This is a genomic window from Microvirga antarctica (genome assembly GCF_017921815.1).
GTDB lineage: Bacteria > Pseudomonadota > Alphaproteobacteria > Rhizobiales > Beijerinckiaceae > Microvirga > Microvirga antarctica.
The window spans coordinates 1-57,671 of sequence record NZ_JAGEMM010000003.1 but is presented as its reverse complement, the minus strand read 5'-3'; the positions used below and the strand labels follow the sequence as shown (position 1 = coordinate 57,671).

At 62.4% G+C, this 57,671-nt stretch carries 49 protein-coding genes and 2 pseudogenes (1 of these 51 running past the window's edge); 28 read left to right on the top strand and 23 right to left on the bottom strand.

The window, feature by feature from the left end:
• The 3 genes from J4G32_RS11475 to J4G32_RS11465 all read right to left on the bottom strand — a co-directional run.
• Positions 1–327 carry the start of a L,D-transpeptidase gene (locus J4G32_RS11475; protein ID WP_210492498.1) on the bottom strand. Its footprint begins 384 nt before the window's first position, so only the first 327 of its 711 coding nucleotides appear in the window; the start codon lies at positions 325–327; its stop codon lies beyond the left edge, outside the window.
• 22 nt (positions 328–349) lie between these two features.
• Positions 350–673: a hypothetical protein gene (locus tag J4G32_RS11470; protein ID WP_210492492.1), complete on the bottom strand. Its 324-nt coding sequence runs from the start codon at positions 671–673 to the stop codon at positions 350–352.
• 186 nt (positions 674–859) lie between these two features.
• On the bottom strand, positions 860–2,110 hold the full coding sequence (locus J4G32_RS11465) for a lipase family protein (RefSeq protein WP_210492488.1): 1,251 nt from the start codon (positions 2,108–2,110) through the stop codon (positions 860–862).
• 312 nt (positions 2,111–2,422) lie between these two features.
• Here J4G32_RS11465 and J4G32_RS11460 point away from each other — a divergent pair, with 312 nt between their 5' ends.
• The 4 genes from J4G32_RS11460 to J4G32_RS11445 all read left to right on the top strand — a co-directional run bounded on the left by J4G32_RS11460 (position 2,423) and on the right by J4G32_RS11445 (position 7,047).
• On the top strand, positions 2,423–3,127 hold the full coding sequence (locus tag J4G32_RS11460) for a ribonuclease activity regulator RraA (RefSeq protein ID WP_210492486.1): 705 nt from the start codon (positions 2,423–2,425) through the stop codon (positions 3,125–3,127).
• A 121-nt stretch (positions 3,128–3,248) separates the two neighbouring features.
• On the top strand, positions 3,249–4,328 hold the full coding sequence (locus J4G32_RS11455; protein ID WP_210492478.1) for a ketopantoate reductase family protein: 1,080 nt from the start codon (positions 3,249–3,251) through the stop codon (positions 4,326–4,328).
• Positions 4,325–5,449, top strand: a complete 1,125-nt coding sequence (locus J4G32_RS11450) for a Gfo/Idh/MocA family protein (protein WP_210492474.1) — start codon at positions 4,325–4,327, stop codon at positions 5,447–5,449. The genes J4G32_RS11455 and J4G32_RS11450 overlap by 4 nt, the downstream gene beginning before the upstream one ends.
• A 2-nt stretch (positions 5,450–5,451) precedes the next feature.
• Entirely contained in the window at positions 5,452–7,047 is a 1,596-nt protein-coding gene (locus tag J4G32_RS11445) for a DUF885 family protein (protein ID WP_210492467.1), read from the top strand.
• 12 nt (positions 7,048–7,059) lie between these two features.
• Here J4G32_RS11445 and J4G32_RS11440 read toward each other — a convergent pair whose 3' ends face one another.
• From J4G32_RS11440 to J4G32_RS11430, 3 genes are read right to left on the bottom strand one after another with little or no spacing between them, the layout of a single operon-like run.
• On the bottom strand, positions 7,060–7,947 hold the full coding sequence (locus J4G32_RS11440; RefSeq protein WP_210492464.1) for an ABC transporter permease: 888 nt from the start codon (positions 7,945–7,947) through the stop codon (positions 7,060–7,062).
• Positions 7,944–8,897, bottom strand: a complete 954-nt coding sequence (locus J4G32_RS11435) for an ABC transporter permease (RefSeq protein WP_210492453.1) — start codon at positions 8,895–8,897, stop codon at positions 7,944–7,946. Before J4G32_RS11435 ends, J4G32_RS11440 begins: the two co-directional genes overlap by 4 nt.
• A gap of 9 nt (positions 8,898–8,906) precedes the next feature.
• On the bottom strand, positions 8,907–10,535 hold the full coding sequence (locus tag J4G32_RS11430) for a peptide ABC transporter substrate-binding protein (protein ID WP_210492446.1): 1,629 nt from the start codon (positions 10,533–10,535) through the stop codon (positions 8,907–8,909).
• Positions 10,536–10,815: 280 nt separating this feature from the next.
• Between J4G32_RS11430 and J4G32_RS11425 the strand changes: the two genes are divergently transcribed.
• From J4G32_RS11425 to J4G32_RS11415, 3 genes are all read left to right on the top strand, one after another.
• Positions 10,816–11,703: a LysR family transcriptional regulator gene (locus tag J4G32_RS11425; RefSeq protein WP_210492439.1), complete on the top strand. Its 888-nt coding sequence runs from the start codon at positions 10,816–10,818 to the stop codon at positions 11,701–11,703.
• Between the two features lie 173 nt (positions 11,704–11,876).
• The gene (locus tag J4G32_RS11420) at positions 11,877–12,701 is read left to right on the top strand and encodes an aldo/keto reductase (RefSeq protein ID WP_210492434.1); all 825 of its coding nucleotides are present in this window, start codon (positions 11,877–11,879) and stop codon (positions 12,699–12,701) included.
• The gene (locus J4G32_RS11415; protein ID WP_210492429.1) at positions 12,701–14,308 is read left to right on the top strand and encodes a GMC family oxidoreductase; all 1,608 of its coding nucleotides are present in this window, start codon (positions 12,701–12,703) and stop codon (positions 14,306–14,308) included. Before J4G32_RS11420 ends, J4G32_RS11415 begins: the two co-directional genes overlap by 1 nt.
• A 3-nt stretch (positions 14,309–14,311) precedes the next feature.
• Here the strand turns inward: J4G32_RS11415 and J4G32_RS11410 are convergent, their stop codons facing one another.
• The 5 genes from J4G32_RS11410 to J4G32_RS11390 form a co-directional block, all read right to left on the bottom strand.
• Positions 14,312–15,715: a leucyl aminopeptidase family protein gene (locus tag J4G32_RS11410; RefSeq protein ID WP_210492423.1), complete on the bottom strand. Its 1,404-nt coding sequence runs from the start codon at positions 15,713–15,715 to the stop codon at positions 14,312–14,314.
• Positions 15,716–15,742: 27 nt separating this feature from the next.
• Positions 15,743–16,543, bottom strand: coding sequence for a creatininase family protein (locus J4G32_RS11405; RefSeq protein WP_210492418.1), 801 nt, complete (start codon positions 16,541–16,543; stop codon positions 15,743–15,745).
• A 548-nt stretch (positions 16,544–17,091) separates the two neighbouring features.
• Positions 17,092–17,535, bottom strand: a complete 444-nt coding sequence (locus J4G32_RS11400) for a cupin domain-containing protein (RefSeq protein WP_210492409.1) — start codon at positions 17,533–17,535, stop codon at positions 17,092–17,094.
• Between the two features lie 452 nt (positions 17,536–17,987).
• Positions 17,988–19,247 carry a methylaspartate ammonia-lyase gene (locus tag J4G32_RS11395; protein ID WP_210492404.1) on the bottom strand — a complete coding sequence of 420 codons (1,260 nt, stop codon included), beginning with the start codon at positions 19,245–19,247 and terminating at the stop codon, positions 17,988–17,990.
• Positions 19,248–19,251: 4 nt separating this feature from the next.
• The gene (locus J4G32_RS11390; protein WP_210492401.1) at positions 19,252–19,905 is read right to left on the bottom strand and encodes a cysteine hydrolase family protein; all 654 of its coding nucleotides are present in this window, start codon (positions 19,903–19,905) and stop codon (positions 19,252–19,254) included.
• 293 nt (positions 19,906–20,198) lie between these two features.
• Here J4G32_RS11390 and J4G32_RS11385 point away from each other — a divergent pair, with 293 nt between their 5' ends.
• Positions 20,199–21,677, top strand: coding sequence for a 6-hydroxynicotinate reductase (locus tag J4G32_RS11385; protein ID WP_210492398.1), 1,479 nt, complete (start codon positions 20,199–20,201; stop codon positions 21,675–21,677).
• Positions 21,678–21,756: 79 nt separating this feature from the next.
• On the opposite strand, the gene J4G32_RS11380 is transcribed toward J4G32_RS11385, so the two are convergent.
• Positions 21,757–22,206 (bottom strand): MarR family winged helix-turn-helix transcriptional regulator, encoded by a 450-nt coding sequence (locus tag J4G32_RS11380; protein ID WP_210492395.1) that lies wholly within the window; start codon positions 22,204–22,206, stop codon positions 21,757–21,759.
• A gap of 266 nt (positions 22,207–22,472) precedes the next feature.
• On the opposite strand from J4G32_RS11380, the gene J4G32_RS11375 reads away from it, so the two are divergent.
• From J4G32_RS11375 to J4G32_RS11355, 5 genes are all read left to right on the top strand, one after another.
• Complete coding sequence (locus J4G32_RS11375; protein WP_343232638.1) at positions 22,473–23,789, top strand: LLM class flavin-dependent oxidoreductase; 1,317 nt, start codon at positions 22,473–22,475, stop codon at positions 23,787–23,789.
• A 92-nt stretch (positions 23,790–23,881) separates the two neighbouring features.
• Complete coding sequence (locus J4G32_RS11370; protein WP_210492388.1) at positions 23,882–24,736, top strand: ABC transporter substrate-binding protein; 855 nt, start codon at positions 23,882–23,884, stop codon at positions 24,734–24,736.
• Between the two features lie 113 nt (positions 24,737–24,849).
• Entirely contained in the window at positions 24,850–25,755 is a 906-nt protein-coding gene (locus tag J4G32_RS11365) for an amino acid ABC transporter permease (RefSeq protein ID WP_210492380.1), read from the top strand.
• Positions 25,752–26,585 carry an amino acid ABC transporter ATP-binding protein gene (locus J4G32_RS11360; RefSeq protein ID WP_210492379.1) on the top strand — a complete coding sequence of 278 codons (834 nt, stop codon included), beginning with the start codon at positions 25,752–25,754 and terminating at the stop codon, positions 26,583–26,585. Before J4G32_RS11365 ends, J4G32_RS11360 begins: the two co-directional genes overlap by 4 nt.
• Before the next feature lie 61 nt (positions 26,586–26,646).
• Entirely contained in the window at positions 26,647–27,963 is a 1,317-nt protein-coding gene (locus J4G32_RS11355; RefSeq protein ID WP_210492374.1) for an LLM class flavin-dependent oxidoreductase, read from the top strand.
• Between the two features lie 24 nt (positions 27,964–27,987).
• Here the strand turns inward: J4G32_RS11355 and J4G32_RS11350 are convergent, their stop codons facing one another.
• Positions 27,988–28,350, bottom strand: coding sequence for a hypothetical protein (locus J4G32_RS11350; protein ID WP_210492368.1), 363 nt, complete (start codon positions 28,348–28,350; stop codon positions 27,988–27,990).
• Here J4G32_RS11350 and J4G32_RS11345 point away from each other — a divergent pair.
• From J4G32_RS11345 to J4G32_RS11325, 5 genes are all read left to right on the top strand, one after another.
• The gene (locus J4G32_RS11345) at positions 28,319–29,155 is read left to right on the top strand and encodes a flavin reductase family protein (RefSeq protein ID WP_210492364.1); all 837 of its coding nucleotides are present in this window, start codon (positions 28,319–28,321) and stop codon (positions 29,153–29,155) included. The genes J4G32_RS11350 and J4G32_RS11345 overlap by 32 nt on opposite strands.
• A 113-nt stretch (positions 29,156–29,268) precedes the next feature.
• Positions 29,269–29,769, top strand: a complete 501-nt coding sequence (locus J4G32_RS11340; RefSeq protein ID WP_343232637.1) for a MarR family winged helix-turn-helix transcriptional regulator — start codon at positions 29,269–29,271, stop codon at positions 29,767–29,769.
• Between the two features lie 107 nt (positions 29,770–29,876).
• Positions 29,877–30,761 (top strand): UPF0280 family protein, encoded by an 885-nt coding sequence (locus J4G32_RS11335; protein ID WP_210492358.1) that lies wholly within the window; start codon positions 29,877–29,879, stop codon positions 30,759–30,761.
• Positions 30,754–31,338 carry an amino acid synthesis family protein gene (locus tag J4G32_RS11330; RefSeq protein ID WP_210492350.1) on the top strand — a complete coding sequence of 195 codons (585 nt, stop codon included), beginning with the start codon at positions 30,754–30,756 and terminating at the stop codon, positions 31,336–31,338. The genes J4G32_RS11335 and J4G32_RS11330 overlap by 8 nt, the downstream gene beginning before the upstream one ends.
• Complete coding sequence (locus J4G32_RS11325) at positions 31,335–31,919, top strand: amino acid synthesis family protein (protein ID WP_210492345.1); 585 nt, start codon at positions 31,335–31,337, stop codon at positions 31,917–31,919. Before J4G32_RS11330 ends, J4G32_RS11325 begins: the two co-directional genes overlap by 4 nt.
• 35 nt (positions 31,920–31,954) lie before the next feature.
• On the opposite strand, the gene J4G32_RS11320 is transcribed toward J4G32_RS11325, so the two are convergent.
• The 3 genes from J4G32_RS11320 to J4G32_RS11310 form a co-directional block, all read right to left on the bottom strand.
• The gene (locus J4G32_RS11320) at positions 31,955–35,494 is read right to left on the bottom strand and encodes a molybdopterin cofactor-binding domain-containing protein (protein ID WP_425515511.1); all 3,540 of its coding nucleotides are present in this window, start codon (positions 35,492–35,494) and stop codon (positions 31,955–31,957) included.
• A 3-nt stretch (positions 35,495–35,497) separates the two neighbouring features.
• A complete protein-coding gene (locus J4G32_RS11315; protein WP_210492339.1) occupies positions 35,498–35,989 on the bottom strand; it encodes a (2Fe-2S)-binding protein in 492 nt (163 codons plus the stop codon).
• A gap of 123 nt (positions 35,990–36,112) precedes the next feature.
• Positions 36,113–37,312, bottom strand: coding sequence for an amidohydrolase family protein (locus J4G32_RS11310; RefSeq protein ID WP_210492334.1), 1,200 nt, complete (start codon positions 37,310–37,312; stop codon positions 36,113–36,115).
• Between the two features lie 129 nt (positions 37,313–37,441).
• Between J4G32_RS11310 and fdxA the strand changes: the two genes are divergently transcribed.
• Both fdxA and J4G32_RS11300 read left to right on the top strand, forming a co-directional pair.
• Complete coding sequence (gene fdxA, locus J4G32_RS11305) at positions 37,442–37,768, top strand: ferredoxin FdxA (protein ID WP_210492316.1); 327 nt, start codon at positions 37,442–37,444, stop codon at positions 37,766–37,768.
• 40 nt (positions 37,769–37,808) lie between these two features.
• Positions 37,809–38,582 carry a ferredoxin--NADP reductase gene (locus tag J4G32_RS11300; RefSeq protein ID WP_210492309.1) on the top strand — a complete coding sequence of 258 codons (774 nt, stop codon included), beginning with the start codon at positions 37,809–37,811 and terminating at the stop codon, positions 38,580–38,582.
• Positions 38,583–38,845: 263 nt separating this feature from the next.
• Here the strand turns inward: J4G32_RS11300 and J4G32_RS22085 are convergent, their stop codons facing one another.
• Positions 38,846–40,240 (bottom strand): ATP-binding protein, encoded by a 1,395-nt coding sequence (locus J4G32_RS22085; RefSeq protein WP_210492300.1) that lies wholly within the window; start codon positions 40,238–40,240, stop codon positions 38,846–38,848.
• A gap of 23 nt (positions 40,241–40,263) precedes the next feature.
• The gene (locus tag J4G32_RS11290) at positions 40,264–40,926 is read right to left on the bottom strand and encodes a response regulator transcription factor (protein WP_210492292.1); all 663 of its coding nucleotides are present in this window, start codon (positions 40,924–40,926) and stop codon (positions 40,264–40,266) included.
• A gap of 895 nt (positions 40,927–41,821) precedes the next feature.
• On the opposite strand from J4G32_RS11290, the gene J4G32_RS11285 reads away from it, so the two are divergent.
• The 5 genes and pseudogenes from J4G32_RS11285 to J4G32_RS22260 form a co-directional block, all read left to right on the top strand.
• A complete protein-coding gene (locus tag J4G32_RS11285; protein ID WP_210492282.1) occupies positions 41,822–42,340 on the top strand; it encodes a hypothetical protein in 519 nt (172 codons plus the stop codon).
• 754 nt (positions 42,341–43,094) lie between these two features.
• Positions 43,095–44,390 carry a tyrosine-type recombinase/integrase gene (locus J4G32_RS11280; protein ID WP_210492272.1) on the top strand — a complete coding sequence of 432 codons (1,296 nt, stop codon included), beginning with the start codon at positions 43,095–43,097 and terminating at the stop codon, positions 44,388–44,390.
• A 63-nt stretch (positions 44,391–44,453) separates the two neighbouring features.
• A pseudogene (locus tag J4G32_RS11275) lies at positions 44,454–45,344 on the top strand (IS3 family transposase); the annotation flags it as partial.
• A 565-nt stretch (positions 45,345–45,909) separates the two neighbouring features.
• A complete protein-coding gene (locus J4G32_RS11270) occupies positions 45,910–46,992 on the top strand; it encodes an IS630 family transposase (RefSeq protein WP_210492263.1) in 1,083 nt (360 codons plus the stop codon).
• Between the two features lie 258 nt (positions 46,993–47,250).
• Positions 47,251–47,634 (top strand): annotated as a pseudogene (locus J4G32_RS22260) (hypothetical protein); the annotation flags it as partial.
• 18 nt (positions 47,635–47,652) lie between these two features.
• Here J4G32_RS22260 and J4G32_RS11265 read toward each other — a convergent pair.
• On the bottom strand, positions 47,653–48,450 hold the full coding sequence (locus tag J4G32_RS11265; protein WP_210492257.1) for a hypothetical protein: 798 nt from the start codon (positions 48,448–48,450) through the stop codon (positions 47,653–47,655).
• A 775-nt stretch (positions 48,451–49,225) separates the two neighbouring features.
• Here J4G32_RS11265 and J4G32_RS11260 point away from each other — a divergent pair.
• Positions 49,226–50,158, top strand: coding sequence for a hypothetical protein (locus tag J4G32_RS11260; protein WP_210492255.1), 933 nt, complete (start codon positions 49,226–49,228; stop codon positions 50,156–50,158).
• Positions 50,159–50,441: 283 nt separating this feature from the next.
• Here the strand turns inward: J4G32_RS11260 and J4G32_RS11255 are convergent, their stop codons facing one another.
• From J4G32_RS11255 to J4G32_RS11245, 3 genes are all read right to left on the bottom strand, one after another.
• Positions 50,442–51,401, bottom strand: coding sequence for an IS481 family transposase (locus J4G32_RS11255; protein ID WP_210492252.1), 960 nt, complete (start codon positions 51,399–51,401; stop codon positions 50,442–50,444).
• Between the two features lie 196 nt (positions 51,402–51,597).
• Positions 51,598–51,894: a hypothetical protein gene (locus J4G32_RS11250; protein ID WP_210492246.1), complete on the bottom strand. Its 297-nt coding sequence runs from the start codon at positions 51,892–51,894 to the stop codon at positions 51,598–51,600.
• A gap of 709 nt (positions 51,895–52,603) precedes the next feature.
• On the bottom strand, positions 52,604–54,988 hold the full coding sequence (locus J4G32_RS11245; RefSeq protein WP_210492241.1) for a heavy metal translocating P-type ATPase: 2,385 nt from the start codon (positions 54,986–54,988) through the stop codon (positions 52,604–52,606).
• A gap of 136 nt (positions 54,989–55,124) precedes the next feature.
• On the opposite strand from J4G32_RS11245, the gene J4G32_RS11240 reads away from it, so the two are divergent.
• Positions 55,125–55,331 carry a MerR family transcriptional regulator gene (locus tag J4G32_RS11240; RefSeq protein WP_210492232.1) on the top strand — a complete coding sequence of 69 codons (207 nt, stop codon included), beginning with the start codon at positions 55,125–55,127 and terminating at the stop codon, positions 55,329–55,331.
• 141 nt (positions 55,332–55,472) lie between these two features.
• Here J4G32_RS11240 and J4G32_RS11235 read toward each other — a convergent pair whose 3' ends face one another.
• On the bottom strand, positions 55,473–56,657 hold the full coding sequence (locus J4G32_RS11235) for a sensor histidine kinase (RefSeq protein WP_210492224.1): 1,185 nt from the start codon (positions 56,655–56,657) through the stop codon (positions 55,473–55,475).
• 291 nt (positions 56,658–56,948) lie between these two features.
• Between J4G32_RS11235 and J4G32_RS11230 the strand changes: the two genes are divergently transcribed.
• Complete coding sequence (locus tag J4G32_RS11230; RefSeq protein ID WP_210492209.1) at positions 56,949–57,497, top strand: recombinase family protein; 549 nt, start codon at positions 56,949–56,951, stop codon at positions 57,495–57,497.
• Positions 57,498–57,671: the final 174 nt, after the last annotated feature.

Sequence of the window (57,671 nt, the reverse complement as noted above, 5' to 3'; positions counted from 1 at the left end):
CTCGATGAAATAGAGCTGGCGGGCACCGGGATCGACGACGATCGAGCCCGGGTCCTCCGATCCGAGATACTCGACCTCCTGGCGCAGGAAAGCCTGGTCCACCTGAGCGTAATCGAAGGCGCGGACTGGAAAAGGCTCCGTCGTATCGCGCGCATAGACGACCGCGTAGTTCGGTTTCGAGAGCGTCTTGCCGCTCAGCCCCCGACCGGGCCCGCTGGTACCGAAAAGGCCCCCGAAGGCGGGCATCGTGGCGCTCGTGCTCGAACAGCCAGCAAGGCTGGTGGCAAGGCCCGCGGAGAGAAACAGACGTCGTGACATCGTGGACATGGGATCGATCCGTTCTTGACAGCTATTGTTCGGTGAAGAACGTGAGGACGACCTTGCTGTCATCGCTGAGCAGGCACAGGAACCGGTTGGGCTTGTCGGTCTTGTCGCGCTGCAGATACGCGTCGCCCATGATGACCATCTTGATGGGCGTCTCTCCCACCTTCGTGTCGGCCTTCGAGATGCCGAGCGAATCCATGTCGAACGTGATCTGATCCAGCGACGGCGAGCGTTTCTGCAGCGCGGCAAGACCCGAAAGACGACAGGCTTCGACTTCCGGCGGCACCTGGGCGAGGGCCGACGACGACACGACGAGAGACGCCGCAAAAGCTGCGAATGCGAACCGCATGGGAGAACCTCGGTTGGGAAAACGTGCCGGCGATCGGCGCTGCTTGATGAGACAAGTCCAACCGCCACGCCCGGTTCCTCGATTTGCGGCGCATCGGTGTCATCGGTGGTTGGTTTTCGTCAACGTGGTGAGCAGTTGGTTAATAGCGTTAATTCCTCAGGGAGCGGCATCGGCAGGTCGCCGACCTCACGGCCGGGCTGCTTCCGGCAGAGCCTGACAATTGGTCGTGGCGGACTCGCCCTCGAGGCGGGCACGGATCCAAGCCGCCGCCTCGCCGCCGCCCTGCTGCACGACGGATTCGTGGTCGGCGGAGGGAAACACGCGGTAAGTCAGGGCATTGCCACGCTTGCACAGGTCCCGCGCCACCGCGTCGGTGGTGCGAGGAAGCACGGTGACATCCTGCGCGCCCTGCATGATCAAGGTGGGGGCGGCAATCTTGAGATGTCCGGGATCGTTGTCCGCCGCCAGCTTCAGCACCATCGACAAATCCGCGCCGGGCAGGAACTGATCCTTCGGGATCGCGGTCGACCAATATCCCCGCGTCAGCGTGGCCGACACGCATTCGGACTGCATCTGCGGCAGATGCGCGAGCGCCGTCGGTGTGAGGATCGTGCGCAGATCAATCTCAGGGTGGTTCGAGGCCGCCGATTGCAGGAAATACATGGCATAGACAAGCGCCACGGACGGCTCACCGGCTTGTGTCATCTCCTTGATCCGCTCGCCCAGATGGGAGCCTGGCGCGAAGGCGACGCTTCCGAGCAGCGTGAACTCGGGCGCGTAGGAAGGGCCGAAATGCGCCGTGAACAGATCGGCCTGCCCCCCTTGGGAATGCCCCATCGCCACGTATCGCGTGCCGATGCTGGGCGCGATCTCGCGGGCGGCCCGCATGATATCGAGCGCCCCGCGCGCCTCGACTTCGCCCTGCAAAAACGGATGCAGGCCGGGCGAGCCGCCCAGGCCCTGGAAATCGCTGAACACAACCGCGTAGCCCTGTCGGACATAGGCGTCGAGCCGGGCCCGCGCAGGACCCAGCGAGTAATGCTCCGATCCATCAGGCCGGTCCCTGGAGGGCGCACAGGCTGCCACCAATCCTGTCGTCCCGTGCGTCCAGGTGATCAGCGGCCACCCCCCTTCAGGCGGCGGGCCTGGCGGCACGGACACCGTACCGGTCACGGCGATGTCGCGGCCATCCAGGGCGGTGGAGTGGTACATGACGAGGAGATCCGTGCCGGCGCTCGGGAGCGCGACGGTGGCGGTCGGGCGGCCGGTCCAGATCACCGCTCCCGGTCGACCGGTCGGCAGGGGAGACGGCGCGGCATAGAATGCGTCGCCCACGGGGCCTTCGGGCACGGCCTGAGCGGTGGCGGGCAAGGCGCCTGCAAGGCCGGATGCCAGGATCGCCAGGACGAGGGGGAATGGATCGAAGGTCACGGGCATCACTCTTCCAATGGGCAGTTGAGACAGGCAGGAGCGTGATGATCATGCTGTCGGCCGCGGGATCGGGTAGCACCACCATCGCGGCCAACCGTTAAGATGATCCTTGCGGCGGCGATGAAGCGACGGCAGCCTCGGAAGGCGATCGCACGATCACGAACGTCAAAGCGCCCAGACCGTAGATTTTGCTCGCTTTGAACACGTGACAAACGGGATTTCAAAAGCCGTCCCCGGTGGCGAAACTTGCCAACCGGCATGCGCCTCAGCGCTTCCCGCTCGCCGCTGTCTCCGACCCCTTTCAGGAATCCTGACCGAATGCCCCTAGAACCTATTCATCGCGACGCGCTCAAGCTGATCTCGACCGCCACCCTGACGACCGTTCTGTTGAAGAAGGGACTCCGGAATGTGTGGATGCGCGGCGCGAGGCCGTTGCGCGACGGCGAGACGCGGATCGTCGGACCGGCCTTTACGATGCGCTTTGTGCCCGCCCGTGAGGATCTGGCGACGCCGGCATCCTGGGGGTCGCCCATTTCGACACGCGCGGCCATCGAGGCCATGCCCGAGGGCTGCATTGCGGTGGTCGATGCCATGGGCGTGACGGATGCGGGCGTCTTCGGCGACATCCTGTGCGCCCGCATGGTCAAGCGCGGCGTGGCCGCGATGGTCACGGACGGCGTCGTGCGCGACAAGGTCGGCGTGTTGGGGACCAGCCTTCCAGTCTGGTGCGACGGCGCCGCCGCGCCGCCTTCCGTTGCTGGCCTCACCTTCGTCGGCTGGCAGGAGCCCATCGGCTGCGGCGGCGTCGCGGTCTTTCCGGACGACGTGGTGGTGGTCGACGGCGACGGTGCGGTGGTCATTCCGGCGGCCTTCGTCGAGGGCATCGTGGCCGAAGTGCTCGAGCAGGAGCAGATGGAAGCCTGGATCATGGATGAGGTCGCCCGCGGCGTGCCGCTGCCCGGTCTCTACCCGATGAACGAGGACACCAAACTCCGTTATGCCGCCTATAAGGGCAAGCCATAACGGCTCGATTGTCATACACTTTTGAGCGGGCGATTTCTGTCGCCCGCTCATTCCCACCACCACCCCGCAACGCGCCGGTGCGGGCTGCAAATTCAGGCGCTTCTGGAGTGCGAGCGACATCATGAAAGTGACGATCATTGGCGCAGGCGCCATCGGTGGACTGGCCGGTTCCTTTATGGCCCGCGACGGCTACGACGTGACCCTCGTCGACAAGTGGAAGGAGCATGTGGACGCCATCAACCAGAATGGCATGACCATCGACGGCGTGCGTGGCGACATGCGCATTCCGGTCAAGGCCATCACGCCTGATCAGCTGGAAGGGCCGCTGGAGGCGATCCTGATCGCCACCAAGGCGCATCACACAGCTGATGCGGTGCGCGACGTCATTCCGCATATGGGTCCGGACAGCTTCATCGTTCACTACCAGAACGGGCTCAACATTCCGGTCATTGTGGACCTGCTCAAGGAAGCGGGCCTGGGCGGTGAGGAGCGGGTGATCGGCGGCATCCCGAATTACGGCGGCGCCCTTGTCGATCCGGGCCATCTGGAATTCGTCCACGAGGGCAAGATCGAGCTCGGCGAACTGGACGGATCGGAGAGCGAGCGCCTGCTGACGCTCACGAAAATGCTCGAGAGCCTGACCAAGGTCACGGTCTCGAAGGATATCTGGGCACAGATCTGGTCGAAGGAAGTCTATTCGAACCAGGTCGTGTTCTCTGCACTGGTGGATGCCCGTATCCACGAGACGCTCGGCGTGGAGCGCTACGCGCGGATTGCCGGCGCCATCGTGCGCGAGGGCGTCGAGATCGCGGATGCGTCGGGGATCGTCCTCGAAAAATTCGACTTCTTCGATCCGGCCAATTACCGCCCGCAGACCCCTGCGGACACGAAGCGTCTGATCGACAACATCAACACGGCGATCCACCTGCTCAAAAAGGACCAGGATCCCAACAAGCACCAGTTCAAGAAGAAGGGCTCGGGAATTTGGTGGGACATCGTCTACCGGAAGCGCAAGTCGGAGGTCGAAACCCACAAGAGCAAGCTCATTGCCTATGGAAAGCAGGCCGGCGCCGATACGCGCCTGACCGAGAAGCTGCAAACCATGATCATGGAGGTCGAGGAGGGCAAGCGGGCACTCGGGTTCCAGAACTATGACGAGTTCGAGGCCTATATCGAAGAGATCGGGAGGGCGCTGCCGTGAGCCCCGACCGCAAGCTGGGGGTCGGCGTGATCGGCGCGCTCGCCTGGGCCGACAAGGCGCATCTTCCTGGTTACGCCCACTACGACCGCTGCCGGCGCGTGGCCATCTGCGACATCCTCCCGGAGCGCGCCCGCCATCTGGCCGACAAGTTCGGCTTCGAGCGGATCTACGACAATGTCGAAGCCATGCTGGCCGATCCCGACATCGACATGGTGGATATCTGCACGCCAACGGACACGCATCTCGCCCTCAGCCGGCAGGTGCTGGCTGCCGGCAAACATGTGCTGTGCGAAAAGCCGATTGCGCTAAACGCCGCCGACGCCTTCGGGCTTGCCCGCGAGGCGAACGAGAAGGCGCTGCGGACGAAGGTCGGATTCACCTTTCGCTACAGCCCTGCGCTGAAGCAGATGAAGCAGTGGATCGTCGACGGGACGATGGGCGAGATCTACCACGTGCAGGGGTTTCAGCAGAACTCGCAATGGCTCGACCCGATGTTTCCCTTGCGCCAGTATTCGGAGATCCCACCCGGCGAGAAGCTGCTGCCTGCCTCCATCGTCGGGTACGGATCGCACCTGGTCGATCTCCTGCGGTGGCTCGCCGGGGATTTCAAAGCCGTCTCCAGCCTGATGCGCAATTTCGTGCCAGAGCGGATCGTGCGCGGGCAGGAGGGCTTGAAGCGCCTGCCCATCGATGACGGCACGGTGGCGATCATCGATTATGAATCGGGCGCGCAGGGGACCCTGCAGACCTCGTTCGTCGCCATCGGCAATTATCCCGGCATCGAGATCCGCATCTATGGATCGAAGGGTGCTGCCATCGGCCGACTGGTGGTCGAGAACGGCATCGCCGAGACGCTGCACTTCGCAACCCCCGATCAGGTCGAGTTCCGCGAAGTCGAACTGCCGCCCGAAAGTTTCCCACCCGGCGCCACCATCAACACGCCGTGGCCCGAATTGTACTACCGGCAGTTGGTGCGGGACTGGACGGACGAAATCCTCGACGATTTGCCGGCCGACAACACCTTCATCGACGGAGCAAAAAGCCAGGATATCGTCGACGCCATCGTGCTGTCGCAGAAGGAACGCCGCTGGGTCTCCCTGCCGCTCCACAAGGAACCGTAACGATGGCGAAGAGCCCGGATCAACAGGTCGACGCGCTCGTCGACGACTTTCTGGCGCATCATTTCCGGTTCCGTCCGGTCGATGCCACGTTCATGGGCTTGAAGGGCCATGACGACCGACTGCCACCCTCGGACCCCGAGGCGCCGGCGCGCGAGGCGCAGGAACTGGCAGGACTGGTTGCCCGTCTGACCGACCTCCCGCCGCCTCAGGGTGTCGGCGCGATCCTCGATCATTCCATCCTGTCGTCCCAGCTCAAGCACCGCACGCGCGAACTGGCGGAACGTTCGCAGTACAGGGATCCCAGCTGGTATGCGGGCGAGGCGGCCTTCGGGCTGATCAGCCTGCTGTTGCCTTCGGCACATGCCGCAACCTCTGACGAATTGCACGCCCGCCTCGCGGCAATCGCGCCCTACCTGGAAGGCGGCCTCGTCCACCTCAAGGGCGCGGCGGTTCACCCGGACTGGGTGGAGCGCGCGCGCAAGGAAGCCCGGGCCGTCATCCGCCTGCTTGGACGCGGTATCAGGCTACATCCGCTCTGGCGGAACGGCATGGACGCGGATGCGCGGCGCGCCGCCGCCAGCCTCGCGGCCTTCGATGTCGCGCTGGCTGCCATTACCCCCGCCGATCCGGCCTGCGGGGCGGACTACATGGCGTTCATGTTCAAGGACGTCCACCAGCTCGATATCTCCATGGAGGAGGCCGAGGCCCGCGCGCTTGAGCGCTTCGCCAAACTCGGCGAAGAGATCGTCGCATCGGCGCGGGCGATCGACCCGGAGCGGTCCTGGCGCGATCTTCTGGTCTCGCTCGATCGCGAGCGTCCCAGCGCGTCGCTGATGGGGGAAACTTATGAACACTGGCATCACAAGGTCATGGACGGGGCGGGCCACCTGCTGACACCGGCTACCGACTACGATCTCGCCTTCAAGCGCATGCCCGACTGGGCCCAGGAGGTGTTTGCCGACACGTATTTCCTGGCCTACCGCTCGCCGCCCGCCGCCCATGCGGGGACGGGCAGCATCTATTGGGTGAACGGCGACGGGCAGAACCTGTCGACCGTCAAGCAGACCCATGCGATCCACCATGCCAGCATCGGGCACCACACCCACAACGCCCGCGCCCGGACCTCGCCATCGCGGCTCGCGCGGCTCGCGGAGACAGGCGTCGCGCGGGGCGTCGCATTTCTGTCGGCGGGGACAACCGGGGAAGGCTGGGCCTGCCACGTGCAGCACCTCGCGGCGGAAATTCCCGGCATCCTCAATCGCGTCGAGACCGACATCATGTTGAAGGACATGGAACGGCGCAACGCCGGCGCAGTCGTTGCGGACATCCGTCTGCACACCGGCCGCTGGACCCTGGCCGAGATGCGCCGCTTCTATGCGGAGGAAGGCGGGTTCGGCGCCGGGCGGGTCTGGGGCGAGACCGTGCGCAACTCGATTTTCCCGGGAACGCGCATCATGTACTGGCTCGGACAGGAGATGATCCGGGAGGCGCGCGCCTCGTGGAAGGGACATACCCGCGATTTCCACGACCGGCTGATCGCGCTCGGGCACCCGACGCTCAGCGCGTCGCTCGCCATCATGGGGAAGGATGCCGCCTGAAAGCGGCGTCCGTCAGTTCCTGAAGTCGAGCGCGTCGCGAAGGCCGTCGCCAATGAAATTGACGGCCAGCATGGTGGCAAAGATCATCGCGCCGGGCGGAATGGCAAGCCACGGCGCGCTGTCGAGCCACTGACGGGCCTCGTTCAGCAGGTTGCCCCAGCTGGGCGTGGGCGGATGCACCCCGAAGCCCAGAAACGACAATGCCGATTCGACGAGGATCGAATGGCCGACCGCCAGCGTCGTGGCGACAATCAGCGGCGCGATGGCGTTCGGCAGGATATGCAGCCAGATCAGACGGCCGTTGGTGCTGCCGATGGCCCGGGCCGATTGCACGAATTCGCGCTCGCGCAGTGACAGAAACTCGCTGCGGATGATGCGGGCGGTCGACATCCAGCCAAGCGCGCCGATGATGAGAATCAGCGTCGGAACCGACGGCCGCACCAAGCCCGACAGCAGGAGGATCAGCGGCAGCGGCGGAATCGACAGGAGAATGTCGGTGACGCGCATCAACACCACGTCCACCCACCCCCGGTAGAAACCGGCAATTGCCCCCACGGTCGCGCCAATGGCCGACGCCACGAGCGCCGCCGCGAGGCCAACCGAAAAGGAAATCTGGCCGCCGTAGAGAAGCCGCGTGAAATTATCGCGTCCGAGCTGATCGGTGCCGAGCCAATGCGTGGCGTTGGGGGCCGTGGGCGTGCCCAACAACTCGATATCCTGCGCATCGAACGCGAAGGGCGAAATCAACGGCGCAAAGAGCGACAGCAGTGCCAGGACGATGAGCACGACGAGGCCCACCACCGACGCGCGGTGGCGCTTGAAGCGCCGCCACACCTCGGCGCTCCAGCCGCGCGGTTCCTCGGATTTTCGTAAGGCGGGACTGACCACGAGCTGGTTCATGCGAGACGCACCCTCGGATCGATGACCGCATACAGCATATCGGCCGCAAAATTGGCCGCCACCATGGTGAAAGAGCTGATCATCATCAGGCCCATGAGAACCGGATAGTCGCGCCCGTCCATGGATTCCACGAACAGCCGACCGATCCCCGGCCAGGAGAAAATCGTTTCGGTGATCACCGCGCCCGAGACGATCTGCACGATATCCAGCGCCACCACCGTCACGATGGGCAACAACGCGTTGCGAACCGCGTGCCGCCAGATCACCTTGCGGGGCGTCTGGCCCTTGGCGCGCGCGGTGCGGATATAATCCTGCCCGATCACATCGATGAGGCTCGCGCGAACGTAGCGGCTCCACCCGGCAATTGTCGCGAAGGACAAAATGCAGACGGGCATGACCATGTGGGTCAACACATCCATGAACGAGCCATTGCCGACGGTCTGGAAGCCGCCCGCCGGCAGCCAGCCGAGCCAGATGGCAAACACGAGCTGCGCCATGAGCCCGACCCAGAAGACCGGAATCGAGATGCCCGAGAAGCTTACGAACGTGAAGAAGGTGTCGAGTTTCGAGTAGCGCCTTGTGGCGGCCAGCACGCCGATGGGAATGGCGATGGCGAGCGACAGCAGGAAGGCTGATCCGCTCAGGATCAGGGTCGCGGGCAGCCGCTCGAGGATAACCTCGAGCACCGGCTGTCCGGTGCGGAAGGAGATGCCCCAATTGCCGTTCAGAAAAGCCCAGAGCCAACGCACGTATTGCTCCGGCACCGGCTTGTCGAGGCCGAACGCAACCCGCATCTGCTCAAGGGCTTCGCGGGTCACGTTCGGGTTATCGGCGTAGAAATCCAGCGGCGAGCCAGGCGCCAGGTGAATGATGGAAAACAGGACCACCGAGATGCCCAGGATGAGCGGTATCGTCCCGAGCAATCGGCGAATAAAGCTTCCGAATGACATTCAGCCGACTCAGCCTTCCAGATACCAGGCGGCTGTGTTGTTGAAGATCGTGCGGTTGGTCGGATTGGGCACGAAGTTCTTCAGCTTGGCGGATTTGGCGATCAGCGACACGTTGCTGGTCGTCGGAATGGTCACCACTTCGTCGGCGAGGAAAGCCTGGATCTCCTTGAAGATCTCTTTCAGCTTGGCCCGATCGATCGTGTGCTCCGCCGTATCGAGCAACGCATCGAGCTTGGGGCTCGAGAAGCCCGTGCCATTGTTGGACCCTTCGGTGCCGTAGAACTTGCTGTATTGCGGATCGGCCGACGTGATCCAGCGGCTGTAGAGAAGATCGTAGAGGCCCTTGTAGCGTGCTTCGCGGAACGCCACGCCGGTCTTGTTGTCGGGCGACAACGCGATGCCGACGGCCTTGAGATTGGCCATCACCACCTGCTGGGCAGTCTCGTCCGCGCTGTTGCCGGCTTGCACCGTGATCCGATAGGCCATCTTGTCGGCGCCCTTGGCCCGCACGCCGTCGCTGCCGACCACGTAGCCAGCCTCGTCCAGAAGCGCCTTTGCCTTGGCCGGATCGAACGCATAGGTGCGCACGTTCGGATCGTGGTAATCGAACTGCTTCGAGACCGGCGAATTGACGACGAACGGAAAGCCGCTCAGGGCCTTGGCGATCGCGTCCTTGTTGATGGCGTGCGCAAAGGCCTGGCGCACCTTCAGGTCGCGGAAGGCCGCCGGCCCCTTGAAGTTGAAGTCGAGCCGCTGCCACGACAGGATCGGGTTCTTGATGATCTCCATCGAGGACGACAGCGCCTGCGCCTGTCCGTAAGGGATGTTGTAGGCAAGCAGGATTTCGCCAGCGCGAATCCGCGTCACCATGGCCGATGCATCAGGCACCAGGTTGAACACCATGCGGTCGAGATAGGGCAGCTGGGTGCCGTCCTTATCCTTGCGCCAGTAGCGCGGATTGCGGTCGGCCACCACGTATTGTCCACGCTTGAACTCGGTAATGACGAACGGGCCGGTCCCCAGCGGCTTGGTGTTGTAGCCGTCGGTGTTGAGATCCTTGCCTTCGAGCGCGTGCTTGGGAAGGATACCGCGGGAGAAGAAGCCCGAGGGCCAGATCGGCGTTACCGTATTGAAGCGGATCACTGCCGTCAGCGGATCGGGCGTCTCGATCGCATCGATTTCCGTGACGCCTTCCTTGGATTCCGCGATGAACTTGGGATCCTTCAGGGCCATCCAGGTGAACTTCACGTCCTCGGACGTGAAAGGCGCGCCGTCCGACCACGTCACGTTGGGACGCAGCTTGAAGGTGATGTCCATGCGCTTGCCGTCGGCAGACAGCTTCACGCCGCCATTCTCGACCGTCGGCACTTCGGTGGCCAGAACAGGAAAATACTTGGCGTCCTCGTCCGGCGCGATCAGACCCTCGACGACCACCGACTGGATGTCGGCGAGGAAGCCCGTCGAGAACGTGTTGAGCGTGTCGACCTCGTAGGGCACGGCGATGGTGAGCGTGCCGCCCCGTTTGCCGATCGCCTGCGCGAAAACGGCCTGCGGACCGATGAAGCCGGCGGCAAAGGCGGCCGCTCCAATGCCCTGGAGGAATTGGCGGCGAAGGAGAAGAGTGCGATCTCGTAGCATTTGAGTTCCCAAAGGTTCCATGGCCGGTTTATCGGGCGTGTTCTGCGGCGGCATGCTTATCGTTGCGGCATATTGGTTCGGCAGTAAATAATGAGCAAGGTGACTTTTTGTGCTGTCTTTGCTTCCAGAGTGAGCTGAAACGTGAAGATCAGGGCAGGTCGCGTGACATCGTGCTTCTCGATCCAAAAATCTCAAAGCTGACGTAACTGATTGAATCGTAATCGGTTTGATTTTGTGCGTAAACGTGACTTATCCTCGGCTCGGAAAGGAGAAAATGTTATTGGACACACGTTTTCTTGATACCCTGACGGTCGTTGTCGCCTGCGGGTCGATCGCGGGCGCCGCGCGCCGGCAGAACCTCACGCCGGCCGCCGTTGCCCAGCGGATCCACGCGCTCGAACAGGAATTCGGGACGAAACTTCTCGTCCGGTCCGGCAAGACGGTGAAGCCGACGGAGAACGGTCTTGCGATCGCGCAGGAGGGCCTGATCCTGCTCAAGCATGCCAGCTCGCTCCGGGCGCTGGCCAACAAGGACAAGCTGCATGGGGAGCTGCGGATCGGATCGATCTCGACGGCGCTCCTCGGACTTCTTCCGGATGCGGTGGCCGAGATCGCGCGCAAATATGCGGGCGTCAGTTTCTATTTCGTGCCGGGCCTGTCGACCGAGCTCTACCGGCAGGTCGAGGAGGAACTCGTCGACGTCGCGATCATCGTGGAGCCACGTTTCGTTCTGGGCAAGAGCTTGAAGTGGCGCACGGTCCGCGAGGAGCCTCTCGTTCTCATCGTCCATGAGGAGCTGCCGGAGATGGATGCGCACGACATCCTGCGCAGCCAGCGCTTCATCCGCTATGATCGCATGCAATGGGGTGGCCGCCAGGTCGACAACTATCTCAAGGAGGCTGGCATCCGGCCGGAAGAATGGATGGAGATGGACGCGCTCGACGCCATCGCGGCGCTGGTCAGCCGCGGCCTTGGCGTCGCACTCGTGCCCGATTGGTCGCCACCCTGGCAGGCCGGGCTGAAGATCCGCAAGATCCCGCTGCCGCCCAACCCGTTCGTCCGCAAGATCGGCATCGTCTGGAAAAGCACCTCGACCCGCGCCGAACTGATCCGCGTCTTTGCCGAGGAGGTGGTAAAGCAATCGGCGGCGAGCAGCGCTCCATCATAAAATCCGCCGATTGTCGCAGCAAAATGAGATGTCTCGCGCCGCCTTTCCCTCGGCCTGGGGCGAAGGCGCGCCTGCCAGGTGGCCGCAACACCGCCTTTTGCGGTTTCTTTCATCTTGGCACCCGGTGGACGGCCCCCTACCCTTTCGTTGCGTCAATGCGAAAGTGAGTTGCCATGCTGTACCGGACGATCAAGGGCCTATCGATCCCCGCCCTCGGGCTGGGCACCTTCGGGCTCAAAGGCGACGATGGTGTGAGGGCTGTGCGTGACGCGCTTGAGATCGGCTACCGTCACATCGACACGGCACAGTTCTACGCCAACGAGGACGCGGTCGGCGAGGCGCTTTCGGGATCGGGCCTTGCGCGCGAAACCCTCTTCGTCACCACGAAGGTCTGGCCCACGAACCTTGCCGACGACAAGGCCCCGGCCCTGGTGGAAGAGAGCCTGCGCAAGCTAAAGACCGAGTATGTGGACCTGCTGCTCATCCACTGGCCCAACCCCGACATCCCGGTCGGACAGACGCTCGCCTTGTTCAAGGGGATGAAAGAGCGGGGGCTCGCCCGCAATATCGGCGTCAGCAATTTTCCCATCGCGCTCCTGCGCGAGGCACTCGAGACGCACGGGGCGGATCTCCTGGTCAATCAGGTCGAGTATCATCCCTTCCTGAACCAGCAGCCGATGATCGACACCCTGGCGCAGCATGACATGCTGCTCACCGCCTACATGCCGCTGGCGAAAGGGCGCGCGGCGGCCGACCCGACCATCCAGGCCATCGCGCACACGCACGGGAAGTCCCCCCAGCAGGTGACCTTGCGATGGCTCGTCCAGCAGGATCAGGTCGTCCCCATCCCGCGCTCGAGCCGGGTGGAAAACCTCAAGGCCAATTTCGACATTTTCGACTTCGCCCTGTCGAGCGAGGAGATGAGCCGCATCAGCGCTTTGCGTGGCGGCGGACGCCTGGCGAACCCCGCCTGGGCGCCGGCCTGGGACGCCGCCTGATGGCACGTCAGACAGGCGTCTACGACTACATCATCGTCGGAGCGGGATCGGCCGGCTGCGTGATCGCCAACCGCCTGTCGGCAGACCCGGACACCCGCGTCCTCGTGGTGGAGGCCGGCCGCAGCGACCGCGACATGATGCTTCACGTGCCGGGCGCGACCATCCGCAACTCCACCACGCCCCTCTTCAACTGGAGCTACCTGACCGAACCGGAAGCCGAGTTGCAGGGCCGGGAGTTGTTCTGGGCGCAGGGCAAGACGATTGGCGGATCGAGCGCCATCAACGGCATGATCTACGCCCGCGGAAACCCGAAGGAATACGACGCGTGGCGCGATGCCGGCTGCGCGGGCTGGGGTTTCGACGATGTGTTGCCCTATTTCCGGAAATCGGAAGGCAGCGATCGCGGCGCCAGCCACTGGCACGGGGCTGACGGGCCCCTCAAGGTCAGCCGGGGCCGCCCGTCGCTTGCCATCTGCGAGCGCTTTCTCGACGCCGCCGTCGAGGATGATTTCAGCATCCTGTCGGATTTCAACGAGGGCGAGCAGGAGGGCTTCGGCCATTATGATTGCACCATCGATCGTGGCCGCAGGTGCAGCAGCGCGACAGCCTTTCTTCACCCGGCCCTGAAGCGCCCCAATCTCGACGTGATGATGCTGACGCTCGCCACCCGCATCCGCTTCGAGGGCGATCGCGCGACCGGGCTCGACATTCTCCACGACGGCCGCGTGACGACCCTGCGAGCCGAGCGCGAAATCATTCTGTCAGGCGGGGCGGTCAACTCCCCTCACCTTCTGATGCTGTCTGGACTGGGCCCCGCCGATCACCTGGAGCAGATGGGCGTCGGCGTGGTGGCCGACATTCCGGAAGTCGGCGAGAACCTGCAGAACCATGTGTCCTATCGCATGCAATTCGCCTGTTCGGAGCCGATCACGGCATTCAAATACGTCAATCCGCTCGGCGCCGCCCGTGCCGGCCTCGATTATCTCCTGTTCCGGCGCGGCGTCCTGGCCGACAGCGTGGTGCCGACCGGCGGATTCTTCCGCACGGATTCCAACGCGGACGTGACTGACGTTCAGGTGCAGCTCGGGGTCGGGCTCATCGGGCGCGTGGGCAAGAGCGTGCTCCAGCGCCTGCCGAAGGAGCACGGCTTTTCGCTCGGCGTGAATCAGGGCCGGCCTTACAGCCGCGGCAAGGTGCGGCTGCGCAGCAGCGTGGCGACGGAGCATCCCTCGATCGAGCCGCGCTATTTCAGCGACCGGCGCGATCTCGACATTCTGGTGCGCGGCGTCGAGCGCATGATGTCGGTGGCGGCCCGCCCCAGTCTCGCGCGCACCATCACCCACCCGATCCAGCCGCCACGCGACCGGAGCGCCGCCGCGATCGCTGAGTCGATCCGGGAGCGAGCCGGCACGGCCTTCCATCCCGTCGGCACCTGCCGCATGGGGTCGGACGCACGCGCCGTGGTCGATCCGACCCTGAGGGTGCGGGGTGTGCGCGGCCTGCGCGTGGCCGACGCATCCATCATGCCCCTGCTCATGAACGCCAATACGAACGCCGCCGCCATCATGGTGGGCGAGAAGGCGGCAGCACTCATTCTGGCAGGCTGACGGTCAGCCTTTGGCTGCCATGTCCTCGATGACGCCGTAGAGCGCGCGGATCGCCTGGGCGTCGCCGCCTTCCGGACGCCCCGGACGAGAGCCGAAGTTCCAGCCCGACATGTCGAGATGCGCCCAGCGCGTCTCGTCCGAGACGAACTCGGCAAGGAACAGCCCGGCGATGATCGCGCCCGCAAAGGCCGAATCGCTCACGTTGTTCATGTGCGCGACCTTGCTGTCGAGTTGCTTGCGGTAATGCGGCCAGAGGGGCATCCGCCAGAGCGGATCGGCGCGCTCGACCGAATGGCGCGCGATCTCGGCCGCGAGATCGTCGTGCCGGGTGAAGAGCGTCGGCAGTTCCGGTCCGAACGCCACCCGGGCATTGCCCGTCAGCGTCGCCATGTTGATGAGCAGGGCGGGCTTTTCCGAATCCGCCTCCGTCAATGCATCCGCGAGAATCAGGCGGCCTTCCGCGTCGGTGTTGCCGATCTCGATGGTCATCCCGTTGCGCGAGGGCAGCACGTCGAGGGGCCGGAAAGCCTCGTGCGAGATCGCGTTCTCGACGATGGGCAGCAGAACGCGCAGGCGAACCGGCAGCTTGGCGGCCATCACCATGTGGGCGAGCGCCGTGATGGCGGCTGCACCGCCCATATCCTTCTTCATGATCTTCATGGAGGCCGGCGGCTTGAGGTCGAGACCGCCGGTGTCGAAGATCACGCCCTTGCCGACCAGTGTCACGCGCGGATGGGATTCCTCACCCCAGCGGATATCCACCAGGCGCGGCTCTTCCACGGCTGCGCGACCCACATGGTAGACGAGCGGATAGTTCTGCTCGAGCAGGGCGTTGCCGACCGTCACCGTGACGTTTGCGCCGTGCTGCTCGGCCATGGCTTTCGCCTTTTCGGCCAAGGCCACCGGGCCGAGGAGATTGGCCGGCGTGTTGATGAGATCGCGCGCCAGCGTCAGCGCTTCCGCCTCACGGACGACGCGGCCACGATCCGCATGCTCAGGCCAGACGAGGCTTGCGTTCCGGCGCGCCTGCTTCTTGAAGGTCTCGAACGCGTAGGTGCCGAGCGCCCAGCCCAGGGCCAGCAAGGTGGCGGTGTCCGCGGAGGGCTCGTCTGCCAGGCGATAGACGCCCTGCGGCAGGGCGGTGGGAAGGCTGGCGATCGCCCAGAGATCGTGCTCGGCCTGCGAGAGGATCGAGGCGCCGATGCCGGCCACGACCGCACTCACCGCGCCGTCCTCCCCGTGCATCAGGCGAACGCTGCCGGCAGCAGCGTCAAAGCCTGACGCCTGGAGGATGGCCCGCTCCCGCGCCGGCAGGCTCGCCAGCACGGCTTCCAGCTGGGCTTTCCCAACGAGGCGAAGAGGAATCGCCTTCGGGGCGTCGGCAGGATCGACAAGATTGAACGTCATTGGATTACCCATCTGTGGAAACCGAACTCAGCCGAGCGACCGGGGATCGCACGTCTTGAAATGATCGACGAAAGCGGCCGAGAAATCGACGATGGTATCGGCGATTTTCGCGCCGATCTCCGCCGACGACCGGGCGCCGTTGCCGGACAGGTTCCCGTTCTCCGACATCTGGGCCATGTCCAACGGCATTTGCACGGCCACGCCCTTGAAGTCGAGGGACGAAATGCTTCGGGTCGGCAGACCCATGGCCTGCTTGAAGGGCTTGGGCGCGGCCAGCAGATCCATCCGGGCAAGGTCCGGAAAGAGGTGCAGGAACATGGAGGTGATCGGATCGCCCCCATGGCCCTGACTTCCCGGCAGCCCATCGCCATAAATTGCCTGCATCTGGGCCGGGGTGAGGATACGCCAGATATTCAGGCACGGAATGTAGACACCGCGCTCCCGGCGCAGGACACGCACGGCCTGGTCGATCAGCGGTGCGTTGCTGGTCTGGCCGTTGAAGATGACGAGCCGGTCGAGACCGTGGTCCAGAAGGTTCTCGCAAATGTCACCGACCACCGACACGAAGGTCGACGGACGCAGACTGATGCAGCCTGGCAGCGACCGGTAGAACTCGGAATCGCCGAAGGGGAGCGTGGGCGCCACCACGCAATCCGCCCGCTCCGCCACCCGGGTTGCCAGCGCGTCGGCCAGGACGAAATCCCCCATGGGAATATGCGGCCCCTGGGTCTCCTGCGCACCGAACGGGATCAGCACGACGGGCTTGTCCTTCGCCCGTTCGGCGAATTCCGCCGAGGTCATGTCTTGCAGTCGTATCTTGCGGCTCATGGGAAACTCCGGACGGCGGTGACTGGGCGGCAGGGCGAGGATGCAGGACGGCCCGGTCCGCGAAGAGCGGCACCCGATGGCGACCGCGCGAGAGGTTTCAGGCGCGAGCGCGCGGGGCGGGGCAAGATCATCATCGTAAGGGCCAATCCGCGGGGAGACATCGTCCTGCCTTCGGCGGGACATTGATGGGGCAGCGATAGTGGGCGAAGACCCGCTCTTCCGGAACCTGCCTACGGATGTCTTCCGATGCCGAAAAAACTACGCTTTCGTCGTCGCGTCGGACCGGGGCCGACCGGGTAGCCGCCGCAAGGGAGGGTCGTCGCCCTGCCCGTGACTGATCCCTCGGTTTTCCACAGAACTCTGCGAATCGTTCCGCTGGGGAACGGAACTTTAACTATGTCGGGGCATTCTCTGCCGGTCGGACGCGTTGCGTATCTGTCCGAACCGGTATGCCCTCCAAAGGCACGGCGCCCTGGCTTCGACGACTGAAGCCGGGGCGCTTTTCGTTTGAGCGACGCGCAAGATCGCGGCGGGCTGTCCGAGCGCGCCTATTTATCGATCAGTACGACGTTGCTGCCGACAGTGGCCGGAAGAGTGTCGAACACGATGAGGCGAACCGGATCGCTGCCCGTGTTACGCCCCAGATGACGCTGCCCGATCACCTCCACGACCACATCCCCGGGCTTGTAGAGAAAGACCTGGCCGGTATCCCGATCGGTCACCTCCAGGGTGCCCTGCAGCATATAGGCGACGCGGGGATAGGGATGTTCGTGGAGCGGCAGGGCTGCGGCCGGCGGGATCGTGTATTCGCTCACAACGGCGCGGCCATCCCCGGAGGGGAAGACGATCGGCTGCCCTGAAGCGGTTTGCGTCGCGGACGCGAGCGCCTTGACCGTGATGGGACCGGGGGCCGTCGTCGAGGCACTTTCGGCCGCGACTCCGGTAGCCGCGAAAAGTGCGGCAAGAAGCGCTGCGCCGCGCAAGAATGTCATGACGTGTATCTCCCAGGCTTGATGAGTGAAGGCGCGAGTGGCCGGCTTGCAAATCGGACGACGTCCGTCTGCGCGGACCGCCCCGGACGTCCTTTGATCTGCGCCGGCGCCAGTGGCAGGCGATATGGGCCCGTTCACACGTGGCTGTCGACGTGCAGCCCTAAAAGCGGACGGAACGGATGTCAGACGTGCGAACCAGCGGACAGCGAAGACGATAACAGGCCGAGGAAAAAATGGTGCCGCAAGAGAATATGGTGCCGCAAGTGGGATTCATTCACCTACCCGCCCCCATGCAAATGCTACGGCTTTGGTTTCCTGGCGATTTCTGCCGCTTCCTCTCCGAGCCGTTCCCTTCGTTATCAGAGACTTACATGTGTTTCGGGGGCAGGACCACAACGATCGGTGCCGGGACTCAAATCCGCCGCCTGCAAGAGAGCCCGAGCTGCATCGATTCAACTTGTCAAAGCTCGCTTTGACATTGGGCGTGCACGGATCAACTCCAGGGATCTGGCCATCTCGTTCGTCACGATCATGAGGCCCTCATCTCCGCCCAGCCCTGGCTTGGTGAGCATGAAGTCGGCTCCGCAGGCCAACCCAATATGCGCCGTGATGCGTGCGGATTGATCAGTCTCGTTGGCTGTGCCGCCGAGGCATGCGCCGACGCCACGCTGCCGGCAATGCAAGAGAGCTTCGATCGTATTGGTGATGCCGCCGAGATCAGGGGTCTTGATCTGGAGATAATCCGCCGCACCGGCTTCAGCGAAAGCCCTGACGTCTTCCAGCCCGTTGCACCATTCGTCGGCGATCAGTTCGACTGCGACCGACGCCTTGGAAAGGGCTGTCCGGAGTGTCTTGAGCGTGGCAATCTGCTCCTCGCGGGACCCGGCGATAACGGGTGATTCCACGATCAGTTCGTAGGGGCGCGCCGCTTGGCGGAGCGTTCCGAGATAGGCTACCAAATCCTCCGGATTCGGAAACACCTCGCCCAATGTGCCGTAGACGTCAACATGGATGCGAGGATGATATCCCGGCGCGCCTATGGCCGCGATGCGCTTGCTGACCTGCGATACAAAATCCAGGAGTTTCCCGCCATCAAGGCCGACATGTTGATCGGCGATGGTGAAACTGGCGTGCGGCAGCAGGTCGACCTGCTTCAGGATCATCCGGTCGAGTTGGCGCTGATCGTCGCGCTCGCAAGACGCCAACAGCTTGAGAGGCGTTGTCGAAAGGGTCGATCCGTATTGGTCGGCGATGACCTCCGCCATCGTACAGCGTCCTGACAAACTCGCCGCGTGAAGCAGGGCCTGACTGGCGCCGTAGCGGATCGCGGTATGCGATCGGACCCCGTGAAATGTCAGGCGATCGATTTCCTCTGCATTGATGCGAAACTCTCTGGCGTCACGCCCGATCAGCCATGGCCTGATGTCGTCGGTCAGCAATGCCAGGTGATCGTCACCATGAAAAGCGGGGTCCCTGCCTCCGATTCCAGCGAGGATCACGTCGGCGCAGTCGCCAAAGGCGACCTGCCCATCCTCGAGCACGAGCATGATCGAGACGGTGCGGCACGCCTCGACGATGCTGCGAAAGCCTGGAGACACCGGCTTGCCTGCAAACAACATGCCATCGGCGACCGCCCCGCCCTTTATCGCCGCGAGGTCGCGATGGACATAGCCGGACAGGCCGAGCGAAAACAGAGCGTCTGCGATCCGCATTCTTCTATCTCTCAGGCCATCGCGCATGGGCGAGCGCGTCCACGACCTCATCGCTCGTCGAGACCCAGCCATATCCGGCCGCGATCCTTTCCAGCATTGCCGCCTGACGATCCGGTCTGCGGCTGGCAACCGCGTCCGACACGACGGTGGTCCGGTAATGAAACTGGAACGCCTGTCGAACTGTGTCCTCGACGCAGATTTCGGCGACGACGCCGGTGACGATCAGAGACTGAACGCCAAGCGCTTGCAGACGCTCATGTAACTCCGTGCCAAGGAAGCCACCATATCCGCGTTTGTCGATCTGCAGATCACCGTCGCAAGGCGCGAGTTCGTCGATCACCGCCGCAGCATCGGACTCCGCGCCCAGTTCGCTGTAGTAACGCATTCGCCCCGGCCGGCAGGCCGCGATGTTCTCGTCGAGATTTCCCACCCAACTGAAATGCGGCAACAATTGCAGATAAGGATCCTGCGGGACGGATATCCATCGCAAATAGACCACCGGCAGAGCGCGCCGGCGAAAAGCGTCGATGAGGCGGCGGTGCTGCTCCAGCGTGTCGCGCGTTGCCGGCACTTCGAGCGGGGCGCCGACACGCACGAAGTCATTCTGCATATCGACGATGACAAGGGCGGGTGCGAGGAAGCGGTCAAGGATAGACATCGAGACTCCATCGACGCAGCAAATTGGATATTTGTTTGTAAGCTAACGATCTCGCGATCGCCGTCAATGCTGTTTTGCTGCCGGCAAAGGATCGCCGACATTTGCTTTTATCGCCCGCCGAAGCTCATCCCGGCCTCGGAACCGTGACCGTGACCGCCAAGTTCGCTGCATGCGAACATCACAGGGCAAGGAGCGCCTTCTCGGCTGCGGAGAATGCACCTTGACAGGGTCGATACGCGACGGCACTATCGTTCGTATACAAATGAAATAGTGCTAAGGCAGGCAGCCTGTCCATGTCCATCGCAACGACGGCCTCCGTTCAGGATGACAAGATTCGGTGCGATGCGTGCCCGGTGATGTGCTTCATCAAGCCGGGAGCGGTTGGCGCCTGTGATCGCTACGGCAACGTCGAGGGCGAACTGGTCCGGATGGCGCCACATATTGTCCTCGAGCGAACGCTTGATCAGGGCGGCGAGGTCGTCCCCTTCGTCGCAACAGGTGAGTGGAACGGAGAGATTGTCCGTCCGAGGGAAGCCTTTGTGACCGCGATCGGCGCCGGTACGACGTATCCTGATTACAAGCCAGCGCCCTTTATCGTCGCCTCCGAAATTGACGGCGTCGACATGGTTACCGTCGTGACCGAGGGCATCTTCAGCTATTGCGGCGTCAAAGTGAAAATCGACACCGATCGGTTCTTGGGGCCGGAGACGGCGATCGTCCGTTTCGATGGCGAAGCTGTTGGTCATGTCACCACCGGGGAATACGGCTCGCAGATGCTGTCCCTCGGTGGAGTGCATCATCTCACCGGCGGCTCCAAGAAGGAAGGCCGCGTCACTTGCGATGCGTTGCTGTCACTCAGCAATGGCAAAGCGGTCGAACTCGCGATCGACGGCGGCGAAACCGTGGTTGTACAGGCCGGCCACCCGCCGATCGTCAACGGCGTCACCGAAAAACGCATGCGTGTCGGCTGCGGATCCGCCACCATTGGCATCTTCGCCAAGCAATGGCATGGCAAGGTCGACGAGGTGGTCGTGGTGGACGACCACATCACCGGCGTTCTTTCGGAACATCAGGCCGGCAAACTGCTCGACATTCCGCCAACGGGCATCAAGCTCAAGGGTCGGCGTTCGACACCGGGCCGTTACTTCCAGGTTGCGCAGCCCGGCACCGGCTGGGGCGGCACGAATATCAGCGATCCCCTCGAAATTCTGGGGCCGTTCGATCCCAAGGTTGCGCGCCCCGGCCTGCGCCTTCTCATGGTTTCGACCACGGGGGAGCATGCGGCCTATTACGAACTCGGCCAAGACCTTCGCCCCATCCAGATGGATATCCCCGTTGCCCTCGTCGAGCCGGTCAATCGCATCGCTGAAAACTGCGAGCCGGCACTGTCGACGGTGCTCTTTATCGGTGGAGCGGGCGGATCGCTGCGTGCCGGCGTCACCGAAAATCCGGTGCGGCTGACCCAGTCCGTCAAGGCGGCGCTCACCTATGTCACCTGTGGCGGCGCCCCGGTCTATATCTGGCCAGGCGGCGGCATCACCTTCATGGTAGACGTGACCCGCCTGCCCGAGAACGCCTTCGGCTATGTCCCGACACCCGCCTTGGTGGCTCCGCTCGAATTCACTCTGACGCTCGCGGACTACGAGAAGCTTGGCGGGCATATGGATCATGTCGTCCGGCTCGAGAGCCTCAGGGCGGCAGGCCAGCTCCGGATGCCGCAGCGCATCGACAATCGATGGCCTCTCGCGCCCGGCGCGCGGCTTTTGGACTAATAGCGCCATGGCTCATTCGCCTTCTGCGCGGGATAGGTGGCTTGCTCGACGGCCTATCGCCGTTGCTGCCGATTCGTTGCTAGGGGGAGAGCTTGCGCAGGAGGTAGTCCAGCGCGAGCCGCTCTGCCGGATTGAGGTCCTCCACTGTCGCTTGGGTGACCCCGTGGGCTTCGGGAATCGTCGCCTCCAGCAGCTGCGAGCCTGTCGTCGTCAGCGAGATCACGATCTTCCGGGCATCGGCGCCGTCACGCTTCAGGGCGATCAGGCCCCGCCTCTTCAGGCGATCGACGACGCCGCGGATGGTGGCCTGGTCGACCGCAGTCGCCCGGACCAGATCGACCTGGGACGAAGCGCCTTGATCCCGCAGGATGCACAGCGTCACAAACTGCGCAGAGGTCAGTTGATAGTGTGCGAGCCTGTCGTGGAAGATCGCGAGATGGCGCTGATAAGCCTTCCGCAGCAGATGGCCGATCTGCTGGGTGACATCATAGCCGCCCGCCTCGGCCGTCGAAGGCTCTTCCATCGTCATTCCCCCTGGTCCCGCAGGGCTGGCTGCGCGTGTTGTGCGGCGAATGGAACGCGACAGACCGCCCTCGCCGTTCAAGTGTCTACCTTCTATTTTGTTCGTCAACAAATTCTAAAATCTCACCCGATTGCTCAATCCTTCAACAGATTTGCCGAAAGATAAGCAGCTTTGAATCGAAGCAACTACAAGGCAGCTTGTCAAAAAGAGCGTAGACGCTATGCTCTGGAGATGTTGGGGCAGGCGTTACTTCAGCCAGAGGGAGAACGAGCGTGACGACACGCCGCCAGATGCGCCTCGTAGCCTATTCGAAGACCGGTCCCACCGCGCGCCATATGGGTGGCTGGAGGCACCCAGAGTCGACGCTGGACGACTTCCTGACCCCGGCGCGTTATGCGCAATATGCGCGAACGCTCGAGGATGCGAAATTTGACGGTTGTTTCTTCGCTGATCTCATCGGCATCTACGACATTTACGGCGGCAGCTTCGAGACTTACGTCCGCAATGGCGGCCAGATCAGCTACCTCGACCCAATGGTGGTCCTGCCTGTGATGGCCGCGGCCACCACCCATCTCGGACTCGGCATCACGCTTTCCTCGACATTCCACAATCCATACCATCTGGCGCGCTGGCTCCTGTCTCTCGACGTGTTGAGCGGAGGGCGCGCTGCCTGGAACGTCGTGACCTCGGCCGCCGACCTCGAGGCGAAGAATGTTGGCGGGACCCTGCCTCCGCGCGAAGAGCGGTACGATCGGGCCGACGAAGTTCTGGAGGCGTGTTTCGCGCTTTGGGACAGCTGGGACGCGGATGCCTTCGTGTTCGACAAGGAGAACGGTGTCTTCGCCGATCCCGACAAGGTTCACTACGTTGATTACGAAGGGCGTTGGGTCAAGACCCGCGGGCCGCTGCCGACGCCGCGCAGTCCGCAAGGCCGACCCGTGATCATGCAGGCGGGCAGCTCAGACCGCGGACGCGACTTTGCGGGTCGCTGGGCCGAGGCGATCTTCACCGACCAGCGCAATCTCGGCGCGATGCAGGAATTCTACACCGACATCAAGACCCGCATGAGCACTTTTGGCCGCAGCCCCGATGATTGCGTCATCTTGCAGGCCAGCACCTTCGTGCTTGGCGAGACGGAATCCATCGCGCGGGAACGGGCCGCCTATCTCAAGAGCTTGGTCAAGCCGGAAACCTGGGCTGCACGCATCTCGGGCAGCATCGGCGCCGATGTCAACAAGCTCACGGACACCAAGAGCATGGCTGAACTCCAGGGAAACCAGGGCATTCGCGGCGCCGAGGACCGGCTGACCCAGGCCGTGGCCGAAAAGGGCATCACGCTCGCGCAGGCGGTGACCGCCGACAAGGACGACGAGATCGTCGGCACACCCGCCCAGGTGGCCGACCATCTCCAGCATATCTTCGAGAGCGGGGGCTGCGATGGCTTCATCGTCGCACCGACCTATTTCCCGGGCATGATCGAGCAGTTCTGCCGCTCGGTCGTGCCGGAACTGCAGCGGCGCGGGCTGTTTCGAAAGGAATACACCGGCAGGACGCTGCGAGAGAATCTGCTTGGCAAGGCGATGAACTGACGCCAGCCAGCGGGGGACGGCTGCTTGACGCTCAAGCGGAATCAAAAAACCAGAGACTGGGAACGGACAATACAATGATCATGATAAAGACAGTGAAGAGATTGGCCCTCGGCAGCATGCTGGCCCTTGGGATCCTGCCGCCCGCCGCACTGGCGCAGACCCCGGCCGTGGTCGAGGCGGCGCGCGCCGCTCTGCCGGAAAACGTCCGTCAGAGCGGTGTCCTGAAAGTCGCAACCTCGCTGCAATGGGCGCCCTTCGCCTACATGTCAGAGAAGAACGAGCCCGTCGGCTTCGACCTCAGCCTGATGCGGCTCATCTCCGCCAAACTCGGGCTGAAGTTCGAGCTTGAGGACATGAAGTTTCCGACCATCGTCCCCGGTGTCGCGTCAGGCCGCTATCAGGCCGGCGTGAACCAGCTCTCGCTCACGCCCGAGCGTCTCGGCGCCGCCGACATGATCCCGTATTTCGATACGACAAGCGTGATCATCGTCCAGAAGGGCAAAACCGTGAAGGATATCGCCAATCTCTGCGGCATGACCTTTGTCGTCACGCAGGGCAGCGTGCAGGTGCGGCAACTCAACGAGCTCTCCGAAGCCTGCGTCGCCAAGAAGGCAAGCCCGATCACCCAACAGCTGTATCCAAGCAGCGCCGAGACCCTGCTGGCCGTGGCCAACGGTCGCGGCGATGCCTTCCTCACAGCTGCGCCACAGGCCGTGTACATTGCGCGCGTCAATCCACGCATAGACCTGATCCCGGGCGACGTTCCGAACGTCACGCGCGCGCCGGCCGGCATCGTCGTGGAGAAGGGCAACACGGCTATCCGCAAAGCCATTGCTCTCGCGCTGCTGAGTGCAATCGAGGATGGTTCCTATAAGGCGCTGCTTGACGAGTACGGTGTGTCGAGCTCGGGCGTACCTGCCGACCTTGTGCGCAAATACACCGAGTGACACGACACCAGGGCGAGCTGCTGGACGGCTCGCCCTGGTTTCTCAAGACGTGCAATCCGACCCAGCGGACCTAGGCCGCGCGAGCGTGCCGGCAACGCAAGAGAGGGAGCAAGATGAACACCAGCGCCATCGCGCCGACACAGGAATGGCCGGGTCCGGATTCCCAGGCGGACCAGATTGTTGATCCGCCCCGATACGGGAGATGGTTCGCTGTCCTTGCGGTCGCTACCGCACTTGCCTGGGTTGCCTTTCAACTGCTCACCAACCCTGGTTTCCAATGGGAGATCGTGTTCCGCTACATGCTGAGTCCTTCCGTGCTGACGGGGATCGCGATGACGATCCAGCTGACCCTTCTGGTCATGCTCATGGGCGTCGTCATTGGGGTCGTGGTGGCGTTGATGCGCATGTCGCGCGACCCGCTCCTGAACATGTGCGCGCACGGGTTCGTCTGGTTCTTCCGTGGAACCCCGGTCCTGGTTCAGCTCGTTTTCTGGTACAATCTGGCCGCACTGTTTCCGGAAATCGGCCTCGGCATTCCATTCGGTGGTCCGAAATTTATCGAGATCCCCGCAACTGTGGCGATCTCGTCCTTTACTGCCGCGATGCTCGGGCTCGGCTTGAACGAGGGCGCCTATATGGCGGAGATTATCCGCGCAGGCCTTCTGTCTGTCGACAATGGTCAGACCGAGGCGTCGAAAGCGCTTGGCCACAAACCGTTTCAGACATTCCGCGTCGTCGTGTTGCCACAGGCTATGAAGGCAATTGTGCCGCCGACCGGCAATCAGTTCATCGGGATGTTGAAATTTACCTCGATCGCCAGCGTGGTCGCGCTGCACGAGCTGATGCACTCGGTCGAGACGATCTATAACCGCACATTCGAGACAATGCCGCTGCTGATCGTTGCCGCCCTCTGGTATCTTATCATGGTCAGCATCCTCTCGGTCGCGCAATATTTCATTGAACGGCACTATCTCAAGGGCTGGCAGGCCGAGGTCGTCCAACCGCAGTTGCAGCCATGACCAAACCTGTCTCAATCACGCCGGACATCGCTGCAATTATCGCGCCACGCGTCGAGAGCACCCCGCTTGTCCAGATATCGAATGTCTGGAAGAAGCGCGGCAACAATGTCGTGCTCAAGGGCGTGGACATGGACGTGCATCACGGCAAAGTCGTTTGCCTTTTGGGTCCCTCAGGGGCGGGGAAAAGCACGCTCCTGCGTTGCATCAACGCGATTGAATTGCCTGATCGCGGGATCATTTACATCGACGGCGAGGCCATTGGCGCCCGGCGGGAGGGCGCGCGTTTCATCCGGCTGCCCGAGCGCGAGATCAGCCGCCAACGAGCCGATATCGGCATGGTCTTTCAGAACTTCAATCTTTTCCCGCACCTGTCGGTGCTCGAGAACATCATCGACGCACCGATCCGCGTCCGCGGCGAAAGCAAGGCGACCGCCACCGAGCGGGCGTATGAACTTCTTGAACGGGTTGGCCTCGCCAACAAGGCGAAGTCCTACCCCCGTCACCTCTCGGGTGGGCAGCAGCAGCGGATCGCCATAGCGCGCGCGCTCGCCATGCGGCCCAAGCTGATGCTCTTCGACGAGCCCACCTCTGCGCTCGACCCTCATCTGACCGATGAGGTGCTGGACGTGATGAAGGGTCTCGCCGCGGCGGGCATGACGATGATCGTGGTCACTCATGAGATCCATTTCGCCCGACAAGTTGCGGACATTGCAGCCGTGATGGCCGATGGCGTGATCATCGAGATGGGACCGTCGAAAGACGTCCTGACGCGGCCGTCGGATCCCCGCACCCGCAAGTTCCTTGCCCGGTCGCTTCAGGAAGATCATTGACGAGCTGCCTCAAGGCAACCCGGCCGCCGCAATCGCGGGTCGAACCTCTGGAGATAGGTAAATGCAGAAGATGATGCATCTGGGATCGCTGTCCCACGGTGTTGGCGGCCATGTTGCTGGCTGGCGCATGCCCGGCGCACTCTCCGATAAGGAGAAGTTCGCGGGAATTGCCGATGCGGTGATGACGGCCGAGCGTGGCAAGTTCGACTTCGTCTTCTTCGCCGATGCGGTTAATACCGGGGCCGACGCAGCGCCCACTTTTGTCGTCCGATTCGAACCCCTGACCCTCTTGGGTGCCCTTTCTGTGGTCACCGACCGCATCGGCCTCGTGGCGACCGTCTCGACCACCTATTCCGAACCCTACAATGTCGCGCGCGCGCTCGCCTCGCTCGACCATCTGAGCGAGGGGCGTATCGGCTGGAACGTGGTAACCGGCTCGAGCCCCGATGCTGCCGCCAATTTCTCGAGGGACAAGCACCCGCCGCATGCCGAGCGCTATGCGATGGCAGACGAATATCTGGCGGTGGTGAAGGGGCTGTGGGACAGCTGGGAGGATGACGCGGTCGTTGCCGACAAGGCGACCGGCATGTTCATCGATCCCAAGAAGATGCATGTGCTCGACCATGTCGGCGCGTATTTTCAGGTCAAGGGTCCCCTCAACGCCAGCCGGCCGCCGCAGGGGTATCCGGTGATCTTCCAGGCTGGCGCGTCCGATCGCGGACTGGAGCTCGCAGGCTCGACGGCCGAAGTCGTCTTCGCCTCGCAGTCCTTCGTCGAGGATTCTGTCGCGTTCTCGAGCAAGCTGCGCGATTATGCGGAGAAGGCGGGCCGTGCCCGTGATGCCGTCAAGGTCATGCTCGGCGTGTCCCCCATCATCGGCGATACGGAGGAGGAGGCTCACGACATCGTCGCGCAACTTGGCGCCATGGTCGATCCCGTGTCCTCGATGCGTGTTCTGTCCGACCGGCTGGGGGCGGATATGACTCAATACGATCTCGATGGTCCCGTGCCCGAATTGCCTCCGTCCACAATGATGCAGGGCCACGCCCGTGTGCTTCAGTCCATCGCGAAACGACACAATCTGACCCTTCGTCAGCTGCGCGACTTCGCCGCCGTCGGCGCCGGCCATCGTGTCCTCGTCGGGACGCCGACCCAGGTGGCTGACGATCTCGAAATGTGGTTCCGGGCCGGCGCTTGCGACGGCTTTGCGATCATGGCGCCGTATTCACCAAAACCCTTCGAGACCTTCGTGGACAAGGTCGTACCGATCCTCCAGGAGCGTGGGCTCTTCCGCCGGGAATACAGCGGCAAGACCCTGCGCGATCATCTCGGCCTCGCTCGACCGGCACATCCGGCCGCGCTGGCGGTAAAGCTTTGACGGCGTTCGCCCTGCTGTGCGGCGTCAAAAGACTTTGAGATGCGTGCTGTTCTGCTCACCAGCCATGGCGGATTCGACCAGGAGCTTGTTGCTTCCGGAACTCGCCGCGGCCCAGGCGGCCTTGATTGAAAAGGTGCGGGTCGGCAAGTTCGTCGCCGACATCGCGAACGGCATCGCAACCGCGCTGCGCCCGAACCAGCTCTGACCCTCGGGCGGAATAGCAACGACAAAGAAGGAAGCGCTCATGTCAGCCCAGCCAATTCCATCCGTAGCGTCTTCGACGCCTGTCATCGATCCCAAGGTCTTTCGCGCGGCCGCCGGCAATTTCGTCACCGGCGTCACGATCGCGACGACGATGGGCACGGACGGCCAGCCACGCGGCGTCACGGTCAACTCCTTCACGACCGTCTCCCTGGACCCGCCATTGGTCTTGGTCTGCGTGGGGCGCAGCAGCCGCAGCTTCGCCGCCTTCGACGGTGCGGAAGCATTCGCGATCAACGTCCTGGCATCCGATCAGCGCCAGCTATCCGCTACCTTCGCGTCGAAGGCCGAGGACAAATTCGCTGACGCGAATTGGGAGAAGGGGCGGAGCGGAAGTCCGGTGTTTCCGGATTCGCTGGCGAGCTTCGAGTGTGTTTTGCATGAGAAGGTCGATGCCGGAGACCATATCGTGCTGATCGGACGGGTGATTGACATCCATCGTGCGTCTGGCACGCCGCTCGGCTATTTCAGCGGCAATTACATCGACTTCGCGATGCAACGAGAGACGGTCGACACGCCCGGTCACTGTTTCGGTGGCCTTTTCCATTGCGGCGAAGAGCTGTTATTCATCGATCAGGATGGCAAGCTAGCGCTGCCTTTTGCCACCAGCCTCGGTGAGGAGCAACGCGAGAGCGACAGTCTGCTCGGAAAGCTCGAAGCGCTGGGTCTCAGTGCCCGTCTCAGCTTCGTCTACTCGGTCTTCACGGAAGAGGGGCGCGATGGGTTATCGGCGATCTATCTCGGAGAGATCGAGCCGACGGCGCAGCCGCGCCATCCCAGCGTGCGGCTGCTGAAGCCGGAGGACATTCCCTTTGAACAGCTGAGCCGCTTCTCGGGCCTGATCCGCCGCTACATTCGCGAGCGCGACACCGATCAGTTCGGGCTGTATGTCGGCACAGCCATCAAGGGCACGATCCATCGCGCGCGCTGACGACCGACCGTCAACCAGCGTCGCTGGAGTTTGGCGGATCGCCGCACTATAAGGCATTCGGATCAGTCAGGCGAAGCGGCGCTGCCACGAGGCGACGTTGCGCCATCTGGCGCGTGGCCGCCGATGGTTGTCGCGGCGGCGAAAGGGCTTTCGAGGTGGGGCAGCAATCGAATGAGCAGTCGGAACAGGACGCCGTCGGTCTCGGCGACTACGACCTGTCCGAACAGATTGGGTTCATCCTCCGCCAAGCGAACCAGCGCCACGTGGCGATCTTCTCGGAGGTGATGGGAGCCGATCTGACGCCGACCCAATGGGCGGTGCTGTCCAGGCTCTACGTTGATGGCGGGTGCTCCCAGAACGAACTTGGGCGTCAGGCGGCGATGGACGTCGCTACCGTGAAGGGTGTCGTCGACCGGTTGATTGGGCGTGATCTCATCGTGTCCCGTCCACATCCGGATGATGGCCGCCGCATCATCCTCGAACTCACGGATGCCGGGCGAAGCTTCACCGCGGAGAAACTTGAGCGGGCCCAGTCCGTCAGCAAAATCACGCTGCAGCCGCTGACGGTACGCCAGCGAGCCACATTGTTGGAATTGCTCAAGCGTTTGCGCTGAAGCCCAATCGACTCATTAGTGTACGAACGGTATTTACAGGATCGCGCCGCGGTGCCATCGTGTCGCGATCGGGCGGGGATTCTGGAACCGCCATCGCGGATCGGAGCATGTTCGAACGACCTTCCGCCCGTCTCTTGGCTGATGGACAGCGCCTGCTTCTGCAGCAGGGGCCGATCGATCTCGTGATCTCAGCGATGGGGCATGCGACGGCCGTACAGGCTGCCTATCATGCTGCGACGCGCCGTTTCGACGGGCTTCTGGCTGAGCTCTGCGACGAGCTGACTCTGCTCCGCGCCCCTGTGACGGATGGAGGCTCACTGCCGACTGGGGTCGTGGCGCGGCGCATGCACGCCGCCGTCGCGCCCTTCGCCGCAGCGACCTTCATCACCCCCATGGCGGCGGTGGCAGGCTCGGTGGCTGAAGAGATTCTCGATGCAATGGTGGCGGTCGCCCCCCTACAGCGCGCATTCGTCAACAATGGCGGCGATATCGCCCTGCATCTCGCCGAGAACGAGCGGTTCCGGATCGGCCTCGTCGACCGGCCGGACTCGCCGGGCCTGTTCGGGACAGCCGTGATCGCGGCTGCTGATGCGGTTCGGGGTATCGCGACCAGCGGCTATCCCGGGCGCAGCTTCTCGCGTGGCATCGCCGAAGCCGTGACGGTGCTGGCACCGACGGCCGCCATGGCCGATGCGGCGGCCACGGTGATCGCCAACGCCGTCGACCTGCCCGACCATCCGGCGATCATTCGCAAGCCGGCGAGCACGATCCAATCCGACTGCGATCTCGGCGGCATTGCCGTCACATGCCAGGTCGGCCAACTCTCCAAGGCCGAGATCGAGCAGGCGATTGCATCTGGCCTGACGGTCGCAGCGGGTCTGCAGCACCGTGGGCTGATAACGAGTTGCGCCATTCATCTTCAGGGACAGAGTCGAACTCTTGCCCTCGATGCTTTCAACACCATCACCGCGAGGGAATCACCCCATGCCTGACGTCGCGATCCGCAAGCTCTCGGTCGTTGTCGAGACGATCTATCACGAGGGCGGCCCACCCGCCTCGACGCCGCTCAAGCGCGGCGCGGCCATTGCCGTGATCACCAATCCTTTTGCCGGCCGCTATGTCGCCGATATCGAGGGCTTCATGGACGATCTGAAGCCTCTCGGCCTGTCGCTCGCGCGGCAACTGCTCGATGCGCTCGGCGGCGATCCGAAGGCGATCGAGGGCTACGGCAAGGGCGCTATCGTTGGCGCCGCCGGCGAACTGGAACATGGAGCCCTGTGGCATGCGCCCGGCGGTTACGCGATGCGTGAGATCCTGGGCGACGCCAAGGCAATCGTGGCCTCGACCAAAAAAGTCGGCGGCCCTGGCACGCGACTCGACGTCCCGATTACCCACATCAATGCATCCTATGTTCGCAGTCATTTCGACGCGTTTGAGGTCGGCGTGACCGACGCCCCGAAGGCCGACGAGCTGCTTCTCACGCTGGTGATGACGACCGGCTCGCGCATTCACGCCCGCGTCGGCGGATTGAAGGCGTCGGAGATCAAGGGCGAGGACGGCCTGCGATGAGCGCGAACATCCGCAAGATCGTCACCATCGTCGACGAGACCCGCTCCGAAATGGGCCGCTCCATCGAGCCGGCCATTCGTCGCGCCGCCGCCATTGCGGTCATCGCCAACCCTTTCGCCGGACGATACGAGGAGGATCTCGAGCCACTCATCGCGATCGGCGAGGAGCTCGGCGACCTGCTCGGCCGCCACGCGCTTGCGGCGCTCGGGATCCCCGGCGAGCAGGTCGAAGGCTATGGCAAGGCCGCCGCGGTCGGCGAGAATGGCGAGCTGGAGCACGCCGCAGCCATCCTGCACCCCAAGCTGGGAGCGCCTTTGCGCAAGCTGCTCGGCAAGGCCCCTGCCCTCATTCCCTCGTCGAAGAAGCGCGGCTCGCTCGGCGTCGTGCTCGACGTGCCGCTCGGTCACAAGGCGGCGGCCTATGTGCGCAGCCATTTCGACGGCATGGAGGTGCGCGTGCCCGACGCGCCGCGCGGCGGCGAGATCATGGTGGCTGTGGTGCTGACCAGTGCAGGCCGCCCGCTGCCACGTATCGGCGGCCTGACGACCGACGAGGTCAAGGGCGAGGATGGTCTGCGCTGAGCCTCCCCAGTGTCACGGAAAGAACGGGTCGCCCTTCAGCGAATGGCGGCCCGGGCGTTTTCGACGATCCTCGCGACGCCATTCCACGCCGGCTGTCCCGGAGCGAACCGGCCACGCACATAAGCGGCGAGGTCTGCGATCTGGCGATCGTCGAGTGCGTTGCGGAAGGCCGGCATCTGTCCTGAGCCATGACCTCCCCCCTGCATCAGCATGTTGACGAGGTTGGTCGGCGTTTCCGCGTGCACCTTTGCGCTCAGGCCAAGCGCCGGGCCCTGATTGGCCAGCGGCACGACGCGCCCGGTCTCATGACAGGCCGCGCAGGCGCCCCCATACAGCCGAGCCGCCGGTGACAGGCCTGGATTGGCGGCAGAAGCCGTCGCCTTCAGGATCGCATCGCTTCGAGCCGCGGCTTCGGCTTCCGGCAAAGGCGTGGTCAGCGACGCGAGATAGACCGACATGGCCCGAATATCGGCGTCCGGAAGCTGCTTAAACTCCTCGACCACGGGCGCCATCGGCCCCGAAGCGGTGCCGTGCCGCGCGGAATGGCCGGTGCGCAGATAGGCGTAGAAATCCGCCTCGCCCCAGGGGATCGGCGCGCGCGAGGCGGCTGTCAGGGCAGGCGCCTCCCAGCCCTCCGCCACTCCGCCGGTGAGGTAGGCCGGCCCGGCCTTCACGGCGCCGAGGGCGTTGCGCGGCGAGTGGCAGGCGCTGCAGTGGCCAAGGCCGTCGACGAGATAGCGCCCGCGGTTCCAATCCGCCGAGCGTGCGGGCTCCGGCTTTGCTTCCGTATCGCGGTTGTAAAGGAGGTTCCAGAGCGCCATCAGAGGGCGCAGATTGAACGGAAAGGTCAGCTGGCTCGGCTCGTTCTGACGAGAGACCGCCGGCTGCGACATCAGGAATGCGTAGAGCGCCTGCATGTCCGCCTCGGTCGTCTTCGCGAAGTGAGTGTAGGGAAACACCGGGTAGAGTTGGCTGCCTTCGCGGTGGATGCCCGCACGCATGGCCCGCTCAAAAGCCGCATAGGACCAGTTGCCGATACCGGTTCCGGCATCGGGCGTGATGTTGGTCGTCATCACGGTGCCGAAGGGCGTCTCGAGCGCGAGGCCGCCGGCATAGAGGACGCCATCCTTGCCTGTATGGCAGACCGCGCAGGCGCCGAGCGCTGCAAGCTGGCGTCCCCGCTCGATGGTGGCGGCTGACCAGGTCGACGGGTCCGGCCGGGCAATCGGCGCGATCTTCGGTGCCAGCGGAAACGACACCGCCGCGAGAGTCACGGCAGCCGCCGCCGCGCCGCCGAGCTTGCTCCAGAACCCGAGGCCGCGCTTGCGCTTCGCCTGGGGCGGCTTCGGCAAGACGGGACGACCGTTCAGCCCCGCCAGCACACGCTCGGGAGTCAGCGGCAATTCGCGAAAGCGCACGCCCGTGGCGTCGAATACCGCGTTGGCGATTGCGGCAGCGCTCGGAACGGAAGCGGACTCGCCGGCGCCCAGCGGCGGCTCATGCTGGCGCTCCATCAGCATCACGTCGATCGCAGGCAGTTGCGGGAAGGTCAGGACCGGATAGGCGCCCCATTCGCGGGCGGCCACTGCTGTCGTGTCGGAGAACGTCACCTCCTCGCGCAACACGCGGCTGGTCGATTGCACGACATTGCCGTGGATCTGGTGCTGCACTCCGGCGGGGTTGATCATCATGCCGGTATCCTGGCCGACCGTGACGCGACTGACCGTGACCTCACCGGTCGTACGGTTGACGGCGACGTCGGCGACCCAGGCAGCCCAAGCGGCGCCGACGCCCGGCCAGTTGCCGTGGACATAGCGCGCCTGCGCAAAGCCGCGCCCGCGCAGGATGTCGCCATCCGAATCCATGCGCGGGCCAACATGGGGCTGCCAGCCGGCGCGCTTGGCTGTCGCACGCGTCAGTTCGGCAGCGCGCTCGTCGGTCATGTGGCGCAGCCGGAACGCGACCGGGTCGACGCCCGCTTCATGGGCGAGCTCGTCGATATAGCTCTCATGCGCGAAGACATTCGGCAGGGCGGAAACGCCGCGAAGCCAGGATGCCCGCACGATCGGGGCCATGTCATAGGCCGTGACCCGCATGTTCTCATAAGCGTAGGGCGGCAGCGCCGTCCGATCTCCCATCTTGAGCGTCGCGGGCTGATTCGGGATCCGGCCGGTCAGCAGCAGCGCGAGCGTCGGCGCGGCGTTTGACGGGTAGCGCGTGTGGAAGTCGTAGGCCGCAAGCGACCCTCCAGGACCGAGACCGCCGGCGATGTCCATGAGCTGGCCCGCGCCCTTGGGCTCCCAGAGATGCTCCTGCTCGCGGGTCAGCTGGACGCGCACAGGAGCGCCGACCGCGCGAGACAGCAGCACGGCGTCGGCCGCGACGTCATCGGCGCAGTTGCGGCCGTAGCAGCCGGCCGCCTCGTGCCGGATCACCGCGATTCGCTCGGCCGGCACGCCGGTGAGCAGCGCCAGATCGGCGCGCAGCGGATAGGGATTCTGGCTGCCGGTCCAAACCGTGATGCCGTCCTGGCGAACGTCGGCCACAGCGCAGGACGGTCCGATCGACCCGTGCATATGATAGGGCCAGACATAGGTCCGATCGAGCCGCGTCTCGAGTTTCGCGAGCGCGGCATCCACGTCGCCCTCGTCGACCAACCTGCGGGCGGTGGCGGGATGCTTGCGCAAGGCGTTCTCGACATCGCGCAAGTCGGCCGGCGCCGGAAAATCCTTCCAGTGTGTCACCAACGCCTCTGCGGCGCGCGCCGCCTGCTCCTCCCGCTCGGCAACCACGCCAACGAAGTCGCCCTCGACGACGACGGCGCGAATGCCCGGAATGTGAGCGATCGAGTCGCGCTCCACCGTCAGGAGGCAATGCCCGACAAAATCGCCACTATCGAGCCCCGCATAGGGCGGACGCACGACCCGGCCGTGCAGCATGTTCGGCACGCGGACATCATGCACATAGGTTAACTGCCCGGTAATTTTGGCCGGAATATCGACGCGCTCGATGGGCCGCCCGACGATGCCATGACGCTCGACCGGCTTGAAATCGGCCTTCTCCGCCAGCGGCAGCAAGAGGCGCTGATTGCCGAGCAGCGTCTTGAGGCAAAGCGGCAGTCCGGCCTTGTCACGCCGGCTGACGACACCGCCGAGGATGTCGATCTCCTCGTCAGGACAATCCAGCGCCGCTGCAGCGAGCGCGACCAGTTCCCGGCGGATCTGCGTGGCGGCGATCCGCAGGGGGATCGCCGTGACCTGAATCGTCTCGCTGGCGATCGTTGGACCCTGGTCTGGCGTCTGCTCGGTGTCGCCGAGCACCATCTCCACGGCAGCGAAAGGGAAATCCAGCTCCTCGGCGACGATCTGGGCCAAAGCCGTTCGCACGCCGGTGCCGAGATCGACATGGCCGCAGAAGGCGATGACCCGTTCGTCCGCGGTCAGGCAGAGATGGATATCGAGCCCTTCCTCCGGCAAAGCGTCGGCCGGCGCGTGCTTGCGCGGTGAGACGACGATGATGAGCCCGCCCTGAGTGAGCAGGTCACGTCGTGTGAGAGGCCGACCGCCTTGCGTCACAATTCAGCTTCCTTCCCGGCGCCGACCGCGCGCAGCCGCGAGCATCACCGCCTGGACGATCTCGACATGGGTCCCGCAGCGGCAGAGATTGTAGCGCAGTGCCTCGCGCACCTCGATCTCGCTCGGTTGCGGCTTCACGTCGAGGAAAGCCTTGGCGGTCATGATCATACCGTTGATGCAATAACCGCATTGCGCCGCCTGCGCATCGATGAAGGCCTGCTGGATGGGATGGGGCGCCTCGGTCGTGCCCAGCCCCTCCAGAGTCACGATGTCGCGGCCCTCTGCCAGACGAACCGGATAGGCGCAGGCGCGCGCCGTTGCCCCGTCGAGCAGCACGGTACACGCGCCGCATTCGCCAAGGCCGCAGCCAAATTTTGGGCTGTTCAGAGCAAGGTCATTCCGCAGGAAGAAGAGCAGCGGCGTGTCCGGCTCGCCCTCGACGCGATGCTCAACGCCATTGACGCGCAGGGCAAAGCTTCGCGCGGGCCGCGTCATGCGAACTCACATATCCGTGAAGTATGAACCCTCGCCGACACCGCGCGCTCCCGGATCATTCGTAGGCAACGGAGATCATAGCGATTCCAAGACAGCCGCAATCGCGTTCCCTTTCTTGACCACCTAGTGCGAAACGACGAAAGGCACCTTCTCCGCCGGCGGCGTATTGCGACTGACGCCGGAGCGGACGATGCCATCTATCACGATCATGCCCACGCCCGGCAGGTCGCCCAACTGGATACTGTGCAGGAAGTTCGTGCCGGCCGAATGTTGGGCCTTGTCCATGAAAACGAAATCTGCGGAGCGACCGACCTCGATCAGCCCGCAATCGAGATTGCGCATCCGCGCGGTGTTGCCCGTGGCGAAGCAGAAGGCGATCTCGGCTGGGACATCGCCGAGCGAGGACAGCATCGAGACCATCCGCGCGATGCCCAGCGGCTGCACTCCCGAGCCTGCCGGCCCGTCCGTGCCAAGAATGACGCGCTGAAGCTCGCCCATTTCGCGGGCAACGCGCAGCGTGTACAACGCCGCGCGCTCGTTGCCGTTATGGACGAGTTCCAAGCCGCGTTTGCAGCCTTCGCAGATGCAGCGGATCTCGCGGTCCGGCAACGCGGTGTGCCCGCCATTGATGTGGCCGACGACATCGGTGTCGGCCTCAAGAACGACGTCGGCGCCAATGAGGCCCGAACCCGGAATCGACGGGCCACCGGTATGGATGGTGGACTGGATGCCGTACTTTCTCGCCCAAGCCACCATCGTCTTTGCCTGCGCGCCGTCCTTGACGCCGCCGAGCCCGACCTCACCCAGAAGCTTCACGCCGGCCTCGGCCAGGTCCTTGAAGTCCTGCTCCACCATACCGGGCTCGATCACCGGTGCACCGGCATGAATTTTCACGCCGCCGGGGCGGAAATTGGTGAAGGCGCGCTGCGCATAAATCGCCATCGCCTTCAGCCCAACGATGTCCTTGGGACGGCCCGGCGTATGAACTTCGCCGGCGGAGATCATGGTGGTGACGCCGCCATGCATCGTCGAATCGATCCAGCCGATCTGGTTCTGGCGTGGTGTCCAGTCGCCTGCCACAGGGTGGACATGGCTGTCGATCATGCCCGGCAGCAGGACGGTGCCATTCGCATCGATGATGCTGTCGGCCATGTCGGTGTCGAGATCCTTGAAGCGACCGAAGGCCGCGATCCTGCCGCCGACGGCGACGAGCGTATCGGCCTCGAGGATGGGGTTGGTGATGTCGCCGCTCAACAGCAGGCCGATATTCCTGATGACCAGCTTGTGGTCGGCCTTGATTGTCGCTGTCTGCTGTTCCGCCATCGTGTCCTCCGCCGTCGAACCGCGCTTGCTCTTCCGATGATTGACAAGCGCCAAACTTGCAATCATATCGTTTGCACACGAACGATTTTGAGCAGGCATTTCCCGGCCTGTCAAGCTCGGAGGATGGGCATGTCTTTCGCAGTGACCGACGCCTGCATACGCTGCAAATACACCGATTGCGTCTCAGTCTGTCCGGTCGATTGCTTCTATGAGGGCGAGTCGATGCTCGTCATCCACCCGGACGAATGCATCGATTGTGGAGTCTGTGAGCCCGAATGCCCGGCCGAGGCGATCGTTCCCGATACCGCCGACGATGCGCAGCGCTGGATCGAACTGAACGCCCGGCTCGCCGTCCTGTGGCCGAACATCACCGATCGCCGTGACCCGCCGGCCGATGCCGACGCGTGGAAGGGCGTTCCCGACAAGTTGAAATTTGTGCCCGAGGCGGCTGCGTGACGTCTTCGCCGTTTGCATCAAGTATCGTGAGGCTGACCTGATGAGCAATTATTTCGAGGAACGGGTGCTGAGCGTCCATCACTGGACCGATACGCTTTTCAGTTTCACCACGACACGCGACACGTCGTTCCGCTTCAAGAACGGCCAGTTCACCATGATCGGGCTCAGGGTGAACGAAAAGCCGCTGCTGCGGGCCTATAGCGTGGTCAGCACGAACTACGACGAGAGCCTCGAGTTCTTCTCGATCAAGGTGCCCGACGGCCCGCTCACCTCCCGCTTGCAGAACCTCAGCGTCGGCGATCCGATCATCGTCGGGAAGAAGGCGACCGGCACCCTCATCGTCGACAACCTCACGAGCGGAAAGCACCTCTATCTGCTCGGCACGGGGACGGGGCTTGCCCCGTTCATGGCGCTGATCCGCGACCCCGAGACCTATGAGCGATTCGAGAAGGTCGTGCTCGTCCATGGCTGCCGCCAGATTGCCGAGCTTGCCTATGGGGAGCGGATTACCGCTGAACTGCCCAAGGACGAATTCCTCGGCGAGATGATCCGCAACCAGCTGATCTATTACCCGACGGTGACCCGGGAGCCCTTCCGCAATCGCGGCCGCGTCACCGAACTGCTGACCTCGGGCAGACTGGCGGAGGATACCGGGTTGCCCGCGATCAACACGGAGACCGATCGGTTCATGATGTGCGGAAGCCCTCAGATGATGAATGACCTGAAGGGGATCTTCACCCAGGCGGGCTTCAAGGAAGGCAATCACGGCGAAGCCGGCGAGTTCGTGCTCGAAAGAGCGTTTGCTGAACGCTAGCCTGCACGGCCGCTCATCGTGCCGCCGACGCAACAACCACACCATTCGTGAGCCTGCTCGAAGAGGCTCGCCCGGCTGCGGGCTTTCGCCCATCTTCACGCGACACCGCTCACGGCGTGCGCGGCATCGCGAGAACCACGAGCTTCTACCGGGCAACACATCCAGCGGACGGTGTGTTCCATCACTTGACGAACGGCACCTAGCGACACTGATGGTCTTCAAGCTCACCGATTGCTTTGAGCCCCGAATGTGCTCGGTGGTCACTAACGTAACCCCTCGATGTATCGAGTCGTCGATGTTTTCCGGGCATCGTCGTTGGCACCCATCGGCGAGGGACGGCACGTTTTGACTTCGAATGTGACGCAGCACTCACCCTCTCCGCTAATTTCCGGCTTAGTGCCATATTCAGCGAGAATATCTTCGACAATCCCAAGCCCGAGCCCGCTCGAGGTGGTGTCTGATCGGCCCGTCATTCCGCGCTCGGGCAGTCCCTTGTTGGAACCGTCTGAAAAGCCCGGTCCATCGTCCTGTATGCTCAGGCGCGCCTTATCGCCGACAAGGTCCACCTGAATCATCACGCGGCTGGCGGCCCACTTTCTCGCGTTATCGAGAAGGTTCCCCATCACCTCACCGAAATCGTGAGGATCCATATCGACACCGAGGTCCGGCGGGATCCTGGTTTGCCAGTTCAGTCGATCGCCTCTGGGCATGCGGTACATCAACCTCAGAAGGCGGGTCACTGTCTCGTTGACGGCCGTGTAGGCGCCGCCTCCGACCGAAGCACCGCTCATGCGTGCGCGCGCGACCTCTCGGTCAACGTGATCTCCAATCGAGAGCAATTGCTCCTTTATCCGCTCGCCCTCGTCTGACAGACCTTTCATCTCAAGACGCCGCACCTCCCCTGTGAGAATGGTCAGGGGCGTCTTGAGTCCATGGGCCAGCGCGCCGGCTCTGTCGCGCGCCTTGCGGATCAGATTTTCCTGCCGATCCAGGAGCTTGTTGATGCTCTCGACCAGAGGAGCGATCTCGCGGGGGAAATGCTCCGGCATGCGGCGGATTTTGCCACTCTGAACGGCGTTGAGCTCCTGTCCGACCGTCCGCAAAGGCCTTAGTCCCAACCAGATCTGCAGCCACGCGAACAGCATGAGGACCGCGGCGATGGGAACGAGGACGCGCGTCACGTCCCAACCAAAGGCCTCTCGCAGCACCACCACCTGATTGTGATCCACGGCGACCGCAAGTTCGAAGACGCGTGTCCCGGAGAGCCCATCAAGAGTAACCTCCCGAACCACCACATACACTTCAGAGCCGTCCGGACCCTCGGCCTCGTAAGCGGCCTGCGGCTGCGCGCCGTCTTGTGACTCGGCGCGCGGGAGCTCCTTGTCAAACAATGAGCGGGATCTGAGAACCGGTCTGCCGTTTTCCGAAATCTGCCAATAAGCGCCGCCATACGGTTGCTGATAGCGCGGATCGGTCATCCTCTGGATCAGGGAGGGATCCCCGTCGGTGCCGATTTCAAAGGCGGCGGCAAGTTCGGTCCAATGGAGGTTCAAGTTCTGCTCGACGTAACGAAGCACTTGCCGTTCGAATGAAAACACCAAGGCGCCGCCGGCCACGGCGATTGTCACGACAATGCTGGCAACCGCCACCGCGAGCACCCGCAGTCGGATGGAATCCCTTTTCATTCCGCCGCGCTTTCCATGATGTAGCCATGACCGCGACGCGTCTGAATGGAGTCAGGCCCGATCTTGCGCCGCAGCCGTGTCAGCAGCGCCTCGACCGCATTGGTTTCCGGCTCGTCCAGTCCATAGACATGCTCCACGAGTTCACTCTGCGACACGACCCGGTCGCGATTGTGGGCAAGGTATCTCAGCAGCCGAAACTCCAGCGGCGAAAGATCAATCGATCGGCCGTCAAGCATGACGCGCAATCTGCGGGTGTCGATCCGGAGCGATCCGATCTCGATCAACGGCGTGACATGTCTGCCGACGCGACGCAGCAATGCGGCCAGACGAGCCAAAAGCTCCTCCATCTCAAAGGGTTTGGTCAAGTAATCGTCAGCGCCGGCATCGATTCCCTCGACCCGCTGCAGCCACGCGCCGCGCGCCGTGAGAACGAGGATCGGAACGATGCTCGCCTCCTCGCGCAGTTGTCGAACGACAGACAGGCCGTCGAGTTTGGGAAGACCGAGATCAAGGACGAGAGCGTCGTAATCTTCCGTCGACGCGCGAAACCAGCCCTCCTCACCGTCCCTGGCAATGTCGGCTACATACCCTGCGTCGGCGAGCGCCCGTTGAATATCGCTGGCGATGGCTGGCTCGTCCTCGATGATCAGAACTCTCATCAACGCCTCTTAATCTCTAAGATCTGGTTGCGCCTGGCATCGACGATCACTTCCCGATATCGGCGATCGGTCGTGAGTATGAGGACTTCGTAACGCCACTCGCCGGTCCACGTCTGGCGCAGGTCAACCTGCAGGACGCGGCCCGGAACCGCTTTAGACACCGTGGGTAGCACGGTCCGCAATGAGAGCGCCCATCCGTTCGAGACGGCGTTCCTCGCCTCGTCCTGGGATGTGCTGCCCCAACCGCCGTTTCGGGGCGGGTGAGCGGCCGCACGGCCTTCCTCCCTGCCACCGCCATCACGGGGGCCCACACTTGCGCCTCGCCCGCTCCCGTCATCGCCGCCCCCGCGTCCACTTCTGTCGTCGCCGCCGCCCCGGCCGCTATTGCCGCCACCGCGGCTGTCGTCCCCGCCACCGCGCCCGCTGTTATCACCCCCACGGCCCCCATCTTCTCCGCCACCGCCGCTCCCGCTGTTGCCGCCTCCGCCGCCGTCGCCATCCTTGGCAGTCGCGATTGTCGGAAGGGCGATCCCTGAGCTTAGGATGACGAAGACCAGCCAACCGACAGAGAAAAAGTGACGCCGTTTCATGGGGCCTTCCAAAGAAGCTCAGCATAACACACCAGGCTGATTTTTCGCTGACACGCCGCGTCAGGTTCATGTCTCCCTTCGCCGTCTACATCTCGATCGAGGACGCGGATCCCCCGCTCCAGATGATCGGAGAATGACAATGTCGATGCGAACAAAGAACGGCCCGAGCGCCCTGGTTCTGAGTGCGATCCTTCTGTCGGCGGCGGCCGCCGCCGTCCCGGCGTTCGTCGGGAGCGCGATCCTGTCGCCCGCCACCGCGAAGGGAGGCGATAACGGGGGCTCCGGCAGCGGGTCCGGCGGCAGCAATGACGGCGGGGGACGGGGTGGAAGCGAGAGCAGCGGAGGACGGGGCGGCAGTGAGAATGGTGGCGGTCGTGGAGGAGATGACGGCGGCGGCAGGAGCGGTCGTGGAGGCGACGACGGTGGCAGCCATGGTGGCGCCGACAGCGGCGGACGAGGCGGTCGTGGAGGAGATGACGGTGGCAGCCGCAACGGTCAGGGGGGAAGCGACCGCAACGAGAGCGGCAACCGCAGTGACCGAGGCGGGGACGACCGTGGTGGCCGCGGCCGTGGGGAAGCCGATGGGCGCTCGGGCGGGGGCGAAAATCGAGGCCGGGTTGGTAACGGTGAAGACCATGCGGGAAGGCAAACGCGCGAGCGTGATGGGACGCGGACCCAAACCCGTACGCGCAGCGCCGATGACATCGTCGAGGTCAGGAGGGGTCGTGCGCGTGGGGCAGATGATCCAATTTCAATCACGGACGATCGCGGCGGCCGGGCAAGACGCGAAAACCGCTTCGAAGTGGGGGATGATCGTCGGATGACTCGTCCGTAGAGGTCAAGCTGCCAGATAGCGGAGGCTCCGCTGGGGCCTCCGCATCACCGAGACGAGCCTTTAGACCCCGGTGATTGCAGTTCAATTACTTCCTGCCCTTCATATGATCGGAAAGTACGCGCTTCAGCAGACGAGTGAACTGGAGCAGACGAGAGAACTGGCAAAGTCCGTCCTCAAAAATGGAATGATAAAAGGCCAAGATCCTAACAGGGTCGCGTATGCAATTGAGGTTCTTTCGTCTCGGGATCGCTATCGTTCCCCATGGTGCAATTATCGACGACAAAAAAGCATCGGCACTTGGCTTAACTGTTGATTTTCTTCCGCCAGAGAGCGATCTCTGGCGACAAATCTGGATATTTTATTTGTAAAATTCGACGCTCCGCAAAGCAAATACGTCAAGGGATTTGAAGGCCGCAAAAGCAGCACCGCCATCCCGTCAGCTGCCTGCCGAGCTCGTGCCTTCCCGGTGCCGCCCAAAGCTGGGATAGCGACAGCTCGGCAAGAAATGCCTGTTCAAGTCGCTGCGATTCACAAGAAAAATGGTGCCGCAAGAGGGATTCGAACCCCCGACCCCCTCATTACGAATGAGAAGGCGGGAGTTTCCTGTTGGATCCGGAGGTTTCCTTATCTGCCTCTATTCCGTTCGAGTACAAAGGCTTATATGGTCCCTGATGTCTTGGCGTTTCCGTCAACTTCCCTAAACGGTGGTCACCCGGTGGTCACCGAGATTTTGGTGCCCACCGATGTCGAACGAACGCGCCTCTATCAAAATCAACAAGCGGACTGTCGACGCTGCCCTTCCCACTGCGGCTCGTTATGTGCTCTGGGACGTCGACCTCAAAGGTTTTGGCCTTCGAGTTGAGCCATCAGGGGTTAAGTCTTTCATTGCGCGATACCGTCCCGGCGCCGGTGGCCGGACCGCTCCCAAGCGATTTGTCAGCCTCGGTCGCTATGGTGCTTTAACCCCGGATGATGCTAGGCGCCTCGCTCGGGAAATCCTTGGTGCTGCGGCGAATGGCCAGGATCCAGCGGACGCGATAGTCAAAGAGCGGGCTGCGGCCTCGGTTACCGAATTGGCTAATGCATTTGTCGCGGAACACGTCAAGAAAAAGAGAAAATCTAAAACGATAGAAAGTTACGAGCACGTCATTAATGCATACCTCGTGCCGGCGTTTGGAACGCGGAAAGCCAACGCGCTGCCCCGTGCCGATCTTTCTCGTCTCCATGGAAAACTTTCGGACAAGCCTGCCATTGCGAACCGGCTGGTTGCAGTCGCCAGTTCAATGTTTTCTTGGGGGTCGCAGCACGGGTACGTGCCCGAGGGGTTCAACCCGGCCGCCCGGATCGAGAAGTACAAGGAAATTCAGCGTGAGCGATTTCTTTCCACCGACGAGCTGGAGCGCATGGGTGAGGCGCTGAGAGAAGCGGAGACCATTGGTCTGCCTTGGGAGCCTGACCAGAGCAAGGCCAAGGCAAAACATGCCCCGAAAGCTGAAAACCGTCGAGTGAAAATATCCGGCGAAGTCGTTGCAGCGATCAGGTTGCTACTGCTGACGGGAGCGCGCCTTCGGGAAATTCTCCATCTGCGGTGGACATACGTTGACCTTGAGCGTGGCCTATTGCTTTTGCCTGAATCGAAGACCGGTCGGAAAACGATTATCCTGAACGCCCCAGCCCTCCTGATCATCGAGGGCCTGAACCGGACGTCGCCGTTCGTCATCCCGGGCGACGACCCTGAGAAGCCTCGCTCCGATTTGAAACGCCCTTGGGCTGCCGTGTCCGCGCGAGCGGGCCTGACAGGGGTGAGGTTGCACGACCTTCGGCACACCCATGCCAGCTTTGGCGCTGGATCAGGAATGGGTTTGCCGATTATAGGCAAGCTTCTTGGACACTCGCAGGCTGCGACGACTGCTCGCTATGCTCATCTTGACGCCGATCCGCTCCGACGCGCGTCCAACAAGATTGGCGGGGCACTTTCCGCCGCGCTAGAAGGTAAACTGAAAGCTGAGGTCTTACCGATAAAGAAGATACGGCCATGAACTAACCACCATTCGGGTGGTTCTCTCCTGTCCGTAAGTGTTTTGATACAATTGATCGCTTCCAGCCCCGCCCACCGCCGCGCCTGCGTGGATCATGTGATTGCAGAACTGGACCTGTCCGAGAGACGGGTCTGCCGGGTTCTCGGACAGCATCGTTCCACGCAGCGAAAGATCCCAACGACACCCGACGACGAGGCGGCGTTGACCGCCGACATCATCGCGCTTGCCCTTCAGTACGGCCGTTACGGCTATCGGCGCATTGCCGCTCTGCTGCGGTATTCCGGCTGGATGGTGAACATCAAACGGGTCGAACGGATCTGGCGACGGGAGGGGCTGAAAGTGCCGCAAAAGCAGCCGAAGAAGGGGCGGCTCTGGCTTAACGACGGATCGTGCATCCGTCTGCGACCCGAGTATCCCAATCATGTCTGGTCCTACGACTTTGTCGAGGATCGCACGCACAATGGACGCAGGTTCCGCATGCTCAACGTCATCGACGAGTTCACCCGCGAATGCGTCGCGATCCGGGTCAGCCGAAAGCTGAAGTCTGTTGATGTTATCGATGTGCTCTCGGACCTGTTCATCCTGCGTGGTGTCCCAGGCCATATTCGGTCAGACAACGGCCCGGAGTTCATCGCCAAAGCGGCTCGCGACTGGATCAACGCGGTGGGGGCAAAGACAGCCTACATCGAGCCCGGCAGCCCTTGGGAGAACGGTTACTGCGAAAGCTTCAATTCGAAACTCCGCGACGAACTGCTTAATGGCGAGATCTTCTACACCCTCAAGGAAGCGCAGACGGTGATCGAGAGTTGGCGACGGCATTACAATACCGTGCGTCCGCACTCATCTCTCGGCTACAAGCCACCCGCCCCAGAGGCAGTGCTGTGGCCGGCTGCGCAACCCGGACCAGCTCCGCCGGCCACCCCGACGATAGCGCCAAGACTCATCATGCACTAACAATCAAACCGGACCACCTCCTGGGGGCCGGCCAGTAGGATGACACGTCACTTTCCAAGCTAACGGTTCCGGCTAGGTCTGTTATCATTCCGCATCGGGGCAGGTTCCATTGGCCCCTGGAGGGTGAGTCCGATGGCTGATCGTGAGGATAAAAACCGACCAATCACCTTCAAGGACCCCTCGCGGGATTCCGGCAACAATTTGCTCCCGATGTTGATTGGCGGACTTGTCCTGGTAGTCGTCGGTGGTTTGGTAGTGGTGGCGTTTGTTTTCTAACGCTCAAGCCTGACGCCTTGCCTTGACTGGACCGGACCTACCCCCCGCGCTTTATACAGCGTGGCCCTGCAAGTATTAGGCCCCTAGTCCCTATGATTGCTGGGCCTGCGGGTGGCCCGTCATCCGATATGCAACGGTACGAGGGTTAAGCCGGCTGGCCGGCGCAGAGCCTCATGCATAGGAGACGGGCCACCCGCAGGCCCAGCAATCATAGGGACTAGTGGATTGATCGGAACAAAGGAGTCCGAATTGGGATTCCCAGTCTCTTGATAGCGTGCGAGTCTGGGGGATGCGTGATGGCATCACTTTCAGCGTATCGGCCGCCGAGCGTCAGCGATTGCGCGACATCGCGGCCGACCCCAAGAGCCCGCAGAAGCACGTCTGGCGGGCGCGCATTGTCCTGCTGAGCGCCGACGGCCTCGGCACCTTGGCGATCATGGCGGGGACGAGCAAGTCCAAGACCTGTGTGTGGCGCTGGCAGGAGCGTTTCATGCAGGCAGGCGTCGACGGTCTGCTTCGCGATCGATCCCGTCCGCCCGGCAAGGCGCCGTTCCCGCCTGACCACGTTGCGGAGATCGTGCGCCGGACGCTTGAGCCGCCCCCGCATGAGGCGACACACTGGACGCTGCGCGCCATGGCGAAGATCGCCTGCGTAGCCGCATCGACGGTGCAGGCGATCTGGAAGGCCCACGGCCTCAGCCCGCACCGCTGGCGGAGCTTCAAGCTCTCCAACGACCCGGCCTTCGCCGAGAAGCTTACCGAGATCGTCGGCCTGTATGTCGATCCGCCGGCCCATGCGGTGGTGCTGTCGGTCGACGAGAAGTCGCAGATCCAGGCGCTCGACCGCACCCAGCCCGGCCTGCCGATGAAGAAGGGGCGGCTCGGAACCATGACCCATGACTATAAACGGCACGGCACGACCACGCTGTTTGCCGCGCTCAACGTGATCGACGGGACGGTCATCGGACAGAACATGCAACGCCACCGCCATCAGGAGTTCATCCGCTTCCTCAACCGCATTGAGCGCGAGGTGCCGGCCGACAAGGCCATCCATGTGATCCTCGATAACTACGCGGCGCATAAGAAGGACAAGGTCCGAGCATGGCTCGACCGCCATCCGCGCTGGACCTTCCACTTCACCCCGACATCGTGCTCGTGGCTCAACGCCGTCGAGGGCTTCTTCGCCAAACTCTCGCGGCGCAGGCTCAAGCACGGCGTCTTCCATTCCGTCGTCGACCTTCAAGCCGCCATCAACAGCTTCATCCGGGAATACAACGCCGACGACCCCAGGCCCTTCATCTGGAAAGCCGATCCCGATGACATCATCGACGCCCGAAACCGAGGGTTCCAAACGTTGGAATCAATCCACTAGTCGTTTGTGGAAACCCGCGCGTAGCCGAACTTCGTCATCTCCGCCCTCGATGTCTCAATAGGTTCTAGACCTTTTCTCAATGCCGTATCAAAATTTGAATATCAACTCTATTGAGACACCTTATGCGTCTCAGCGCACCGTCTCGCTGCCGTATACCCATGCGAGCCGAGGGCGGGTGGGGGAACCGAGCCCGCCGCCCGCGTCGAACCGGATGCGGAGGGACCATCCCCGCGTGGGCGGGGGACCCTCACCCTTGGCCAATCGGCGAAATTGGCCCGCATTGGTAAGACGACCCTAAGACGGGCGATCAAGGCAGGGCGGATTTCGGCTCACAGGCGCGAGGATGGCAGCTACCAGATCGATGCCTCGGAACTCGCACGAGTCTACGAACTCGCCCCTGTGACCCCCGAGACGGGTCTTATGACGGGTCCTATGGTGAGCGCCGAGACCCCCATTCGTGACACCGAGACTGTCTTGAGACAGGCGGCGTTGGATGCCCAAATTGAGGGTTTGAAGGAGATCGTTCGACGCCTCGACGACCAAGCTCGTGACCTGCGAACAGATCGAGACCAATGGCGTGCCCAAGCCGAGCGCCTCGCTATGACAGCACCGCGTTCGTGCTGGCGGCGGATGGTCGGGTAGTTTCTTCTGGTTTTTTTATCACTCGCGAGGGGTTTGGCATCGCAATGTCCGCGACAATCGCGTGACGATGGGATCGTAAAAGGCACGCTTGGGCACTGGATATTCGATGTGAACTTCGTGACCTGCGCCGCAGCCCTCTATCACCTTGGTGTAGACGACGGTTGACCCGTCAATTCCGGAAAGAACCAGCCAGCCCTTCCCTTCGGCCTTGTAGGTCGCCCGTTCCGGTTTGGTCTCTTTGGCCAGCCAAACCTTGTAGGCTGCGAATGTGTCCGTCACCACATACGGCCCGTAACTTGCCGACACCCAAAGCCGTGCGCCGTCGTCCGCGTTGAATGCTCTCCCATCGCCATTCTCGGGCGGTAGATCAACCGACTTGAAGAGGGCGGGTATCTCCGCAATGGTCCCGAAACGTGAATTATTATAGCGGCTCCAACCCTGGCCAAGTGGTTGCCATGTGTCCGCGTCCCCTAACTGTCGTGGAACGGGTCGCATCTCCATATCGTCGTTGCCGTCCCATTGGACAGCGCCGGTCTTGAGATCGATGTTGAGGGAGAACATTTGCGGGGCGGTTTCCGGAGCGCCTCCGCACTTTTTGTTGTGCTTCTCCCGTACGTCCACGGTAGCGACCTTGCCGTCGTTATCGTCAATCATGAGGAAGACGCAATCGAGCTGCTTGGTGGTCAAAAGTCGGCTTTGGCGGATGGTTTTGAACGCCAGATCGTACGCTTTGGCATCAGACGCTTCAGACGCCATTGCATGAGGGGCGATCAGTGAGAAAAAGATGGAAGCGAGCCATGGCGTGCTGGGCTTCATCCGATGTGTTCCCCTATTTACCCGTATTTTAGGAGTGCCCCCCGCGCCATCACGAGGGTGCAAGGCTTTGCTGTCCTCTGCGTATCGGGTCGGCGTTGCCCCCGCCCAGCAACATGCTGAGACCCAGCACCCCACTTGTGCAACATTATTTACACCCTTCGACCCCAAGCGTAGCAGATTCAGGTTCAGGCGCAAACACCGAGGCCCCTTTTTTCCAGATCGGCTGGACCGGCGGCTGGCGGAGTAAGGGGAACACTGCTACGCTTGATCATGATTGTCCGTCGTCAGAACATTTGGCGCAATTCGCGGAGTAAATTAGCGGAGTGTCAGCCTCGTCTGGGGGGTGATGTAATGACGGCTAGCAATTTGTGTAAATCTTGAATTATGCACCGGTGCAAGCAGCTGTTGCGGCGGCTAGTTAGTGCCGCCGCGACTGCCGGCAATAGAGCTAGGGACGTCAGGGATCGGCTTACCGAGTCCTTGGCGCCATACCGCAACCGCGAGGCGGCATTCGCCCTAGCGGTCTTTCTCGGCCGATTGGTCCATGCCGGGGAGGGTGGGCCGGATCGTTCCCGATCGACCGACGAGCCTTGGCCGGCCATGACGGCCACGAACTCACGGAAGCCCGGGTCAGCGGCGCAATCAAGGCCCTTGAGGAGGTTGGCTACCTGGACCGCGCGATCGCCGCTGGTTCGGCCTACAAACCCAGGGAGAACGGATCCTATCACTCCGTGCCGGGATGGTGGCAAGATGCAGCAGTCGAGGATGGACGCGGATGAAGCTTGTTGTTGGACTAGCCGGAATGGTGTGCGTAGGTGGCTTCAGCTCTCCCACGACCGCCCAGAACTACTCCGGGTGTGAGTATTCCAGTATCCTGTCCACCAGTTGTAAACAGCCGGTTGCTGAGCCCTTCTCATGGACCGCCTTGTTGGGAAACAGCACGGACAGCTATCTTCGCACCGTCCGTCGTTTCGCGAAGTGCTGGGGGCCGTTCCCCGTGCATACGCGTCAAGTAAGCCAGATTGAAGTATTTATGAAAAGCCTCGATGGCATCGAGGAGGTAAACTATGCGTCCCAACGAATTTCCACCGTTGGTTGCTACCCGGATCCTGACATCGAATCGCTCCGAGACCCTGCCATAACAGCATCTTTCCTTGATGGTCGCTTATACAATATCCACAGAACATACCACGGATGTTCGGGCTTTACCGCTGGCTGCCGGATCGGCTCGATGGAATACGATGCTCGAATTTTGGCAACCGTCCGCCAACCTTTCGCATACGACCCGGCACGCGGGAAAACTGACAAGGCAGCAAAAGAAGTATACGCAAGCCGGTATGCCAAGGAGCTAGCCGATCCCGCCCTCGCGGCGAAGCTCGCGCAGGCCGGTAATTGTAACACGGTCAGCGTCGACGCCAGTGCGCCAAAATATTCCCTCGCGTATTTCTGGCCGTCCTACCGGTGCATCGTGGATGTAGACGTTACCGAGAATATTTGGCGATCGCGATCGCTGATCGACGTTACCCGCAAGAACGACATCGCTGATGTTGGGATATACGCCACCGAGCAGCAGTTCTCACTCCTCGAAATGGAAAAGCTGGCGCGACAAGCCTTGGCAGACGAAGATTTGAGGATTGAAGCCGATGCTGCGGCGCAGCATGAGACATTGAAAAGTCAAAAGAAAGCGCCGATGTGGAGCACAAAATAAGACGCTCAGCTTCATGATCAACCAACGTGTTACTCGCGAAGAGATCGAGCAGAAGCGTGTTTTTGTAACTATATTTTATGACTTTTGCCGGCTGTCTCGATAAAACTTGAAGCGTCTCGAAGTGGGACGTCAAGACGCTAGGGATCACGTGTGATAAAATAGCTCTCTAGTGGCGGCCCTTCGCTTGATGTCACATACACGGCGTCCTGCAATGATCTTCCTTCGATCTTAACCTCGACGGGTCATCTCGTTCTACGACCGTGCTTCGGTGCGAGAAAACTTCCTAGGTGATCAGTCCCGGCATCTGGTGGATCGGGTTTAGGATGAATCGATCCGGCTCTAATGTCCAGATTTTGCAGATGTATTCGTTGGGTGTGAGGCCGTTCAGCGTCTTGAGCCTGCGGGCGAAGTTGTAGGCTGCTGGGAAGTCCGCGAGGTTGGTTCGCAGTTGGTCGTGGCTTTCGTAGTGGAAGCGTTTGACGGTCGCCTCCTTTATCGTGCGGTTCATCCGCTCGACCTGGCCGTTAGTCCAGGGGTGGTTGGGCTTGGTCAACCGGTGCTCAATCCCGTTCGCCTCGCAGATCATGTCAAAGCGCATCGGCCGGGAATAGATGGTGTTGCGGTTCCGGGGTTGCTCGGCGAACTGGATACCATTGTCGGTCAAGATGGTGTGGACCTGATACGGCACGGCCTCGAGCATGTGCTGCAGGAACTCCCAGGCAGTCTTTCTGTCAGCCGTTGCAACGAGTTGCGCGACAGCAAACTTGGCGGTCCGGTCAATGCCTACAAAGAGATAGAGCTTGCCTTCGCCGGTTTGCACTTCGGCGATATCAATGTGGAAGAACCCGATGGGGTAGCGCTTGAACTTCTGGCGCTTCGGCTTGTCGCCCTCGACATCAGGCAGGCGCGAGATGCCGTGCCGCTGCAGGCAGCGATGCAGCGCTGACCGCCTCAGGTGCGGGATAGACGACTGAAGCGCATAGAGGCAGTCGTCCAGTGGCAGCAGTGTGTGGCGCCGGAACGCGACGACCATCGCCTCCTCGGCCTCCGTCAGCACGGTGGACCGTGGTTCCGTCGGCCCGGTCTTCATATGCTCGACTGTCGCTCGCTTCCGCCACTTTGCCACCGTCTTGGGATTGATGCCCAACTCCCGGCTCAGCTGCGCGAGCGAAGCTTGCGATCGCTGTATTGCTGCTCGGACGACGTGCGTGGTCGTGGCGCTCCCGTGACGAACTTGTCCCATAGTGCTTCCTTCCATTTTCGAGAAAGGATCGCACCATCAAACCGTGGGATCAAACACCTAGTCGATCTGCCCGTCAGTCGACCTTCACGCCGCTAGTCTAGTCTTCATGTGAGTTCCCTACGAAATGCGCCCTCGCAAGCAATCTCCTGAGGACCGGCTCATAGTGCGGATCTCGCCTGAGAAAGCCAGACCCGAGTTAACCGTTCGGGAGGTGGTGGTCCCATGTCCAACGGCAGGTCATAGCCCCTTCCTTGCGAATGCAGCTAACGCTCCACTTGTCGATTTTGGCGGTTCTCTCGATGTAGTAAATGCCCGCTTCTCGGTCTTCGCCGCAGCCCTTGAGATAGGGACTGCCCTTGGGTCGGTTCAGAGAGGAGCGCATCAGCGTCAGGGTGGCGCAGGTGACCGCGCTGTCGATTTGCACCGCCTTCTCTTCGGCTAGTGCCGGTGTCATGGCGGCGGCGAGGGCGGTAGCTAGGATCAGACGCTTCAATGCCGTTCCTCCGGTTGGTTAGTTCTGCTTGGCTCACTTTCGGCCGGGTTGATTGTGAGACGGCAGAGCATACGTTCAATGACGTTACTTTGATAGTAGATGGCGCGGTCGAGTGCTGTCGAGGAACAGATAATCCGGCGCATAAATGAAGATCTCTGTCCGGCATGGTAGTCGTGCTTATTGATTGGGTGGCGGCGCGCCGATACCCCCCGGTGCCATGGAGCCGTGTGGGCTCGGGACTGTGAGAATGGGTTGCGCGAGGGCGTGTCTCTGTCGCCTGAACTCCGCAGAAGCTCTGTCATCGCAACACCTCAGCGCGATCCGCCGCCGGGGCCATCTTCCCGATGCATAGCCGTAAGTTTACCCACGGCCTAGGTAAGGGCCATTTTAATGATTGCTCGGAGAATCGCCTGCTCGCCTCATATCTTACTGCTGCCGAGAAAAATTGCATAAATCAAGAATTTTGCAGGTGGCATTTTGGTCGGTAGTTCTGCCAATGGATACCGTTCCGCCGGAATGCCTCGCCTGGGCGAGTCAAACCTTCCGGATGTCCGCCTGTGCCGTCATCGGACTGCCGTAAGGCCAGAACGGCCAGGGTTGTTAGAAGCTTCGGCGCCCGTTCTCCTCTGTAGATGGGGCTATCGCCGCTTTGGCTTACAGGCGGACCATTCGCGTCTGAATTGGGGCGGATGTCCTCGTCTGCCGCACGCTAAAGTTGCGCGGAGCGCAGGCGCAGCGCATTGACGATCACCGAAACCGAGCTGAGCGACATGGCGAGCGCGGCGATGATCGGGCTGAGCAGGAGGCCGAACGCGGGGTAGAGAACCCCGGCCGCGACCGGGATGCCGATCACGTTGTAGGCGAAGGCAAAGACCAGGTTCTGGCGGATGTTGCGCATCGTCATCCGGCTGAGCGCGCGGGCACGGGCGATGCCCATGAGATCGCCTTTGACCAGGGTGATGCCGGCGCTCTGAATGGCGACGTCCGTGCCGGTGCCCATCGCGATGCCGACATCAGCCTCCGCGAGGGCGGGGGCGTCGTTTACCCCGTCGCCGGCCATAGCGACGGTGCGACCCTCGGTTTTCAGTTGCCGGACGATGCGGTGCTTGTCCTCGGGCAGCACGTCGCCTTGAACCTCCTTGATGCCGAGCGTCCGGCCGACCGCTTCAGCGGTCCGCGCGTTGTCGCCCGTCAGCATGACGATGCGAATGCCATCCGAGTGCAACTTTTCGAGCGCCGCCGGCGTGCTGGCCTTGATAGGATCGGCGATGCCGATGACAGCGCCGGGCTTGCCATCGACCGCCATGAACAGGGCTGTTGCCCCCTTGCTGCGCAAATCGTCGGCTTGCCCGTTCAGGTCGGCAAACGGAATGCCGAGACCATCCATCAGGGCTTTGTTGCCGAGCGCCACGAGGCGTCCCCCGACCTTACCGCTAACGCCTTTGCCCGTGACGGAAGTGAAGTCCGTGGGGTCTTCGATCGCAAGGCCGCGCTCGCGCGAAGCTGCCACGATAGCGGCCGCAAGGGGATGCTCGCTCGACCGCTCCAGGCTCGCGGCCATGGTCAGAAGGCCGCTCTCGGCAAATCCGCCTGCCGCCACCACGGTCGTTACCTTTGGCCTGCCCTCGGTCAGGGTTCCGGTCTTGTCGACCACCAGTGTGTCCACCTTTTCCATGCGCTCTAGCGCCTCGGCAGATTTGATCAGGACACCCACGCCAGCCCCTTTGCCGACGCCAACTCCGATGCTCATGGGAGTAGCCAATCCAAGCGCGCAGGGACAGGCGATGATGAGGACCGAAACGGCGGCGATCAAAGCGTAGGACAGCGCCGGAGCCGGACCCCACACGGCCCAGGCAATGAAAGACAGCACCGCGATGACCAGGACGGCGGGGACAAAATAGCTGGCGACAAGATCGGCCATGCGCTGGATGGGTGCGCGGCTGCGCTGCGCCTCGGCAACCATCTGGACGATGCGAGCCAGCATCGTATCGGAGCCGACTTTGTCGGCCCGCATGATCAGGGAGCCGGTGCCGTTGACCGTACCACCGATCAGCTTGGCCCCGGCCTGTTTCGCGGCCGGCATGGACTCACCCGTCACCATGGATTCATCGACGGCGCTTTTGCCGTCGATCACGATACCATCGACCGGCACGCCGCTTCCAGGTCGCACCCTCAGCATATCGCCGAGTTGCACCTGATCGAGCGCGACTTCCTGATCGTCGCTGCCGGCTTTCAGTCGCAGCGCGGTTTTTGGTGCGAGATTCAGCAGGGCGCGAATCGCACCGCCGGTCTGGTCACGGGCGCGCAGCTCCAGCACTTGACCGAGCAGCACGAGCACGACGATGACAGCAGCGGGCTCGAAATAGACCGGGACCATGCCGCCCATTTCATGGAAGCCGGCAGGGAAGACGCCCGGCGCGAACGCGGCGACAAGGCTGTAGAAATAAGCCGCTCCCGTCCCGAGCGCGATCAGGCTGAACATGTTCAGGCTGCGGTTGACGATCGAGGCCCAGCCACGCGCGAAAAAGGGCCAGCCGGCCCATAGAACGACGGGCGTGGACAAAGCGAACTGCACCCAGGTCGAGAGTTGGGGCGAAACTACATTGTGCAAGCCCAAAGCCGGGATGTGGCTGCCCATTTCCAGCACGAAAACCGGCAGTGTCAGCGCAAGCCCGATCCAGAAGCGGCGGGACATGTCCGCCAGCTCGTGGTGGGGCGGCGCATCGGCTGTGACCGTGGCCGGCTCCAGGGCCATTCCGCAGATAGGACAGCTTCCCGGCCCGACCTGCCGGATTTGCGGATGCATCGGGCAGGTGTAGATCGCACCGACAAGCGCAGGCCTCGCCTCGCGTGGACCCAGGTTCAGGTATTTTGCCGGACCGGCCATAAAGTTGCTGCGGCAGCCGGCCGAGCAGAAGAAATAAGCCTGCCCGTCATGCTCGGCCGTGTGAGCCGTCTTGAGCGGCTCGACCATCATCCCGCAGACCGGGTCTTCAACTCGCTGCGCCAGTGAATCGGCAGGTTTGGGCGTGCCTTGACCACAGCCGCAACAGCTCCGCCCCCCGGAAGGGGTGTCGAGAGTATGATTTTTCATGTTTCTTTGACCTCTTCCCCAGTTGTGAGCCTTCCCATGGTGGTAAGGTCAAGCACAATCTGAAAAGGAGTTTTATGCAGGTTGGACAAGCAGCTTAGGCGTCTGGGTGACGGCGAGGATGATCCGTCACCACGAGATGATCGACCTCATTCCTTCAGGAGCGACCGAAATCGATGCAGTTCCGGGTAAAGGCCATTGCGCTCCCGCACGTTGCCAACTGGAAACGAAGATCCAGCGCATGCGTGAAATGGCAGGCATGCTGCATGGCCTTGCCAATGCCTGTGAAGGTGGCGACAGGCCGGAATGTCCCATCATGAAAGGCCTTGGCGGGCAGTCATGCTAAGGCGGGCGGAATTTGTTCAAATATCAAAAGTTTCGCGCAGAAGTCTGACCCGCCTCACGCATGCGTGAGGCAAGGAAAACAGTTAATGACTTTGCGCTAACGGTTTTTATGGAATGGCTGGCGCGAAAATTGATGCTCATTTCAGATACCCTCCTGTTTTTTTTGAAGGCTATCCTCTGGTCGAACCCAATCCCGCGTCACCATGGCTGCATCAACGACCCGGGGGAAGAGAGCGATGAAAGTGGTGCCGTCTTTTTCGGAGGAGGTAACCCTAATCGTTCCGCCGTGAGCCGAGACAATTTCCTTCGTAATGTAAAGCCCTAAACCAAGATTTGTCGAGCCGTTGCCTTCAGCTCCTCCACGAACCATGGCCTCGAAAATTCCGCCTATGGCGTCCTTCGGAATCGGAAGGCCTTCGTTATGGACGGAAAGTGAAACCGACTTCGTGTCGCCGATGATCGTCACGTCGATGGGGAGGTCTTTGAAACCATACTGGACAGCGTTGCCAAGCAGATTTGAAAACACCTGCCCTATGCGAGGCCTGTCCCAAACGCCTGCGGTGTCTCCCGAACTTTTGATTGTGAAGGTCCGGCTCGGATGCAGGCTTCGCATCTCCTCAACCAGTTGTCGGCATACGAATGCCATGTCCATTTCCTCTCGAAGGACATGCAGTCCCGATCCAAGTCGAGCCCGAGTAAGATCGAGAAGCTGATCCATCATTTCGAGCGATCGGTCGCCACTTATGACAACCTGCGCGATCAGCATTTCCTGGCGCGCATTCAGCGACCCGATACTTTCAATCAATCTGGCCGCCATTATCATCGCGCCGATAGGATTGCGAAGATCATGGCCTAGAACGCCTAGAAAGAGATCACGCGAATGATCGACCGTTTTTGAATAGTAGCTGATCGATTCCGTATTTGCTTGATCGATGGCTTCATTGAACCGGACCAAATCGGCCACGCTCTGGCGAGTTGGTTCTAAATCCTGAGCAGCCCATAACTTGGTCACGCTGGCGCGCAAGGCGCGATACTCAGATACCATTTGGTCGAGGTTAAAACCACCGGCTTGGCGCAGGGCTGCATGAATTTCTGCAACACTATCCGTCGCGGACTTGGGCTGCTTGCCGCGCGATTTGTTTGTCTGCTCAGAGTCCGTCTGGACGGTGTCAATGTCGTCGGCAATGAATACAAGGATGTAGCTAATATGGTTGCGCAGGGAAAGCGGGCTCATGCCGCTGGCGGCCGGGACCAAGGAGCGCGCAAAATTTTCCCACTCAACGATGATCTCTTCGGAGTTTTCACGAATGAAAGCAGACAGGCGCATTTTATTCCTTGGCTTTTGTGTCCTACCCATAAGTGAAGGCCGTTCCGACTCGTTGAGTGTGATGGCCCGACGATCAATCGTATCGCTTCGGAAAAATACTCACCGTGTCGGCATCGGATCATAACAGCCTGAGCGCGTGTGCGATATCCTACTTGGACGGCCGAAATGTGGTGGCAGGATACTCCGCCTCCAGGCATGTGCGAAAATCAAGAATTTTGCACAAAGATCTCGACCTAGTGCGATCAAGCACTTACGCTGTGCATAAATCACGTGCAAAACTGGAGCGCTTCTATGGCCCTGATTGCCTATGCCCGCGTCTCAACCGACGGCCAGACTCTCGACGCTCAGATTTCCCAGCTCAAGGCTGCCGGCGCCGACAAAATCTTCAAGGAAAAGGTCAGCGGTGCTCGAGCCGATCGCCCGCAGCTCAGAAAAGCTCTCGCCACCCTCATGTCGGACGATGTTCTCGTCGTGATTCGCCTGGACCGACTGGCGCGTTCGACACGTGACCTTCTCAATATCCTCGACGAGGTCGCAAGCAAGGGTGCCCACTTCCGGTCTCTGAGCGACACCTGGGCCGATACGACAACTCCGCATGGTCGCCTGATGCTGACGGTGCTCGGTGGACTTGCCGAGTTCGAACGCGAGCTCATCCGGGCCAGGACGGGCGAAGGCCGTGAACGCGCCAAGGCCAATGGGGTGCAGATGGGGCGGAAACCGAAACTGACGCCGCACCAGAGGAAAGAAGCCCTTCGCCGGAGGGACGCTGGCGAGGCCCTAACGGCGATCGCTCGAACGTACGATGTCAGCCATTCGACGATTTCACGGTTGCAGGCCTGATGACGGTCATCCACGGAGTTGCCGGCCAGGCTAAATCCCAAAGTTGACTAGGGTCAGGACCCATTGATTTAAGATGCTCGATCTGATTCAGGTTCCGCAAGGAGACTGAGCATGAGCGACCTTTACTGGCTGACGGACGAGCAGATGGCACGGCTTCAGCCGTATTTCCCCAAG

What these genes read in the sequence shown, in the direction of transcription:
- J4G32_RS11470 (WP_210492492.1), bottom strand. Translation starts at nt 673, where the DNA reads ATGCGGTTCGCATTCGCAGCTTTTGCGGCGTCTCTCGTCGTGTCGTCG.
- J4G32_RS11465 (WP_210492488.1), bottom strand. Translation starts at nt 2,110, where the DNA reads ATGCCCGTGACCTTCGATCCATTCCCCCTCGTCCTGGCGATCCTGGCA.
- J4G32_RS11460 (WP_210492486.1), top strand. Translation starts at nt 2,423, where the DNA reads ATGCCCCTAGAACCTATTCATCGCGACGCGCTCAAGCTGATCTCGACC.
- J4G32_RS11455 (WP_210492478.1), top strand. Translation starts at nt 3,249, where the DNA reads ATGAAAGTGACGATCATTGGCGCAGGCGCCATCGGTGGACTGGCCGGT.
- J4G32_RS11445 (WP_210492467.1), top strand. Translation starts at nt 5,452, where the DNA reads ATGGCGAAGAGCCCGGATCAACAGGTCGACGCGCTCGTCGACGACTTT.
- J4G32_RS11440 (WP_210492464.1), bottom strand. Translation starts at nt 7,947, where the DNA reads ATGAACCAGCTCGTGGTCAGTCCCGCCTTACGAAAATCCGAGGAACCG.
- J4G32_RS11435 (WP_210492453.1), bottom strand. Translation starts at nt 8,897, where the DNA reads ATGTCATTCGGAAGCTTTATTCGCCGATTGCTCGGGACGATACCGCTC.
- J4G32_RS11430 (WP_210492446.1), bottom strand. Translation starts at nt 10,535, where the DNA reads ATGCTACGAGATCGCACTCTTCTCCTTCGCCGCCAATTCCTCCAGGGC.
- J4G32_RS11420 (WP_210492434.1), top strand. Translation starts at nt 11,877, where the DNA reads ATGCTGTACCGGACGATCAAGGGCCTATCGATCCCCGCCCTCGGGCTG.
- J4G32_RS11415 (WP_210492429.1), top strand. Translation starts at nt 12,701, where the DNA reads ATGGCACGTCAGACAGGCGTCTACGACTACATCATCGTCGGAGCGGGA.
- J4G32_RS11410 (WP_210492423.1), bottom strand. Translation starts at nt 15,715, where the DNA reads ATGACGTTCAATCTTGTCGATCCTGCCGACGCCCCGAAGGCGATTCCT.
- J4G32_RS11405 (WP_210492418.1), bottom strand. Translation starts at nt 16,543, where the DNA reads ATGAGCCGCAAGATACGACTGCAAGACATGACCTCGGCGGAATTCGCC.
- J4G32_RS11400 (WP_210492409.1), bottom strand. Translation starts at nt 17,535, where the DNA reads ATGACATTCTTGCGCGGCGCAGCGCTTCTTGCCGCACTTTTCGCGGCT.
- J4G32_RS11395 (WP_210492404.1), bottom strand. Translation starts at nt 19,247, where the DNA reads ATGCGGATCGCAGACGCTCTGTTTTCGCTCGGCCTGTCCGGCTATGTC.
- J4G32_RS11390 (WP_210492401.1), bottom strand. Translation starts at nt 19,905, where the DNA reads ATGTCTATCCTTGACCGCTTCCTCGCACCCGCCCTTGTCATCGTCGAT.
- J4G32_RS11385 (WP_210492398.1), top strand. Translation starts at nt 20,199, where the DNA reads ATGTCCATCGCAACGACGGCCTCCGTTCAGGATGACAAGATTCGGTGC.
- J4G32_RS11380 (WP_210492395.1), bottom strand. Translation starts at nt 22,206, where the DNA reads ATGACGATGGAAGAGCCTTCGACGGCCGAGGCGGGCGGCTATGATGTC.
- J4G32_RS11365 (WP_210492380.1), top strand. Translation starts at nt 24,850, where the DNA reads ATGAACACCAGCGCCATCGCGCCGACACAGGAATGGCCGGGTCCGGAT.
- J4G32_RS11360 (WP_210492379.1), top strand. Translation starts at nt 25,752, where the DNA reads ATGACCAAACCTGTCTCAATCACGCCGGACATCGCTGCAATTATCGCG.
- J4G32_RS11355 (WP_210492374.1), top strand. Translation starts at nt 26,647, where the DNA reads ATGCAGAAGATGATGCATCTGGGATCGCTGTCCCACGGTGTTGGCGGC.
- J4G32_RS11345 (WP_210492364.1), top strand. Translation starts at nt 28,319, where the DNA reads ATGGGCACGGACGGCCAGCCACGCGGCGTCACGGTCAACTCCTTCACG.
- J4G32_RS11335 (WP_210492358.1), top strand. Translation starts at nt 29,877, where the DNA reads ATGTTCGAACGACCTTCCGCCCGTCTCTTGGCTGATGGACAGCGCCTG.
- J4G32_RS11330 (WP_210492350.1), top strand. Translation starts at nt 30,754, where the DNA reads ATGCCTGACGTCGCGATCCGCAAGCTCTCGGTCGTTGTCGAGACGATC.
- J4G32_RS11325 (WP_210492345.1), top strand. Translation starts at nt 31,335, where the DNA reads ATGAGCGCGAACATCCGCAAGATCGTCACCATCGTCGACGAGACCCGC.
- J4G32_RS11315 (WP_210492339.1), bottom strand. Translation starts at nt 35,989, where the DNA reads ATGACGCGGCCCGCGCGAAGCTTTGCCCTGCGCGTCAATGGCGTTGAG.
- J4G32_RS11310 (WP_210492334.1), bottom strand. Translation starts at nt 37,312, where the DNA reads ATGGCGGAACAGCAGACAGCGACAATCAAGGCCGACCACAAGCTGGTC.
- fdxA (WP_210492316.1), top strand. Translation starts at nt 37,442, where the DNA reads ATGTCTTTCGCAGTGACCGACGCCTGCATACGCTGCAAATACACCGAT.
- J4G32_RS11300 (WP_210492309.1), top strand. Translation starts at nt 37,809, where the DNA reads ATGAGCAATTATTTCGAGGAACGGGTGCTGAGCGTCCATCACTGGACC.
- J4G32_RS11290 (WP_210492292.1), bottom strand. Translation starts at nt 40,926, where the DNA reads ATGAGAGTTCTGATCATCGAGGACGAGCCAGCCATCGCCAGCGATATT.
- J4G32_RS11285 (WP_210492282.1), top strand. Translation starts at nt 41,822, where the DNA reads ATGACGGCGGGGGACGGGGTGGAAGCGAGAGCAGCGGAGGACGGGGCG.
- J4G32_RS11280 (WP_210492272.1), top strand. Translation starts at nt 43,095, where the DNA reads ATGTCGAACGAACGCGCCTCTATCAAAATCAACAAGCGGACTGTCGAC.
- J4G32_RS11270 (WP_210492263.1), top strand. Translation starts at nt 45,910, where the DNA reads ATGCGTGATGGCATCACTTTCAGCGTATCGGCCGCCGAGCGTCAGCGA.
- J4G32_RS11265 (WP_210492257.1), bottom strand. Translation starts at nt 48,450, where the DNA reads ATGAAGCCCAGCACGCCATGGCTCGCTTCCATCTTTTTCTCACTGATC.
- J4G32_RS11260 (WP_210492255.1), top strand. Translation starts at nt 49,226, where the DNA reads ATGAAGCTTGTTGTTGGACTAGCCGGAATGGTGTGCGTAGGTGGCTTC.
- J4G32_RS11255 (WP_210492252.1), bottom strand. Translation starts at nt 51,401, where the DNA reads ATGGGACAAGTTCGTCACGGGAGCGCCACGACCACGCACGTCGTCCGA.
- J4G32_RS11245 (WP_210492241.1), bottom strand. Translation starts at nt 54,988, where the DNA reads ATGAAAAATCATACTCTCGACACCCCTTCCGGGGGGCGGAGCTGTTGC.
- J4G32_RS11240 (WP_210492232.1), top strand. Translation starts at nt 55,125, where the DNA reads ATGATCGACCTCATTCCTTCAGGAGCGACCGAAATCGATGCAGTTCCG.
- J4G32_RS11235 (WP_210492224.1), bottom strand. Translation starts at nt 56,657, where the DNA reads ATGCGCCTGTCTGCTTTCATTCGTGAAAACTCCGAAGAGATCATCGTT.
- J4G32_RS11230 (WP_210492209.1), top strand. Translation starts at nt 56,949, where the DNA reads ATGGCCCTGATTGCCTATGCCCGCGTCTCAACCGACGGCCAGACTCTC.